The sequence below is a fragment of the Pseudomonas sp. LAMO17WK12:I1 genome (assembly GCF_900177315.1).
Lineage (GTDB): Bacteria > Pseudomonadota > Gammaproteobacteria > Pseudomonadales > Pseudomonadaceae > Aquipseudomonas > Aquipseudomonas marginalis.
In genome coordinates, this window is sequence record NZ_FWZV01000016.1 from 55,954 (window position 1) to 111,254 (window position 55,301).

Annotated in this window: 56 protein-coding genes (2 of these 56 only partly in view); 27 read left to right on the top strand and 29 right to left on the bottom strand. The window is 62.7% G+C overall.

The window, feature by feature from the left end; all coding sequences use genetic code 11:
- Positions 1 to 665, bottom strand: partial view of an AraC family transcriptional regulator gene (locus tag B9N88_RS26685; RefSeq protein WP_027607274.1) — the 5' portion only. Its footprint begins 124 nt before the window's first position; only the first 665 of its 789 coding nucleotides appear in the window; the start codon lies at positions 663 to 665; its stop codon lies beyond the left edge, outside the window.
- An 85-nt stretch (positions 666 to 750) separates the two neighbouring features.
- Between B9N88_RS26685 and B9N88_RS26690 the strand changes: the two genes are divergently transcribed.
- The 3 genes from B9N88_RS26690 (at position 751) to B9N88_RS26700 (ending at position 3,505) form a co-directional block, all read left to right on the top strand.
- Entirely contained in the window at positions 751 to 1,749 is a 999-nt protein-coding gene (locus tag B9N88_RS26690) for a bile acid:sodium symporter family protein (protein ID WP_027607273.1), read from the top strand.
- Positions 1,750 to 1,834: 85 nt separating this feature from the next.
- Entirely contained in the window at positions 1,835 to 2,197 is a 363-nt protein-coding gene (locus B9N88_RS26695; protein WP_027607272.1) for a hypothetical protein, read from the top strand.
- Positions 2,198 to 2,320: 123 nt separating this feature from the next.
- Positions 2,321 to 3,505 carry a sugar transporter gene (locus B9N88_RS26700; RefSeq protein ID WP_027607271.1) on the top strand — a complete coding sequence of 395 codons (1,185 nt, stop codon included), beginning with the start codon at positions 2,321 to 2,323 and terminating at the stop codon, positions 3,503 to 3,505.
- A gap of 23 nt (positions 3,506 to 3,528) precedes the next feature.
- Here B9N88_RS26700 and nadS read toward each other — a convergent pair whose 3' ends face one another.
- The 9 genes from nadS to B9N88_RS26745 form a co-directional block, all read right to left on the bottom strand.
- The gene (nadS, locus tag B9N88_RS26705) at positions 3,529 to 3,816 is read right to left on the bottom strand and encodes a NadS family protein (protein WP_027607270.1); all 288 of its coding nucleotides are present in this window, start codon (positions 3,814 to 3,816) and stop codon (positions 3,529 to 3,531) included.
- Between the two features lie 2 nt (positions 3,817 to 3,818).
- The gene (locus B9N88_RS26710; RefSeq protein ID WP_027607269.1) at positions 3,819 to 4,133 is read right to left on the bottom strand and encodes a type II toxin-antitoxin system RelE/ParE family toxin; all 315 of its coding nucleotides are present in this window, start codon (positions 4,131 to 4,133) and stop codon (positions 3,819 to 3,821) included.
- Positions 4,134 to 4,405: 272 nt separating this feature from the next.
- Positions 4,406 to 5,329 carry a transaldolase gene (gene tal, locus B9N88_RS26715; protein WP_027607268.1) on the bottom strand — a complete coding sequence of 308 codons (924 nt, stop codon included), beginning with the start codon at positions 5,327 to 5,329 and terminating at the stop codon, positions 4,406 to 4,408.
- 22 nt (positions 5,330 to 5,351) lie between these two features.
- Positions 5,352 to 6,305: a sugar-binding transcriptional regulator gene (locus B9N88_RS26720; RefSeq protein WP_027607267.1), complete on the bottom strand. Its 954-nt coding sequence runs from the start codon at positions 6,303 to 6,305 to the stop codon at positions 5,352 to 5,354.
- A gap of 45 nt (positions 6,306 to 6,350) precedes the next feature.
- The gene (locus tag B9N88_RS26725) at positions 6,351 to 7,151 is read right to left on the bottom strand and encodes an SDR family oxidoreductase (protein WP_027607266.1); all 801 of its coding nucleotides are present in this window, start codon (positions 7,149 to 7,151) and stop codon (positions 6,351 to 6,353) included.
- An 11-nt stretch (positions 7,152 to 7,162) separates the two neighbouring features.
- Positions 7,163 to 7,942, bottom strand: a complete 780-nt coding sequence (locus B9N88_RS26730; protein ID WP_256221311.1) for an SDR family oxidoreductase — start codon at positions 7,940 to 7,942, stop codon at positions 7,163 to 7,165.
- A gap of 604 nt (positions 7,943 to 8,546) precedes the next feature.
- Positions 8,547 to 10,058 (bottom strand): sugar ABC transporter ATP-binding protein, encoded by a 1,512-nt coding sequence (locus tag B9N88_RS26735; protein WP_027607264.1) that lies wholly within the window; start codon positions 10,056 to 10,058, stop codon positions 8,547 to 8,549.
- Positions 10,059 to 10,073: 15 nt separating this feature from the next.
- Positions 10,074 to 11,006, bottom strand: a complete 933-nt coding sequence (locus tag B9N88_RS26740) for a sugar ABC transporter substrate-binding protein (protein WP_027607263.1) — start codon at positions 11,004 to 11,006, stop codon at positions 10,074 to 10,076.
- A 50-nt stretch (positions 11,007 to 11,056) separates the two neighbouring features.
- Complete coding sequence (locus B9N88_RS26745) at positions 11,057 to 12,064, bottom strand: ABC transporter permease (RefSeq protein WP_027607262.1); 1,008 nt, start codon at positions 12,062 to 12,064, stop codon at positions 11,057 to 11,059.
- Between the two features lie 362 nt (positions 12,065 to 12,426).
- Here B9N88_RS26745 and B9N88_RS26750 point away from each other — a divergent pair, with 362 nt between their 5' ends.
- The 3 genes from B9N88_RS26750 to B9N88_RS26760 are packed head-to-tail and all read left to right on the top strand — an operon-like array spanning position 12,427 to position 15,666.
- On the top strand, positions 12,427 to 13,263 hold the full coding sequence (locus B9N88_RS26750) for a transketolase (protein ID WP_027607261.1): 837 nt from the start codon (positions 12,427 to 12,429) through the stop codon (positions 13,261 to 13,263).
- A complete protein-coding gene (locus B9N88_RS26755; RefSeq protein ID WP_027607260.1) occupies positions 13,253 to 14,185 on the top strand; it encodes a transketolase family protein in 933 nt (310 codons plus the stop codon). The genes B9N88_RS26750 and B9N88_RS26755 overlap by 11 nt, the downstream gene beginning before the upstream one ends.
- 5 nt (positions 14,186 to 14,190) lie before the next feature.
- On the top strand, positions 14,191 to 15,666 hold the full coding sequence (locus tag B9N88_RS26760) for an FGGY family carbohydrate kinase (RefSeq protein WP_027607259.1): 1,476 nt from the start codon (positions 14,191 to 14,193) through the stop codon (positions 15,664 to 15,666).
- 161 nt (positions 15,667 to 15,827) lie between these two features.
- Here B9N88_RS26760 and B9N88_RS26765 read toward each other — a convergent pair whose 3' ends face one another.
- Positions 15,828 to 16,772: an aliphatic sulfonate ABC transporter substrate-binding protein gene (locus B9N88_RS26765; RefSeq protein WP_027607258.1), complete on the bottom strand. Its 945-nt coding sequence runs from the start codon at positions 16,770 to 16,772 to the stop codon at positions 15,828 to 15,830.
- A 235-nt stretch (positions 16,773 to 17,007) separates the two neighbouring features.
- Between B9N88_RS26765 and B9N88_RS26770 the strand changes: the two genes are divergently transcribed.
- From B9N88_RS26770 to B9N88_RS26780, 3 genes are read left to right on the top strand one after another with little or no spacing between them, the layout of a single operon-like run.
- Positions 17,008 to 18,066 carry an ABC transporter substrate-binding protein gene (locus B9N88_RS26770; RefSeq protein WP_027607257.1) on the top strand — a complete coding sequence of 353 codons (1,059 nt, stop codon included), beginning with the start codon at positions 17,008 to 17,010 and terminating at the stop codon, positions 18,064 to 18,066.
- Positions 18,053 to 19,042 carry an ABC transporter permease gene (locus B9N88_RS26775; RefSeq protein ID WP_027607256.1) on the top strand — a complete coding sequence of 330 codons (990 nt, stop codon included), beginning with the start codon at positions 18,053 to 18,055 and terminating at the stop codon, positions 19,040 to 19,042. Before B9N88_RS26770 ends, B9N88_RS26775 begins: the two co-directional genes overlap by 14 nt.
- Positions 19,036 to 19,824 (top strand): ABC transporter ATP-binding protein, encoded by a 789-nt coding sequence (locus B9N88_RS26780; RefSeq protein WP_027607255.1) that lies wholly within the window; start codon positions 19,036 to 19,038, stop codon positions 19,822 to 19,824. Before B9N88_RS26775 ends, B9N88_RS26780 begins: the two co-directional genes overlap by 7 nt.
- Here B9N88_RS26780 and B9N88_RS26785 read toward each other — a convergent pair whose 3' ends face one another.
- Positions 19,825 to 20,673, bottom strand: a complete 849-nt coding sequence (locus B9N88_RS26785) for an AraC family transcriptional regulator (RefSeq protein ID WP_027607254.1) — start codon at positions 20,671 to 20,673, stop codon at positions 19,825 to 19,827. It lies immediately after the preceding gene.
- A 110-nt stretch (positions 20,674 to 20,783) separates the two neighbouring features.
- On the opposite strand from B9N88_RS26785, the gene B9N88_RS26790 reads away from it, so the two are divergent.
- The gene (locus tag B9N88_RS26790) at positions 20,784 to 21,194 is read left to right on the top strand and encodes a hypothetical protein (protein WP_027607253.1); all 411 of its coding nucleotides are present in this window, start codon (positions 20,784 to 20,786) and stop codon (positions 21,192 to 21,194) included.
- A gap of 347 nt (positions 21,195 to 21,541) precedes the next feature.
- On the top strand, positions 21,542 to 22,450 hold the full coding sequence (glsB, locus tag B9N88_RS26795) for a glutaminase B (protein WP_027607252.1): 909 nt from the start codon (positions 21,542 to 21,544) through the stop codon (positions 22,448 to 22,450).
- A 35-nt stretch (positions 22,451 to 22,485) separates the two neighbouring features.
- Here the strand turns inward: glsB and B9N88_RS26800 are convergent, their stop codons facing one another.
- From B9N88_RS26800 to B9N88_RS26825, 6 genes are all read right to left on the bottom strand, one after another.
- On the bottom strand, positions 22,486 to 22,725 hold the full coding sequence (locus tag B9N88_RS26800; protein ID WP_027607251.1) for a DUF6124 family protein: 240 nt from the start codon (positions 22,723 to 22,725) through the stop codon (positions 22,486 to 22,488).
- 330 nt (positions 22,726 to 23,055) lie between these two features.
- A complete protein-coding gene (gene mddA, locus B9N88_RS26805; RefSeq protein WP_371263387.1) occupies positions 23,056 to 23,820 on the bottom strand; it encodes a methanethiol S-methyltransferase in 765 nt (254 codons plus the stop codon).
- Between the two features lie 132 nt (positions 23,821 to 23,952).
- Entirely contained in the window at positions 23,953 to 25,221 is a 1,269-nt protein-coding gene (locus B9N88_RS26810) for an NAD(P)/FAD-dependent oxidoreductase (protein WP_027607249.1), read from the bottom strand.
- The gene (locus B9N88_RS26815; RefSeq protein WP_027607248.1) at positions 25,218 to 25,970 is read right to left on the bottom strand and encodes an amino acid ABC transporter ATP-binding protein; all 753 of its coding nucleotides are present in this window, start codon (positions 25,968 to 25,970) and stop codon (positions 25,218 to 25,220) included. Before B9N88_RS26815 ends, B9N88_RS26810 begins: the two co-directional genes overlap by 4 nt.
- Positions 25,967 to 26,635: an ectoine/hydroxyectoine ABC transporter permease subunit EhuD gene (ehuD, locus tag B9N88_RS26820; RefSeq protein WP_027607247.1), complete on the bottom strand. Its 669-nt coding sequence runs from the start codon at positions 26,633 to 26,635 to the stop codon at positions 25,967 to 25,969. Before ehuD ends, B9N88_RS26815 begins: the two co-directional genes overlap by 4 nt.
- The gene (locus tag B9N88_RS26825) at positions 26,632 to 27,414 is read right to left on the bottom strand and encodes an ABC transporter substrate-binding protein (protein ID WP_027607246.1); all 783 of its coding nucleotides are present in this window, start codon (positions 27,412 to 27,414) and stop codon (positions 26,632 to 26,634) included. The genes ehuD and B9N88_RS26825 overlap by 4 nt, the downstream gene beginning before the upstream one ends.
- Positions 27,415 to 27,629: 215 nt before the next feature.
- Between B9N88_RS26825 and B9N88_RS26830 the strand changes: the two genes are divergently transcribed.
- Positions 27,630 to 28,409 (top strand): IclR family transcriptional regulator, encoded by a 780-nt coding sequence (locus tag B9N88_RS26830; RefSeq protein ID WP_027607245.1) that lies wholly within the window; start codon positions 27,630 to 27,632, stop codon positions 28,407 to 28,409.
- 211 nt (positions 28,410 to 28,620) lie between these two features.
- Here the strand turns inward: B9N88_RS26830 and B9N88_RS26835 are convergent, their stop codons facing one another.
- Both B9N88_RS26835 and B9N88_RS26840 read right to left on the bottom strand, forming a co-directional pair.
- Entirely contained in the window at positions 28,621 to 29,865 is a 1,245-nt protein-coding gene (locus tag B9N88_RS26835; RefSeq protein WP_027607244.1) for a saccharopine dehydrogenase family protein, read from the bottom strand.
- Between the two features lie 28 nt (positions 29,866 to 29,893).
- Positions 29,894 to 30,991, bottom strand: coding sequence for a carboxynorspermidine decarboxylase (locus B9N88_RS26840; protein WP_027607243.1), 1,098 nt, complete (start codon positions 30,989 to 30,991; stop codon positions 29,894 to 29,896).
- A gap of 355 nt (positions 30,992 to 31,346) precedes the next feature.
- On the opposite strand from B9N88_RS26840, the gene B9N88_RS26845 reads away from it, so the two are divergent.
- The 7 genes from B9N88_RS26845 (at position 31,347) to B9N88_RS26875 (ending at position 38,306) form a co-directional block, all read left to right on the top strand.
- Positions 31,347 to 32,366, top strand: coding sequence for a LacI family DNA-binding transcriptional regulator (locus B9N88_RS26845; protein ID WP_027607242.1), 1,020 nt, complete (start codon positions 31,347 to 31,349; stop codon positions 32,364 to 32,366).
- Entirely contained in the window at positions 32,350 to 33,354 is a 1,005-nt protein-coding gene (locus B9N88_RS26850) for an ABC transporter substrate-binding protein (protein WP_027607241.1), read from the top strand. Before B9N88_RS26845 ends, B9N88_RS26850 begins: the two co-directional genes overlap by 17 nt.
- A complete protein-coding gene (locus tag B9N88_RS26855) occupies positions 33,355 to 34,173 on the top strand; it encodes an ABC transporter permease (RefSeq protein ID WP_027607240.1) in 819 nt (272 codons plus the stop codon).
- Entirely contained in the window at positions 34,170 to 34,964 is a 795-nt protein-coding gene (locus B9N88_RS26860) for an ABC transporter permease (protein WP_027607239.1), read from the top strand. Before B9N88_RS26855 ends, B9N88_RS26860 begins: the two co-directional genes overlap by 4 nt.
- Positions 34,961 to 35,992 (top strand): ABC transporter ATP-binding protein, encoded by a 1,032-nt coding sequence (locus B9N88_RS26865; protein ID WP_027607238.1) that lies wholly within the window; start codon positions 34,961 to 34,963, stop codon positions 35,990 to 35,992. Before B9N88_RS26860 ends, B9N88_RS26865 begins: the two co-directional genes overlap by 4 nt.
- 10 nt (positions 35,993 to 36,002) lie before the next feature.
- On the top strand, positions 36,003 to 36,836 hold the full coding sequence (locus tag B9N88_RS26870) for a phosphodiesterase (protein ID WP_027607237.1): 834 nt from the start codon (positions 36,003 to 36,005) through the stop codon (positions 36,834 to 36,836).
- Positions 36,837 to 36,986: 150 nt separating this feature from the next.
- Positions 36,987 to 38,306, top strand: a complete 1,320-nt coding sequence (locus tag B9N88_RS26875) for an OprD family porin (RefSeq protein WP_027607236.1) — start codon at positions 36,987 to 36,989, stop codon at positions 38,304 to 38,306.
- Positions 38,307 to 38,439: 133 nt separating this feature from the next.
- Here the strand turns inward: B9N88_RS26875 and B9N88_RS26880 are convergent, their stop codons facing one another.
- Positions 38,440 to 40,083 carry a sensor domain-containing diguanylate cyclase gene (locus B9N88_RS26880; protein WP_027607235.1) on the bottom strand — a complete coding sequence of 548 codons (1,644 nt, stop codon included), beginning with the start codon at positions 40,081 to 40,083 and terminating at the stop codon, positions 38,440 to 38,442.
- Positions 40,084 to 40,276: 193 nt separating this feature from the next.
- Here B9N88_RS26880 and metE point away from each other — a divergent pair, with 193 nt between their 5' ends.
- Positions 40,277 to 42,565, top strand: a complete 2,289-nt coding sequence (gene metE, locus B9N88_RS26885) for a 5-methyltetrahydropteroyltriglutamate--homocysteine S-methyltransferase (protein WP_027607234.1) — start codon at positions 40,277 to 40,279, stop codon at positions 42,563 to 42,565.
- Between the two features lie 301 nt (positions 42,566 to 42,866).
- On the opposite strand, the gene B9N88_RS26890 is transcribed toward metE, so the two are convergent.
- Positions 42,867 to 44,021: an acetyltransferase domain-containing protein gene (locus tag B9N88_RS26890; protein WP_027607233.1), complete on the bottom strand. Its 1,155-nt coding sequence runs from the start codon at positions 44,019 to 44,021 to the stop codon at positions 42,867 to 42,869.
- Between the two features lie 120 nt (positions 44,022 to 44,141).
- On the opposite strand from B9N88_RS26890, the gene B9N88_RS26895 reads away from it, so the two are divergent.
- Together B9N88_RS26895 and yfcF are read left to right on the top strand one after the other, a co-directional pair.
- Positions 44,142 to 44,678, top strand: coding sequence for a DUF924 family protein (locus B9N88_RS26895; protein WP_143491271.1), 537 nt, complete (start codon positions 44,142 to 44,144; stop codon positions 44,676 to 44,678).
- A 96-nt stretch (positions 44,679 to 44,774) separates the two neighbouring features.
- Positions 44,775 to 45,407 carry a glutathione transferase gene (yfcF, locus tag B9N88_RS26900; RefSeq protein ID WP_027607231.1) on the top strand — a complete coding sequence of 211 codons (633 nt, stop codon included), beginning with the start codon at positions 44,775 to 44,777 and terminating at the stop codon, positions 45,405 to 45,407.
- Here the strand turns inward: yfcF and B9N88_RS26905 are convergent.
- A complete protein-coding gene (locus tag B9N88_RS26905) occupies positions 45,382 to 45,654 on the bottom strand; it encodes a hypothetical protein (protein ID WP_027607230.1) in 273 nt (90 codons plus the stop codon). The two genes, yfcF and B9N88_RS26905, sit on opposite strands and share 26 nt — an antisense overlap.
- Before the next feature lie 132 nt (positions 45,655 to 45,786).
- Here B9N88_RS26905 and B9N88_RS26910 point away from each other — a divergent pair, with 132 nt between their 5' ends.
- Together B9N88_RS26910 and B9N88_RS26915 are read left to right on the top strand one after the other, a co-directional pair.
- Entirely contained in the window at positions 45,787 to 46,431 is a 645-nt protein-coding gene (locus B9N88_RS26910; RefSeq protein ID WP_027607229.1) for a hypothetical protein, read from the top strand.
- Between the two features lie 34 nt (positions 46,432 to 46,465).
- On the top strand, positions 46,466 to 46,798 hold the full coding sequence (locus B9N88_RS26915; RefSeq protein WP_027607228.1) for a YajG family lipoprotein: 333 nt from the start codon (positions 46,466 to 46,468) through the stop codon (positions 46,796 to 46,798).
- A gap of 268 nt (positions 46,799 to 47,066) precedes the next feature.
- On the opposite strand, the gene B9N88_RS26920 is transcribed toward B9N88_RS26915, so the two are convergent.
- Together B9N88_RS26920 and B9N88_RS26925 are read right to left on the bottom strand one after the other, a co-directional pair.
- Positions 47,067 to 47,813, bottom strand: a complete 747-nt coding sequence (locus B9N88_RS26920; RefSeq protein WP_027607227.1) for a creatininase family protein — start codon at positions 47,811 to 47,813, stop codon at positions 47,067 to 47,069.
- A gap of 30 nt (positions 47,814 to 47,843) precedes the next feature.
- Positions 47,844 to 48,557, bottom strand: a complete 714-nt coding sequence (locus B9N88_RS26925; RefSeq protein ID WP_027607226.1) for a murein L,D-transpeptidase catalytic domain family protein — start codon at positions 48,555 to 48,557, stop codon at positions 47,844 to 47,846.
- Positions 48,558 to 48,595: 38 nt separating this feature from the next.
- On the opposite strand from B9N88_RS26925, the gene B9N88_RS26930 reads away from it, so the two are divergent.
- Complete coding sequence (locus tag B9N88_RS26930; protein ID WP_027607225.1) at positions 48,596 to 50,197, top strand: L,D-transpeptidase family protein; 1,602 nt, start codon at positions 48,596 to 48,598, stop codon at positions 50,195 to 50,197.
- Here the strand turns inward: B9N88_RS26930 and B9N88_RS26935 are convergent.
- On the bottom strand, positions 50,194 to 50,697 hold the full coding sequence (locus tag B9N88_RS26935; RefSeq protein WP_027607224.1) for a P-loop nucleotide/nucleoside kinase family protein: 504 nt from the start codon (positions 50,695 to 50,697) through the stop codon (positions 50,194 to 50,196). The genes B9N88_RS26930 and B9N88_RS26935 overlap by 4 nt on opposite strands.
- 74 nt (positions 50,698 to 50,771) lie before the next feature.
- Here B9N88_RS26935 and dapF point away from each other — a divergent pair, with 74 nt between their 5' ends.
- Entirely contained in the window at positions 50,772 to 51,575 is an 804-nt protein-coding gene (gene dapF / locus B9N88_RS26940) for a diaminopimelate epimerase (protein ID WP_027607223.1), read from the top strand.
- On the opposite strand, the gene B9N88_RS26945 is transcribed toward dapF, so the two are convergent.
- A complete protein-coding gene (locus B9N88_RS26945) occupies positions 51,563 to 52,705 on the bottom strand; it encodes a PAS domain-containing sensor histidine kinase (protein ID WP_027607222.1) in 1,143 nt (380 codons plus the stop codon). The two genes, dapF and B9N88_RS26945, sit on opposite strands and share 13 nt — an antisense overlap.
- The gene (locus B9N88_RS26950; protein ID WP_027607221.1) at positions 52,695 to 53,510 is read right to left on the bottom strand and encodes an alpha/beta fold hydrolase; all 816 of its coding nucleotides are present in this window, start codon (positions 53,508 to 53,510) and stop codon (positions 52,695 to 52,697) included. Before B9N88_RS26950 ends, B9N88_RS26945 begins: the two co-directional genes overlap by 11 nt.
- Before the next feature lie 128 nt (positions 53,511 to 53,638).
- Between B9N88_RS26950 and B9N88_RS26955 the strand changes: the two genes are divergently transcribed.
- Positions 53,639 to 54,844, top strand: coding sequence for a TPM domain-containing protein (locus B9N88_RS26955; protein ID WP_027607220.1), 1,206 nt, complete (start codon positions 53,639 to 53,641; stop codon positions 54,842 to 54,844).
- A gap of 59 nt (positions 54,845 to 54,903) precedes the next feature.
- On the opposite strand, the gene B9N88_RS26960 is transcribed toward B9N88_RS26955, so the two are convergent.
- Positions 54,904 to 55,301 carry the 3' portion of a GNAT family N-acetyltransferase gene (locus B9N88_RS26960; RefSeq protein WP_027607219.1) on the bottom strand. The gene runs 28 nt beyond the window's last position, so only the last 398 of its 426 coding nucleotides appear in the window; its start codon lies off the right edge, out of view; it ends in the stop codon at positions 54,904 to 54,906.

Below are 55,301 nucleotides of genomic sequence, written 5' to 3' on the forward strand. Positions count from 1 at the left end.
GGCAGGGCGCTCAATAACCTTAAACGCTGGCGCCAGGCTCGAAATGTCAGGCCGGTGTCCTTCAAAAACAGGCGGCTCAGCGTCTTTTCGCTGACCCCCAGTTTCTCGCTCCAGTGTCCCAGGGTAGTGTGCTGTTCCGGGCGCAGGCTCAAGCTGCGGTAGATCTGTCGCAACCTTGGGTCATGGGGCAATGGCAGCATCAAGTCGACCTTGGGCGCTGCGGCGAGTTGGTCGAGCACTACCTGGACCAGGCGCCCATCCGGCCCATCCTCGGCATATTCCACCGGCAGCTCGCTGAAGCTGCGGATCAACTCGCGCAGCAGGCTGCTCACCTCCAGCACCTGGCAGCGTTCGGCGGCCCAGGCGGTGACGCTGCAATCGAGGTACAGGCTGCGCATCTCGGTGTGGGGCGAGCTGTACACCCGATGCGGCATGCCCGCGGGGATCCACACCGCCCGCTGGGGCGGTGCGACGAAGCGGCCGGCGCTGGTCTGGATCTCCAGCACCCCGGAAATGGCGTAGGACAATTGCACCCACGGGTGGCTGTGCCGGCGGGTCAGGGCGCGGTTGGGCAGCGATTCGGTGCGCCCATACACCGGTCGTGGCAGGCTGGAAAGCCCAGGCACACTGCGGCGTACGGTGTTGGCATGTCCTTTAGGCGGCATTTACTGGCTCATTGGCGTTAGTCGGTAACAAGGCGTTACGTTAGAGTCGCCATGACGCTCTTGGCAACCCCCGGAAGATTCGCTTATGACTCGCCCCCGTTTTCTGCCCGACAACTTCACCCTGACCTTGATCGCCACGGTGATCCTCGCCTCCCTGCTGCCCGCCAGCGGCCAGACCGCCGTGGCCTTCGGCTGGGTCACCAACCTGGCCATCGCGCTGCTGTTTTTCCTGCACGGCGCCAAGCTGTCGCGCCAGGCCATCGTCGCCGGCGCGGGCCACTGGCGCCTGCACCTGCTGGTGTTCAGCCTGACTTTTGTACTGTTCCCGCTGCTGGGCCTGGCGCTCAAACCGGTGTTGTCGCCGCTGATCGGCAAAGACCTGTACATGGGCATGCTCTACCTCTGCGCCTTGCCGGCCACGGTGCAGTCGGCGATTGCCTTTACCTCCCTGGCGCGGGGCAACATCCCGGCGGCGATCTGCAGCGCGGCGGCCTCCAGCCTGTTCGGCATCTTCCTCACGCCATTGCTGGTGACGTTGTTGCTCAATGTGCACGGCGAAGGCAGCTCCACTGTCGATGCGATCCTGAAAATCAGCGTGCAACTGCTGCTGCCGTTTATCGCCGGGCAGATCGCCCGCCGCTGGATCGGCGCGTGGGTGGGGCGCAATAAAGCCTGGCTGAAGTTCGTCGACCAGGGCTCGATCCTGCTCGTGGTGTACGGCGCGTTCAGCGAAGCGGTCAACGAAGGCATCTGGCACCAGATCCCGCTGTGGGAGCTGGGCGGCCTGGTGGTGGCCTGCTGCGTGTTGCTGGCCTTGGTGCTGGTGGCGTCCACCCTGTTGGGCAAGGCCTTTGGCTTTAATCAGGAAGATCGCATCACCATCCTGTTCTGCGGCTCGAAGAAGAGCCTGGCCACGGGTGTGCCGATGGCCCAGGTGCTGTTCGCCGGGGCGAGCATGGGCGTGCTGATTTTGCCGTTGATGCTGTTTCACCAGATCCAGTTGATGGTCTGTGCGGCGTTGGCGCAGCGTTATGCCAAGCGGCCGGAGAGCATTCCGGAGTTGATGGCGCAGGTGGATCCTTAACCGTTTGTTGCGCTAAGGCGAATAACCTCAAGTTAGTGCCTTTGCTGACGACTTACTTCCTAATAGCCCAGGAAGGAGTATCAGCATGCGTATCAACGGTTTTTCGGCAGCTACCTGTCTCCTTTGCCTTTGGGCAAGCACCTGCGGCGCGGCGCAGCCGGCGGGTCAAGGCACCATCAGGTTCACGGGCAGCATTGTCGAACCCTTGTGTGCGACAAATGCGCACAGCGGTGCCCGGATGGACGTGACAGGTTGCCCGAGCGCCAGCCGTGGCAATCGGTTCGATGTCCGCAGTATGGCGCCGGTCGCCAGCGTCAACGGGGCCAGTCTGCGGCTGGTGGCGGACAGCGGCAGCGGGCGTTATTACGACCAGACGTACCTGTTGGTGGACAGCCTCGGCAAGCCGATCCAGTCAGGCAACTACGTGGTCACCATGACGGCACCGTGACAAAACTGAGGGTATTTTGAGGGGGATGAGCGTCAACAGACGGCCGATAAACCTATAGAATGCCAGGCGGCGGCGCTTGTCCTGGGTGGCCGCTTGATCATCGCCAGAGTACCTCGCCCTTCAATGAGCATTTCAGCCGCAACCCCCCAAGCCAACTGGCAACCGGTCATCGCCCTGGCGCTGGCCGCGTTTGTGTTCAATACCACTGAATTCGTCCCCGTCGGGCTGCTCAGCGCCATTGGCGCCAGCTTCGACATGCCCGTGTCCAGCGTCGGCCTGATGCTCACCATTTATGCCTGGATCGTGTCCCTGACCTCGCTGCCGGTGATGCTGCTGACCCGCAACGTTGAGCGACGCAAGCTGCTGATCGTGCTGTTCTGCCTGTTTATCGCTAGCCATATCCTCTCCAGCGTGGCCACCAGTTTCGGCCTGTTGATGGTCAGTCGCGTCGGCATTGCCCTGTCCCATGCGCTGTTCTGGTCGATCACCGCGTCCCTGGCGGTACGCCTGGCGCCGGAAGGCAAACAGGTGCAAGCCCTCGGCCTGCTCGCCACCGGTACGTCCCTGGCGATGGTGCTGGGTATTCCCCTGGGGCGTCTGCTCGGCGAAGCCATGGGTTGGCGCACCACGTTCCTGGTGATCGGCGCGTTCGCCGCCGCCCTGGTGTTCTGGCTGGCGCGCACCTTGCCCTTGCTGCCGAGCCAGAACTCCGGCTCCCTGCGCAGCCTGCCACTGCTGTTCAAGCGTCCGGCGCTGGTGGCGTTGTATGTGCTCACGGCGATGACCGTGACCGCGCAATTCACCGCCTACAGCTACATCGAACCTTTCGTTGAAGGCGTGGCCGGCATGAGCGGCAGCGCGGTGACCCTGATCCTGCTGGTGTTCGGCGGCGCGGGCATCATCGGCTCGCTGCTGTTCAGCCTGGTGCACCGCTTCAACCCCCACCTGTTCGTGGTCGGCGCGGTGTTTATCCTGGCCGCGTGCCTGGCGCTGATGCTGCCGTTGAGCGGCGCCGAGTCGTACCTGGTGATCCTCAGCGTGTTCTGGGGCATGGCGATCATGGGCTTCGGCCTCGCCATGCAGTCCAAGGTACTGGTGCTGGCCCCGGACGCCACCGACGTGGCCATGGCGATGTTCTCCGGTATCTACAACATCGGCATCGGCGGTGGCGCCCTGATGGGCAGTTGGGTCGGCAGCCACTTCGGCTTCGCCTGGGTCGGCGTGGCGGGCGGGTTGCTGGCGGCGCTGGCATTGATCGGGTATTGCCTGGCGATTCGCAAGTTTGGGACGGGTGTCGCCGCCGCCTGAATCCGCCGCCGGTGCCTATTGGGTTACAGGGCCAGGGCGTTCAAAACATGGACCGGGTCATTGTGAATGGCCCTTAGCAGTGCTTTGGCCGGCCCTGTCGGTTCTCTTCGCCCTTGTTCCCAGTTGCGCAGGGTGCCGAGATGAACATCAATCATCGCGGCGAATTTCGCTTGTGTCAGTCCGGTTGCCTTGCGGATTTCTTTTACTTGAAGCGCGTTCACGGTGAACTCACGCGAAGGCTGACGTTCGCCTCGGACGATTTCATCCATTTCTTGCACGCTTTCCATCAGCTCATCAAAGAATTTGCTCATGGTTATCTCCAGTGTTCGACGACAGCTTTAAGCGCTTTGCGTTCATCGTTTGTCAGGTCTTGCTGTTCGTTTTTCGGGTAAATCATCAACAGCGCAATACGTGAAGCGGATACGAAGTGGTAATAGATCACTCTGGCACCGCCACGTTTGCCGTGGCCTTTTGAGGCGACACGGATCTTGCGAATGCCACCCGTTCCTTCGATCAAATCTCCAGTTTCGGGGTTCAGCATCAACGCTACCTGAAGACCGAGATAGGCATCGTGATTCATGAGCTCCATTACCCGTCGGGTGAAAACTGGGGTTTCAATAAAAATCATAGCAAATGTACGCCATTGACTTACTCGGCGACAATGCTAAGGCAGCCGTTCGTGTGAATCATCTGAGCAGTTGTAAGCAGGTTTTAGATGGGGTAGATGGTGATTGCGGCGGATTAGCCAAGATTGGCGGTCCGGGGTATAGGCCCCAGCACTGGCGAAGAAGTCCCTGCAAAAAAATCAGACAAGACTTCTTTATGCTGATCATCATGCATTTCAGCGCACCGGGCGCGGGCCGCCCGGTTTGCGCCGATTGCTCCTGCTGAGTATCTGCGTTACAGCGCAGCCAACACCGCCTCCAACTTCTCCTGATCCCGCGCAAACTGTCGAATCCCTTCCGCGAGTTTCTCAGTCGCCATCGCATCTTCATTCGAGGCCCAGCGGAACTGCGCTTCGTTCATTGGCTGGCGCGCTTCGCCTTCGGTCACCGGTACCAATTTGCGTGCCAGCGTGCCCTGGTCGTCGTCGAGCTTCTGCAGCAGCTCCGGGCTGATGGTCAGGCGATCGCACCCCGCCAGCTGTTCGATCTGGCTGAGGGTGCGGAAGCTTGCGCCCATCACCACGGTGTTGATCTGGTTGGCCTTGTAGTAGTTGTAGATGCGCGTCACCGATTGCACGCCCGGGTCATCAGCGCCGGTGTAGTCCAGGCCGGTGTTCTTGCGGTACCAGTCATAGATGCGGCCCACGAACGGTGAGATCAGGAACACCCCGGCATCGGCGCAGGCCTGGGCCTGGGCGAACGAGAACAGCAGGGTGAGGTTGGTCTGGATACCGGCTTTTTCCAGGCGTTCGGCCGTACGGATGCCTTCCCAGGTGGAGGCGAGCTTGATCAGCACGCGGTCGCGGCGGATACCGGCCTGGTCGTACAGGGCGATCAACTGGTTGGCCTTGGCCCACAGCGCGTCTTCATCGAAGGACAGGCGCGCGTCGACTTCGGTGGAAATACGCCCGGGAATGACCTTCAAAATGCCGGCACCCACTGACACCGCGAAGTGGTCGCAGGCCAGGCCGACGTCGCCCTTGGCCAGGTTGACGGCATTGCGCAGCAGCTCGGCGTATTCCGGGATCGCGGCGGCCTTGAGCAGCAGCGACGGGTTGGTGGTGGCGTCCACCGGGCGCAGGCGGCTGATGGCTTCCAGGTCGCCGGTGTCGCAGACCACGGTGGTGAATTGCTTGAGTTGTTCGAGCTTGGACGTCATGAGCGGCAATCTCCAAAAAAGGTTATTGGTTGAGGGCCTGTGCGGTGTCCAGGTCGGTGATCAGGATGTCCAGGTAGCCGCCCTTGAGCGCGCCACGAATGGCCTGGACCTTGTTCAGCCCGCCGGCCAGGCCGAGCACGCGGTGGATACTGCGCAACTTGGGCAGCGCCACCGAGACCACGAATTCTTCATCTTCCTCCAGCACCGGCTTGCCCTGGGCATCGAAGTAGCGCAGGCAGATATCGCCGACGGCACCGCGCTCGGCCAGCAGGCGCAGCATGTCCTCGGTGTAGTAGTTGCCACTGTTGCGCAGCAACTGCGAGGGTTCGAGGTCGCCGATGCCGACGATCGCCAGGGTGATGCTGTCAAAGCGTTGCAGCACTTCCTTGACCTCTTCCATCTGCACGATGCGCTGCTTGCTCTCCACCGATTGCTCGATGCTTTGCGACGGCAGCAGGAACGCCGGGCAGTTGAGCAGGGTGGCCAGGCGTTGGGTGAGCAAGGTAGCTTCAAACGCGCCTTTGTTGCCGACACCGCCCAACAGTTGTACCACTTCCTGGGCGCCTTGTTTGCCCGGCTGGGCATGCAGGTGGCCGACCATGGCGCGAATGGTGCTGCTCCACGACGAAATGCCGATATGGTCCTGGGGCGACAGGCTGGTCTCCAGGTAGTGGGCAGCCGCCGAGCCGATGGCTTGCTTGATGCTTTCATCGTTGCCGGGCTCGGTGGCTTCCACCACGATCACCTGGCGCACGTCGTAGCGGCGTTGCAATTGGTTTTCCAGCTCCAGGTGCAGGCCTTGCAGGCGCATCACGCTGATCTTCACCACGCCTTCCTGCAGCGCCCGGCGCAGGGCGCGGCTGATAAAGGATTGGGACAGGTCCAGCTGTGCGGAAATCTCGGACTGCTTGAGCCCGTCTTCGTAATAGAGGCTCGCGATCTTGGTGATCAGGCGCTGTTCTTCGATCTGGCTCATGAAGGCCTCAGTGATGACATCAATGCGGGTGAGGATACCAAACCCTTACGACATGATCAGGCCGCCGTCGATATTGATCGCCTGGCCGGTCAGGTAGGCCGCGTCATCCGAGGCCAGGAACGCCACCAGGCCGGCGACATCCGAGGGCTTGCCGGCCCGGCGCAGGGGGATGTTCCTGACCCATTCGGCCATCAGTTCACCCTTGCCGTAGCGTTTTTCGTCGGTGCTGAGGATCTCGCCCCACACGCGGTCGTTGTAGTCCCACATCTCGCTTTCGATGATGCCGGGGCAGAACGCGTTGACCGTGATGTTATGCCGCGCCAGTTCCAGCGCCAGGCTCTGGGTAATGCCGATCACGCCCATTTTGCTCGCGGCGTAGTGCGGGGTGTAGATAAACCCCTGGCGGCCCTGGCCGGACGAGGTGTTGATCAAGCGCCCGCTGCCTTGCTTGACCATGTATTTGGCCGCTTCCCGGCAACCCAGCCACACGCCGGTGGTGTTGACCTGCAGCACCTTGTCGAAGTCGGCGCGGGGCATCTTGTCGTAGTGGTCGATGGTGATGATGCCGGCGTTCTGTACTGACACGTCGATGCTGCCGAAGCGTGCGTGACCCTCGCGGTAGAGGGTTTCGATATCTTCTTCGCGGGTCACGTCGATGCCCAGGGCCAGGGTATCGACCTTGTATTCCCGGGCCAGTTGGTCGGCGGTGAATGTCACGCGCTCCAGGTCGTTGGAGGCCAGCACCAGGTTGGCACCTTCCTGGGCGAAGCGCTCGGCAATGCCGGCACCGATGCCACGGCAGGCGCCGGTGATCACGATGGTTTTACCGCTGAAACGTTGCGACATGACAAAACTCCTTACCAGCAGACAAAACCACCATCGACCAGCAGGTCGACACCGGTGCAGAAAGACGAGGCCTGGCTGACCAGGAAAATCGCCGGGCCGACCATTTCGTCCACGCTGGCCATGCGGCCCATGGGCGTGGTCTGTTCAAAGATCTTCACCTGGTCGGCGACTTCCGGGCGAGAGTTCATCGGCGTGGCGGTGTAGCCGGGGCTGATGCAGTTGACCCGAAGGCCTTTGTCGGCCCATTCCATCGCCAGGCTTTTACTCAGGTGGATCACCCCGGCCTTGGAGGTGTTGTAGTGCGCCTGCAAAAGGCCGCGGTTGACGATGCTGCCGGACATGGAGGCGATATTGACGATGGCGCCTTTGCCACGCGGCAACATCACCGCGGCCTGGGCCTGGCAACTGAGGAAGATGCCGGTGAGGTTGATGTCCAGGGTGGTTTGCCAGCGTTGCAGCTCCAGGTCTTCGGCGGCCTGGGCATTGGCGATGCCGGCGCAGTTGACGGCCACGCTGAGTGGGCCGAGTTCGTGCTCGGTGCGCGCGACCGCTGCATCCAGGGCGGCCCGCTCGGTGACGGTGCCGCTCAAGGCCAGGGCGCGCCGGCCCAGGGCCTGGATGCGTTCTACGGTGCTGGCGATGCCGGGGCTGCCCGGAAGATCAAAGCAGGCTACATCGGCACCGGCTTCAGCGAGCCCGACGGCGATAGCCTGGCCAATGCCGCTGCCGGCGCCGGTAACAAAGGCCACTTGGCCTTGAAGACTAAAAAGCTGCATGACTAACTCCGTTATTTGAAATTACAGTGAACCCCTGTGGGAGGGGGCTTGCTCCCGATAGCAGTGGTTCAGTGACAGATGCATCTGCTGGCACTCCCTCATCGGGGGCAAGCCCCCTCCCACAGTTGGATCTGTGTAGGTATTTGGCTATGCGGTGACCATTTCCATCACCGAAACCGGGACGGCCTCGCCGCGCTCCAGAATCCCCGTCTAACAAGTTGCCTGGATAACTCCAATCTTGAAATCACAGTAGATCCCCTGTGGGAGGGGCGGTGCGACGATTCGACTTGCTCCCGATGGCGGTGATTCAGTGACAGATGCATCTGCTGACACTCCCGCATCGGGGGCAAGCCCCCTCCCACAGTTGGATCTGTGTAGGTATTTGGCTATGCGGTGACCATTTCCATCACCGAAACCGGGACGGCCTCGCCGCGATCCAGAATCCCCGTCTAACAAGTTGCCTGGATAACTCCAATCTTGAAATCACAGTAGATCCCCTGTGGGAGGGGGCTTGCCCTCGATAGCAGTGGTTCAGTGACAGATGCATCTGCTGACACTCCCTCATCGGGGGCAAGCCCCCTCCCACAGTTGATCTCCATTGTCTGTGAGGACCGGGTTCCTAGGCGGTGGCCATTTCCATCACCGCCACCGGCGTGGCCTCACCGCGCTGCAGAATCCCCATCTGCCGTCCCCGGCTCATCACCATCACCCGATGGGACAACCCCAGCACTTCATCCAGGTCGGAACTGACCACAATCACCGCCATGCCCTTGGCCGCCAGGTCCGCGATCACTTCATAAATCGCCGCCCGCGCACCCACGTCGATGCCGCGTGTGGGCTCATCGAGGATGAACACCTTGGGGTTGCGCGCCAGCCACTTGGCGATGATCACTTTCTGCTGGTTACCGCCGGACAGGCTGGAAATCCGCGACTGCGGCGCACCTTTCACCCCCAGTCGCGCCACCGCCGTGCGCGCGAATTCGCGCAGCGGGGCAGGGAACACCCAACCGCGTTTATCCAGCAGGTCGGTGTTGCCATAAATCAGGTTGTCTTCGATGCGATGCTCCACCACCACGCCTTGCTGCTTGCGGTCTTCCGGCACCAGCACCACGCCGGCCTGGATCGCCTCGAAGGGCGAGCGCAACTGGCGGATCTCGCCATCCAGCACCATATGGCCCCGAATGTCCTGGGCCGCGCCGGCAATGGTACGCACCAGTTCGGTTCGCCCGGCGCCGACCACCCCGGCAATGCCGAATACCTCGCCGGCCCGCACGCTGAAGTCGATGCCGTGCAAGGCAAACTCACGGCAGGTCAAATCCTTGACCTGCAACATCACCTGCTCCTGGGGTGCCTGCAACGCAGGGAAGATCCGCTCCAGGCTGCGCCCGACCATCTGCTCCACCAACTCCCGGACCGGCACCTGGGCCGTGGCATGCAGGGCGATCTGGCGACCGTCGCGCAGCACCAGCACGCGGTCGGCGATGCGTGCGATTTCTTCCAGGCGGTGGCTGATATAGATAAACGACACACCCTCGGCCTTGAGCCGTTCCACCTGCTTGAACAGCAGCTCGGTTTCCTCGCCACCCAATGCGGCGGTGGGTTCATCGAGGATCAACAGGCTGGCCTTCAGCGTCAGCGCCTTGGCGATTTCCACCAGTTGCTGGGCCGCCACGCTCAGGCCTTCGACCTTGCGCGAGGCCGGCACCTTGAGGCCCAGGCGTTCGAGTTGGATCTGCGCCTGGGCCTCCATGTACTCGCGATCCACCCGCCCACGGCGCATGGGCAGGCGGCCGACGAAGATGTTCTCGGCGATCGACAGTTGCGGCAGCAGGCGGATTTCCTGGTGGATCAGGCCGATCCCGGCGCCCAGCGCAGCCCCCGGTGAAGCGGGGGCGTAGGGCGCGCCGAGCCAGGTCATGCTGCCCCCGGCTTCCGGTTGCACCAGCCCGGCGATGATCGACGACAAGGTCGACTTGCCCGCGCCGTTCTCACCGAGCAGGGCCAATACCTCGCCGGGGCGAATGTCCACGTTGACCTGCGACAACACCTGCACCGGCCCGTAGGCCTTGCTGATATTGCGCAGGCACAGCACCGCGTCGGATCGAGCGGTGTCAACGGCTGCTGCTTGCATGACGACCTCCAAGGCTTACGGGTGCTGTTGCAGGAACGGCGCGACGTTTTCTTTAGTGGTCAGCACGGTGGGCAACAACTGCTCCTTGGGCAAGGTCTTGCCGGCTTTGAGGTCGATGGCCGAGGCCACGGCCAGGCGCCCCATTTTCTGCGTCTGCTGGGTCATGGTCGCGTTCAGCACACCGCTTTGCACGGCCTTGAGCCCGGCCACGTCACCGTCGAAACCGACCACGACCACCTTGTGATCGAGGTTGCCGACTTTCACCGCCTGGGCAGCGCCCAAGGCCATGGCGTCCGCACGACCGAAGAACACGGTGATGTTCGGGTCACGCTGGAGCAGGTCCTGGGCCACGGCGAAGCCTTTGTCCTGGGCCCATTCGGCCGGTTGCTGGGCGACGACCTTGAGGTCCGGGAAGGCTTTCAGGCCCTCCTCAAAACCCTTGGCGCGATCATTCTCGGGGGTGGTACCGATCTGGCCTTGCAGGATCGCGATGCGGCCCTTGCCGTCGGTGATCTTGCCCACGTACTCGGCCAGGGTCTTGGCGCCGGCCACGCTGTCGCTGGCGATAAAGGTGTCGCCCGGTGCGTCGGGGGCGTTGCGGTCCACGGCGATCACCGGGATGCCCGCAGCCTTGGCGGCTTTCACCGGCACACCGGCAGCAGTGGCGCCGGCCGGGATGTAGATCAGCACGTCGATCTGGCGGGTGATTAGGTCTTCGATCTGGCTGACCTGGGTGGAGGAGTTGCCCTGGGCGTCCACGGTGATCACCTTGACCCCCTTGGCTTTGCCTTCGGCTTCCACCGATTGCTTGATCTGGTTGAAGAAGTCGGCCTGCAGGTTGGCCACGGCCAGGCCGATGGTCAAATCCTTGGCCCAGGTGGTGCCGGCAGCGGTGAGGGTGGCGGCGGCGAGAGCGGTGGCCAACAGCAATTTCTTGGGGCTGAACATGTCGGTGACTCCTGGTTTTATTGTTGGAGGGTGTCAACTGTCGAACAGGTTTAACGGGCAGTGCTGGAGCGGCGTCGCAGGGTGTCGATGGTGACGGCGAGGGCGATGACCACGCCGATCACCACTTGTTGAATAAAGGGCGAGACGCCGAGCAGGTTGAGGCCATTGCGCAATACGCCAATGATCAGTACGCCCACCAGGGTGCCGCCGATGCTGCCGACGCCGCCACTGAGGCTGGCGCCGCCAATCACCACGGCGGCGATGGCGTCCAGCTCCAGGCTCAGCCCGGCACTCGGTTGCGAAGAGTCCAGGCGCGCGGCCAGGGTCACCGCGGCGATGCCGGCCAGCGCACCGCTGATGGCGTACACCCACAGGGTAATCGCCCGCACCTTGATGCCCGACAACCGCGCCACTTCCGGGCTGCCGCCCATGGCGTAGAGGTTGCGGCCACCGGCACGAAAGCGCAGGAACACCCAGGCCACCACCAGCATCACCAGGAACAGGCCCACGGTGGCCGAGAGGAAACCAAAGTGGCGCACCGTCGCGAGGCTGGTGAACCAGTCCGGGTAGCCGACGATCTGCCGGCCTTCGGTAAGGATATTCGCCAGGCCACGGGCCACCGACATCATGGTCAGCGTGGCAATAAAGGGTGGCAGCTTGGCGTAGGTGATCAACGCGCCGGAGACCAGCCCGGCGAGCATGCCGCTGGCAATCGAGATCGGAATCGCAAAGCCCAGGGGCACCGCCTGATCCTGATACAGCCAGCCGAGCATCATCATCGAGAAGGCCAGCACCGAGCCGACCGACAGGTCGATGCCGCCGATCACGATCACCGCTGTCATGCCGATCGCCAGGATGCCCAGCACCGTGACCTGATCGAGGATGTTCAGGCCATTGCGCAACGAAAAGAAGAATTCGGAACTGAAGGAGAAGACCAGCACCAGCAGCACCAGCCCGATCAACGGGCCGCCGATGTTACTGGGCAGCAGTTTGACAATACGTGGGCGGGGTGGCGGCTTGAGTTCGGCCGGGTGCTGGACAATAGCTTTGGCGTCCACAGTGTTCTCCTGAGTTATTTTTTTTGGAGTGCTTTCAGGCGTCTTGAATATTTATGCGTACCTGACTGTTAATTCAGATTCCAGTGACACCGTGTCAAAGTCAAGCGCTTAATTTTTCTTGCATGCCTCTGATCCGGTGTTTTTGCCCGGCGCAAAGCCACGGGCTAGATGAGCCGGCGTGGGATTTTGGCCGTTTGTCCGAGGGATATTTCCGGGTTTTATTTGGTTTTTCAGCGGTTCGCTCACTTGACCTGCTGGAGGATCGGCGTCTAAATAGAAATATATTGTCACTGCTGAATAAATATTCAAAGACAGCCTTGGACACTTTCACCCCGCGTGGTCAGCCTCAAAGGAGCCGCTGCATGAATGCCTTCCAGTACGACGCCCACCAGATCAAGGAACAGGCCCGCCTGATCCGTCGCCATGTGATCCGCTTGAATGCCGACTCCCCGGCGGGCGGGCACACCGGGGCGGATCTTTCCGAGACCGATATCCTCGCCACCCTGTATTTCCGCATCCTCAACACCGGCCCGGAACGCACCGAAGACCCCGAGCGCGATATTTATATCCAGAGCAAGGGCCACGGCGTCGGCGGTTTGTACTGCTGCCTGGCGCAGGCGGGCTACATCCCCACCGAGTGGCTGCCCACCTACCAGCACTTCAACTCGCACCTGCCCGGCCACCCGGTACGCCAGAAAACCCCCGGCATCGAACTGAACACCGGCGCCCTCGGCCACGGTTTGCCGGTGGCGGTCGGGCTGGCCCTGGCGGCGAAGATGTCCGGCAGCAACAAGCGCATCTACGTGCTCACCGGCGACGGCGAACTGGCCGAAGGCTCCAACTGGGAAGCGGCGATGGCGGCGGCCAAGTACGGCCTGGATAACCTGTTTGTGATCGTCGACAAAAACAAGCTGCAGCTCGCCGGTTTGACCGCCGAGATCATGCCGCTGGACCCCCTGGACGTGAAATGGGCGGCCTTCGGCTTCCGCGTCAACGAGTGCGACGGTAACGACGTCGGCCAATTGATCGAAGCCCTGGAAAGCATGCAGACCAAGACCGGCGTGCCCCAGGTGCTGATCGCCCACACCATCAAAGGCAAGGGCGTGTCGTTTATCGAAGCCCGCCCCGAATGGCACCACCGCGTGCCCAAGGGTGATGAAATCAACGCAGCACTGGAGGAGTTGAACCATGGCGAGTGAACATTTGGCGAGCGTCATGGTGGAAGCGTTTATCGCTGCTGTCGAGGCCGGGCTGGACGTAGTGCCGGTGGTCAGCGACTCCACCTCCACGGCCAAGATCGGCCCGTTTGCCCAGCGCTTTCCCGAGCGGCTGATCAATGTGGGCATTGCCGAGCAATCCCTGGTCAGCGTCGCGGCGGGCCTGGCCCTGGGCGGCAAGATCGCCGCCACCTGCAATGCGGCGCCGTTCCTGATCTCGCGGGCCAATGAGCAGATCAAGGTGGACGTCTGCTACAACCAGGCCAATGTGAAGATGTTCGGCCTGAATGCCGGCACCAGTTATGGCCCGCTCGCCAGCACCCACCACAGCCTCGACGATATTTCGGTGATGCGCGGGTTTGGCAATGTGCAGATCTTCGCCCCGGCCGATGCCGTCGAGTGCCGGCAGATCATCGATTACGCGCTGCGCTACCACGGCCCGGTGTATATCCGTCTCGACGGCAAAGCCTTGCCCGACGTGCATGGCGCCGACTATCAGTTTGCACCCGGTCAGGTGGATATCCTGCGCCAGGGCGCCGATGTGAGCATCGTGGCCCTGGGCTCGGTGGTGCATGAAGCGGTGGAGGCGGCGGCATTGCTGGCGGAGCAGGGCATCCAGGCCCAGGTGATCAACCTGTCGTCGATCCGGCCCTTGCAGCGTGATGTATTGCTCAGCGCCTTGAGCGGCACGCGCGCCGTCATCAGTGTGGAAGAACACAATATCAATGGCGGCGTCGGCAGCCTGGTCGCCGAAGTGCTGGCCGAAGCCGGGTTGGGCATTGCCCTGGTCCGCCTGGGTATCGGCGATGGCGAGTACGCCGCCGCCGGTGCCCGCGAACCGACCCGCGCCTTGCATAACATCGACGCGGCTGGGATCGTGGCGGCTGCCACTCGGTTGCGGTGAACCCAATGAATAACAACACCCCGCTGATCCTGGCGATAGATGAAGGCACCAGCAACGCCAAGGCGGTGCTGGTCAACGAACTTGGCCAGGTGATTGCGCGCGGTTCGCGGCCCTTGAGCATCCGCCATCCCCAGGCCGGGTTTTCCGAGCAGGACCCGCTGCTGATCTGGCAAAACACGTTGGCTGCGATTGAAGAATGCCTGGCCCAGGTGGATCGTCCGATCACTGCGCTCGCGATCAGCAACCAGCGTGAATCGGTGGTGGCTTGGGATAGGCATACCGGTGAACCATTGTCGCCGTGCATCAGTTGGCAGTGCCGACGCTCTACGGCGTTGTGCACTCAACTGCATGAGCAGGGCCATGAAGCGCTGATCCTGGAGAAGACCGGGCTGGCGTTGGACCCGATGTTCTCGGCGGGCAAATTTCGCTGGATTCTCGATCACCTTGAGGATGGCCACGCCCGCGCCGCTGCCGGGGAGATCTGCCTGGGCACCGTCGACAGCTGGCTGTTGTGGCAACTCAGCGGCGGCCAGGTGTTCGCCACCGACTATTCCAACGCCGCGCGCACCCAACTGTTCAACCTGCACACCTGCGCCTGGGATCCTGAGCTGTTGGCGTTGTTCGGCATTCCGGCTGCGGCGTTGGCGCCGATCCGGCCGAGCGCCGGTTTCTTCGCCGAAACCGTCGCGTTGGGCGCCTTGCCCGCCGGTATCCCGGTGATGTCGATGATCGGCGATTCCCATGCGGCGCTGTACGGGCAGGGCGGTTTTGCGCCGGGGCTGGTCAAGGCCACCCTCGGCACCGGTTCGTCCTTGATGACGCCCATGGGCGGGCCGATTGCCTCCACCCATGGCCTGTCGACCACCCTGGCCTGGCACGATGGCAGCCAACCTACTTTCGGCATGGAAGGCAATATCGTCCATACCGGCGCTGCCGTGCAGTGGGCGTCGAAGCTGGTGGCGGGAGAATCCCTGGATGCGCTGACCGAACAGGCCGCGCAATTGCCGGATAACGGCGGCGTGTATTTTGTCCCGGCGCTGTCCGGCCTCGGCGCACCGCACTGGAAGGCCGACGCCCGTGGACTCATCTGCGGGTTGAGCGAAGCCACGTCCGGCGCGCATATCCTGCGTGCGGCGCTGGAATCCATCGGCTATCAGATTCGCGATGTGTTCGAGGCCATGCAGCAGGACATCGGCAGCCCGCTCAAGGAACTGTGGGTGGATGGCGGCGCCACGCGCAACCGCTGGCTGATGCAGTTCCTCGCCAACCTGCTGCAACGCCCGGTGGTGCGCAGCCTGTCACCGGAGGTGTCGGCATTGGGCGCCGCGCACCTGGCGGGACGGGCGTTGGGGGTGTGGGCGAATGATGCGGCGCTGGGGCAGTTGGAACGCCAGCGCGAGCGCTTTGAGCCGCAGGAGGATCCGGCGATGGCGGAGCGTTACTCAGAGTGGAAAAAGGCTTTAGCCCGCACACTCCTCTAACCGCATATGCAAACCAAATGTGGGAGGGGCTTGCCGCCGATGAGCATAGGGAACTACATAACGTTGACTCAACACTGAACGTCCGGCAGATAGGGCTGTTGTGGTGAGCGGGCTTGTCGAATCGTCGCACCGCCCCTCCCACATTGAGATCACACCCGCCTTCAAGGCCGCCAGGTCTGCACGTCCTTGGCATCCACCGCCTTGGGCAACAACCCCGCCTTGAAGAACGCATCGGCAATCTTCTGCTGCTCACCCAACTGCTCAATCGTCACCGGCTGCACCTGATAACTGCGGTGCGCATTCGCCGCTTCCACCGTGGCTGCATCCAGGTTGCCCCACAGCGGGCCGAGCACTTTGGCCGCGTCCTGCGGGTTGGTTTTTACCCAGTGGCCGGCGTTTTCAAGCTGCGCATACACCACCTTCAATACCTCCGGGTGTGCCTTGGCGTAGGGCGTGCCGGTCAGGTAGTAACGCTTGTAGCTGGCCAGCCCGGCACCGTCCGCCAGGGTGCGTGTCGGCAGTTGGCGCTGCACGCTGGTGAGGAAGGGCTCCCAGGTGACCCAGGCGTCCACCTTGTTGTTCTCGAACGCCGCGCGGCCATCGGCCGGCGACAGGTAAGCCGGCTCGATATCCGAGAACGCCAGGCCGGCCTTGGCCAGCGCGGCAATCAACAGATAGTGAGTGCCGGCGGCCTTGGTTACCGCGATCTTCTTGCCCTTCAAGTCTGCCAATTGTTGGATCGGCGAGTCCTTGCGCACCACGATGGCCTGGGCCGAAGGCGAGGGCGCTTCCTGGGCGAAGTAGGTGAGTTTGGCCTGGGCGGCCTGGGCGAAGATCGGCACGGTGTCGGCCACGTCGGCGCTGATGTCCACATTGCCGACGTTCAGCGCTTCCAGCAGCGGCAGGCCGCTGGGGAACTCATGCCAGCTCACCTCGATGTTGTCGGCCCTGAGGGCTTTCTCCAGGGTGCCCTGGGTCTTCAGCAGGGTGATCAGCGTGGAGGATTTCTGGTAACCGATGCGCACGGTTTCCTGGGCGTGCGCACTGACGGCAACGGAAAGGGCCAGCAATCCTAATACAGCGGCGAGGGGACGACGAAGGGACATGGTGGGCTCGATCTTCAGCGAAATAGATCCAAGCTTAATGATCTGAAAACCATTCGATAAATACTCTTTCGATCTGAGCTTAGGGCGCTTTCATACGCTTCCTGCCCATCAGGCATAACCATAGAATTATATGGTTCTTTCATAAAAGTCAGTCGTTAATATAATCAAAATGGAATTTTTGTCGCTTTCGGCCTTTCTCTGGAGCGGGCTGACCCATTCAATAGGGATACTTCGCATGGCTGCTTTTGATCACCTGACCCGTCGCCGCCTCCTGGGCCTGGCCGGCCTGACCCTGGCGAGCCTGTCGCTGCCGCGCCTGGGCTTTGCCGCCGACGCACATGCCGGCCACAACATCGCCCAGGAGCCCGCCGGCACCGGTGAGTTCATCCGCCTCGACGCGCCGCGTAAACTCAAGCTGGCGGTCAACCTCAACGCGGTGTGCCTGGCGCCGGTGGTGATCGCCCATGGGCAAGGCTTCTTCAGTAAGCACAACCTGGACGTGGAGTTGGTCAACTTCGGCAACTCCACCGAGGTCTTGCTGGAAGCCATCGCCACCGGCAAGGCCGACGCAGGCGTGGGCATGGCGTTGCGCTGGCTCAAGGCCCTGGAGCAGGGCTTTGACGTGAAGCTCACCGCCGGCACCCATGGCGGTTGCCTGCGGTTGCTCAGTGCCGCCAACGGCGGTGTGAGCAAACTGGAAGACCTCAAGGGCAAGGCCATCGGCGTGACCGACATGGCCAGCCCGGACCGCAACTTCTTTTCGATCCTGCTGAAAAAACACGGCGTCGACCCGGTGCGCGATGTGGAGTGGCGCCTGTACCCGGCCGACCTGCTCGGCACGGCGCTGGAGCGTGGCGAAGTGCAGGCAGTGAGCGGCAGTGACCCGTTCATGTACCGCCTGATCAAGTCCGGCGTGGCGCGGGAGTTGTCCACCAACCTGGTGGAGGAATACGCCAACCTCAGTTGCTGCGTGGTCGGCGTCACCGGCAAATTGGTGCGTGAAGACAAGCGCGTGGTCGCGGCGCTGACCCAGGCGATCCTTGAGGCCCATGACTATTCCGTGCAGCACCCGGAGGACGTCGCCAAAGGCTTCCAGGCCTACGCACTGAACACCTCCACCGAAGAAGTCCAGGCGATCCTCCACGACCACACCCACGGCCACCACGCGGTCGGCGCAGCGCTGACCCAGGAGATCACCACCTACGTCACCGACCTGAAAACCGTGGAAGTGATCAGCAAAGGCACCGACCCGATCGCGTTTGCCAAGGAGATCACCGCCGATGTCTTCAACTGACGCAACCGTCCTCAACCCGCCTGTGGCGCTCAAGCTCGGGTGGCAAGGCGCGGCGGTGGTGACGGCCTGGGTGGCCGTCGCGCTGCTGATCAGTTACTGGCCCAACGCGGTGCGCAATTGGCCGATGACCCAGGGCCTGGCCAACCTCTGTGTGGGCGTGGCGGCGTTGTTCATTGTGCTGAGCCTGCTGGGGCGCAAGCTGTCGACACTCGCGCTGCGCTTGCGCACGGCCGCGCCCTGGCTGATCGCCTTGCCGGTGCTTTTGGGCCTCTGGGAGTTGCTCACCGCCAAGCTTGCGCTGTTGCCGGTGCCGTTCTTCGCGCCGCCCCAAGCCTTGCTCGCGGTGTACATCGAAGACTACCCACGCCTGGCCGACAGCCTGCTGCATTCGGCGCTGCTGCTGGGCTCGGGAGTGGCACTGGGCGCGGCCACCGGGTTTGTCGCCGGCGTCGCCATTGGCTGGTCCACGCGGATCGGCTACTGGCTGCACCCGGTGCTGCGCATCCTCGGCCCGGTGCCGTCGACGGCGTTGTTGCCGCTGTGTTTTTTCCTGTTTCCGAGCAGTTGGAGTGCGAGTGTGTTTTTGATCGCCCTGGCCACCTGGTTTCCGGTCACGGTGCTTACCTGGTCCGGCGTGGCCAGCGTCGATAAAGCCTATTACGACGTGGCGCGCACCCTCGGCGCCCGGCCGGGTTTTCTGATTTTCAAGGTGGCGATTCCCGCCGCGTTGCCTCACGTCTTCGTCGGCCTGTTCATGGGCCTGGGCGCCTCATTCTCAACCTTGGTGGTGGCGGAAATGATGGGGGTCAAATCCGGCATCGGCTGGTACCTGCAATGGGCCCAGGGCTGGGCAGCCTACGCGAACATGTACGCCGCACTGCTGATCATGGCGCTGGCCTGTTCGGGGTTGATCACCGGGTTGTTCCTGGTGCGTGATCGGTTGCTGGCCTGGCAGAAAGGAGCAATGAAATGGTAGCCCTGGCACACGCGGGATCGGCTTTGGAAGGATTGGCGCTGCGCATAGAAAACCTCAGCCATGGTTTTGCGCTGGACGGCCGGCATTTGCCGGTGTTGGAGCGGGTGTCCCTGGACGTGGCGCCGGGAGAATTTGTGGCATTGCTCGGGCCGTCGGGTTGCGGCAAGTCCACCTTGCTGCGCCTGGTGGCGGGGCTGGAACCGGCGGACTCCGGCCGACTGCTGGCCGATGGCGAACCCATCGCCGGCCCGGACCCGAGCCGTGTGGTGGTGTTCCAGGACCCGACCCTGTACCCGTGGCGCCGCGTGTGGGACAACGTCGCCCTCGGCCTCGAAGCCCAGGGCCTGCTCAAGACCCATTCGGCCAAGGTCGATGAGGCCCTGCACAAGGTCGGCCTTGGCCCGTTCGCCCGTGCCTATCCCCGGCAGTTGTCCGGCGGCATGGCCCAGCGGGTGGCGTTGGCCCGTGCCCTGGTCAACCAGCCGCGTTTGCTGATCCTCGACGAACCCCTGGGCAAACTCGACTCCCTGACCCGCATCACCATGCAAAAAGAGCTGATCGACCTGTGGCAGCGCCAGGGCTACACGGCGTTGCTGGTGACCCACGATGTGGAAGAAGCCTTGCTGCTGGCCAACCGGGTGATTGTGTTCAGCGACCGCCCGGCGAAGATCCAGGCACAGTTGAGCATCGATAGGCCGTATCCACGGCACCGGGACGATCCTTACCTGGTGGACCTGCGGCGGCAGATACTGGGCCTGCTGGGGTTGGGCGAAAACTGGTAGTCAGTGGGCGTCTTTCAGCGCAATGGCCTGGGTGGTCGTACTTGAGACACCGGCACGGTCCGCCAGGTAACGCGCGGGCGGCTGGCCCACCGCCTTGCGGAACATGGTGATGAAGCCACTGGCGTTTTCATAACCCAGGTCCAGGGCCACCCGTTGCACACTTTCACCCTTGGCCAGCCGTTGCAGGGACAGGATTACATGCAACTGCCGGCGCCAGCGGCCGAAACTCAGGCCCAATTCCTCCAGCAACAGGCGCGTCATGCTGCGCTCGCTCATGCCGATGCGCACCGCCCACTGGCCGAGGGTGGCTTTGTCGGTCGGGTCGGCCAGCAGGCTGTTGGCCAGGCGGCGCAAGCGTGCGTCCTGGGGCATGGGCAGGTGCAGGGCTTCGACCGGGGCGGCGGCCAGTTCATCCAGCAAGGTGTTGATCAAGCGGCCTTGGGCGCCGGCCTCGTCATAGAATTGCGGGAAACTGACGGCCTTGCTGATCAGCTCATGCAGCAACCCGGACACGGCCAGGGTGCAGCATTGCGGCGGCAGGGCGTGGGCGGCGTCGGGGTCGATCAGCAGGCAATACACCTCGGCCTCGCCAGAGCCACGCGCCGCATGGGGCGTGCCGCCGGGAATCCACAGTGCACACTGGGGCGGCACGATCCAGATTCCCGCTTCGATTTCACAGTGGATGACCCCGCGCAGGGTGTACATCAACTGGCCCTTGCGGTGGGCGTGCTGGGCATGTTCCCAGGTGTCCGACGTGCTGGTGGCGCCCACGGCCACCACGGCGCGGGGGAACAGGTCGGCGTCCTTGGCCATCAACGGGTCGAGCAGATCAAGACGGTGGTGCTTCATGGCGGAGATCGCAGATTGGCCGGATTGCGAAACAGTCTGGCTATTCTGTGCAATGCCGTCCAGGGGTTCGAGCTTTATATTGAGATCCACTCTCATTAAGGAGCTTTGCCATGCGACTCGACAGCACAACATTCCCCGTGGTGAAAATCGTCTTCGATGCGCCGAACCAAGGCGGGCCGGAAGACGCCTTCCGGGTCTTCGAAGACCTGTTGGCACGCCAGCAATCCTTCCTGCTGCTGCACGAAAAAGCCGTGGACGAAACCCATCACGAACATTCCCATGAACAGCGCAAGCAAGCCTCGATCTGGATGAAGAAGCACCGACAAGCGCTGCGCACGTTCGTCAAGGGCATGATCCAGGTCGAGCCCAGCGCGGCCAAACGCCTGGCACTCAAGCCGTTTGCGCAGATGTTCGGCAAGGCCTGGGGCTACCCGTTGCTGGTGGTGGAATCCAAGGACCAGGCCTGGGCACTGGCGCGGGATGTGCTGGATGAGCGGGTGTCGGATGTGGCGTATTTTTGAACGGACGCGACCCGACTCTCTCTGTGGTGAGCGGGCTTGCCCCGCGCTGGGCTGCGCAGCGGCCCCAAAACCAGGCGCTTAGGCGTGCCTGATACACCGCATTCGTCTTCATCAGGGGCGCTTCGCACCCCAACGCGGGCAAGCCCGCTCGCCACAGGGGCAGGTCTTTCTCGCCGGTCGGGGGCTGGCCAAGCTGCGTTATCACCTGGCATTGCAGCTGTTGCTGATCCTGGTTTATTTGGTGGTGGCCGAGCGAGTGGTAGAGATTGTGTGGGGCTTGCGCGCCCATTGAAGTATCCTCCGCACCCCGCTTTCCACCGATTCAAAGACAGATGACAGGACAAGACATGCAGGCGCTGCTGGAGTCGATCCTCGACGAAGTGCGCCCCCTGATCGGCCTCGGCAAAGTCGCCGACTACATTCCCGCGCTGGCCGATGTACCGGCAAACCAACTGGGTATTGCGGTATACGGCAATGACGGCTCGGCCTACCGCGCCGGTGACGCCGATACGCTGTTCTCGGTGCAGAGCATTTCCAAGGTGTTCAGCCTGGTGCAGGCCATTGACCATGGCGGTGAAACCATCTGGGAACGCCTGGGCCACGAGCCTTCGGGGCAGCCGTTCAACTCGTTGGTGCAACTGGAATTCGAACGCGGCCGCCCGCGTAACCCCTTCATCAATGCTGGCGCGCTGGTGATCTGCGACATCAACCAATCACGCTTTGCCGTGCCGATCCTGTCGATGCGCGACTTCGTGCGGCGCCTGTCGGGCAACCCGCAGATCCTGGTCAACAGCGTGGTCGCCGACTCCGAAGCCCAGCACGGCGCACGCAACGCGGCCATGGCCTACCTGATGAAATCCTTCGGCAACTTCCACAACGATGTGGACGCGGTGCTGCACAGCTACTTCAACTACTGCGCCTTGCAGATGAGCTGCCTGGACCTGGCCAAGGCGTTCAGCTTCCTCGCCAACGAGGGCACCAGTGCCCACAGCGGCGAACAGATCCTCACCGCGCGGCAGACCAAGCAAGTCAACTCGATCATGGCCACCAGCGGGCTGTATGACGAGGCGGGCAACTTTGCCTACCGCGTGGGCTTGCCGGGCAAGAGCGGTGTGGGCGGCGGCATTGTCGCGGTGGTGCCGGGGCAGTTTACGGTGTGCGTGTGGTCGCCGGAATTGAACGCGGCGGGCAACTCGCTGGCGGGGATCAAGGCGTTGGAGTTGTTGAGTGAGCGGATTGGGTGGTCGGTGTTTTGAGATCGTTCCCACGCGCGTGGGAACGATCATCTGAGTCATGCTGCTGGATGGGCGTCATCCAATGCTTTGTCCACCAACAATTGCACACCTTCCAGCATTCGGCAGATGCCCAACGCCACATTGCGTTGTGCGCCGTCGATTTCAAAGGCCAGGTGCGTGGCGATATCGGTGATGGAGGATAGATCCTGGGAGGCGTTGACCAGCAGGGTTTCCGTGCCTAGGTCGGGGCGCACGGTGAAGAGTTTTTCTGGGGGATTGGGGCTGTCTTTGATCATGGTGAAGCTCCTTTGTAAATGGGGCTGCCACGATTCGCGGTCAATCGAAGAGGGTGGCAGCTGTACGCGGGTTGACCGACCGGCCCAAAGAACAAAACCGGCATACCCTAAGGTATCCCGCGTACAGCTGCCGCGACACGATACATCAGACGTAAAAAAACGCCTAAGCTCGGGGTTGGCGCAGTTGCTCTTTGAAGTCGGACGGTCAAATCCGGTCGCTGAATGGGCAGCGACGGCACAGAGGTTAGTCAGCCAAGTTCCGAGCGACAACCTGAAACAGTCGTGGGATAAGTCCTAGGGAACTCATGGTCAGACGCCACAAACGCCTATTCAGCGTCCTTTTTTGCGCGTCTTCGACCCCGGCAAAATCATACCCACCTCCTGCTGGTAGCGCCGATACCGCTCACCAAACAACACCACCAGGTCCTTTTCTTCAAAGCTGGCGCCAATGAAGAGGTAAACCGTCATCCCTGTCGCAAACAACAGGTGCCCGGCCGTCATGTACGGCGTTGCCCAAAAGGCGATCAGGAAACCCAGGTACAGCGGGTGACGCACGATCCTGTAAAACAGCGGCGTCCTGAATACTGGCGCCTGTGGTGTGGTTTTTCGCCAACGGTCGATGGCCTGCTTGAGCCCGAACAGTTCGAAGTGGTCGATCAAAAAGGTTGCCAGTAAAGCGATGCCCCAGCCCAGCCAGAACAGGCCAATCAGCAGGGCCTTGGCCCACGTCGTTTCAACCTTCCAGACGGTGAGCGGCATCGGTTGCCACAGCCAGAACATCAGCATCAGCACCAGGCTGCTGAGCAGCACATACGTGGAGCGTTCAACGGAGGTCGGAATGACTGCCGCCAGCCACTGCTTGAAGCCTTTGCGCGCCATGGCCGTGTGCTGGACGCCGAACAGCAGGATCAATGCGCAGTTGATCAGCACGGCGGCTGGCCAAGCGAGGAGGGGCCCATCGTTGATGTTCTTGGGCACCGCCACGCTGCCGACGAAGCCGATCAGATACAAACAGGTGAACAGGAACGCCAAATAGCAGCAGGTGCTGTACACCAGCCCCATGACACGGGCGGTGCGAGTGTTGTCGAGTTGCATGAGCATGCCTTTCCCACAGGATGAATAGACCGCAAACCCGCAGGTCAGCCAGTCCATGGCTAAGCCTAGCGGGTTTTGCGTACCAAAGGACCTGTGAGGGATAACGGTTTTCGGCGCCCCTGCAATTAGGACTCAGCTGATATTGAGCCGATCCAACAAGCTGTACCAAGCCACCCCCGCACCAATGTAAAACCGCTGCAATCCGTGCATAGGCAAGCGTTGCAGCGGCGTGACCGGGTAGGCAAATTCAGCCTGGCTGTCGCACAACCGCCCGGCCAGTTGCTGCCCCAGGCTGGTACACAATGCGATGCCGCGGCCATTGCAGCCCAGCGCCAAGGTCAGGCCCGGTGCCGGTTCGTGGACATGGGGCATGAAGTCCCGTGTGATTGCGATACGCCCGGCCCAGCGGTACTCAAATTCCAGCGGGCCCAATTGCGGAAAGAGCAGCGCCAGGGAGCGCTCCAGGTGGGCAAAATCGGCCGGTGACGTGGGGTCGTTGAACAGCCCGCGTCCGCCCATCAGTAAGCGCCCATGACTGTCTTTGCGAAAGTACAGCAGCAGCCGTTGTGCGGTGGACACGGTTTCCTGTCCCGGCAAGATGCTCTCTGCCGCACGCCCACGCAGCGGTTTGGTGGCGACGATAAAACTGTTCGCCGCGAGGATGCTCTGTGCCATGCCCGGCCATAGGTTGCCGCTGTAGCCATTGGTGGCCAGCACCACTTGATCGGCCATCACCTGCGCACCGCCAGCGGTCTGCAGTTGCCACCCCGGGCCCTGGCGCTGTAACCCTGTCACTGCACTGTGACCATGAATGCGAACACCCGCCGCCAACGCCGCGCCGACCAGCCCACGGGCATACGCCAGCGGCTGAATCGCCCCGGCGCGGCCATCCAGCCAGCCGCCGGCGAATGCCTCGCTGCCCATGCGCGATGCCACCGCCGCCGCATCCAGGCGCTGCACCGGCACGCCGCGCCGCGCCCATTGCTCGGCTCGCGCATGCAGGCCGGCCACGCCCTTTTGCGTGTACGACACCTGCATCCAGCCTTTGCGCACCGGCGCGCAATCAATGCCGTGCCTGTCGATCAACGTGAACACCAGGTCCGCCGAGTTCGACACTGTCGAGATCAACGGCTCGGCCTGCTCCGGCCCGTACATCTGCACCAGTTGCTCCGGGTCGTACTTGAGCGTCGGGTTGACCTGCCCGCCATTGCGTCCCGATGCGCCCCAGCCGGGCTCATTGGCTTCCAGCACGCACACGCTGACCCCGCGCTCGGCCAGATGCAGGGCTGTCGACAGGCCGGTATACCCCGCGCCGACAATCGCCACATCCACTTTCACCGACTCACCCAGCGCAGGCGTCGGCACCACGGAGGGCGCCGTCGCCGACCACAATGATTTCATGACAGGCTCCGCGTGTTGCCGGTGGGGTGCAGCACGCGCCGCAGGAAGTCCTGGGTACGTGCATGCTGTGGATCGCCCAGCACCTGCTCGGCCGGGCCGCTCTCGACGATGTAGCCGCCATGCAGGAAGCACACGCGGTCGGCCACTTCGCGGGCAAAGCCCATTTCGTGGGTGACCACGATCATGGTCATGCCTTCGTCGGCCAGGGTGCGCATTACCGCCAGGACATCGCCCACCAGTTCCGGGTCGAGGGCCGAGGTGGGTTCGTCGAACAGCATGGCTTCAGGTTTCATCGCCAGGGCGCGGGCGATGGCCACGCGTTGCTGCTGGCCGCCGGAGAGCTGTTCGGGGTAGGCGTCGGCCTTGGCGCTCAGGCCCACCTTGTCCAGCAACACCAGGGCCTCTTCGCGGGCCTGCTTGAGCGGTTCGCCTTTGACATACACCGGACCTTCCATCACGTTTTCCAGCACGGTGCGGTGGGGGAACAGGTTGAAGCGCTGAAACACCATGCCCATGCGGCTGCGCAGCGCGTGCACGGTTTTGCTGCCGCGTTGCACGGTTTCGCCGAACACGTTGATGTGGCCGCCATCGTAGGCTTCCAGCGCGTTGATGCAGCGCAGCAGGGTGGATTTGCCCGAGCCCGAGGGGCCGATCAGGCACACCACTTCGCCCTTGGCCACGTCGAGGTCAACGCCGTGCAGGACGCGGTGGCTGCCGTAATGTTTTTGCAACTGACGAATCTCGATCATGCTTTTTTCCTCCGCCCCAGGTGCTGCTCCATACGACGCAGGCCATACACCAGCGGCAGGCTCATCAGCAGGTAGAGCAGGGCGACCAGGGTGTAGACGGTCATGTTCTGGAAGGTCGACGAGGCGATCAGTTGGCCTTGGCGGGTCATCTCGGCGACGGTGATGGTGGACACCAGGGACGAATCCTTGAGCATCATCACCAGGGTGTTGCCGTAGGGCGGCAGGGCGATGCGAAATGCCTGGGGCAGGATCACCCGGCGCATCATCAGCGCCGAGCGCATGCCCAGGGCTTCGGCGGCTTCACGCTGGCCCTGTTCCACGGCAATGATGCCGGTGCGGAAGTTCTCGGCCTGGTATGCCGAGTAGGCGATGCCCATGCCGATCACCCCGGCGTAGAACGCCGTGAGGTGCACGCCCATGTCCGGTAGCACGAAGTAGATGTAGAACAGCTGCACGATGATCGGCAGGCCACGGATCACGTTGATGATGGTGCTGGCCACCCACGACAGCGTGCGAATCGGCGACAGCTTGAGCAGCGCCAGCACCAGGCCGATTGCACTGCTGAGCAGGAACGACAGCACGGTGATCTGGATCGTCACCCAGGCGCCCTGCAGCAGAATCGGCAGGAAGTCCCGGGCGTTTTGCAGGAACTCGGCCGGGTTCATGGGCGCACCTGGGTATCAAGTCCCCACTTCTTGAGGATGCTGTCCAGGGTACCGTCGGCCTTGATGCTGGCGATGGCGGTGTTCAGGCGCCCGAGAGTTTGCGCATCGCCTTTGCGTACCACCAGGCAGACTTCGCCGACGTTGGTGGGCTGGTAGTCGGGGGCGAGCTTCACGCCTTTGAACAGCTTCTGGCGAATCTGGTAGGCCACCACCGGCTGGTCGCCGACCGCCGCCTTGATGCGCCCCAGGGACAGGTCGCGGACCATCTCGCCGATGGAGTCGTAGGTGCGAATCTCCTTGAAGATCCCCAGCTTGTTCAGTTGGTCGTAGAACACCGTGCCGGCCTGTACGCCGACCACCTGATCCTTGAGCGGCGTGAGGTCGGGGTAGGCGGCGCTGTCGTCGGCATTGATGATCAGGCCCTCACCGTAGGCGTACACCGGGGCGCTGAAGTCGACGACCTTGGTGCGCTCTTCGGTCTTGAGCATGCCGGCGGAAATGAAGTCGAGCTTGCCGGAGGTGAGGGAGGGGATCAGCGCAGCGAAGTTGGTCTGTTCGATCTGGCTGGTGAAGCCGCCGGCCTTGCCCACGGCCTCGGCGACGTCGACCATCACGCCCTGGATGCTGTTGGTCTTGATATCGAGGAAGGTGAACGGCGACCCACTGGCGGTTGCACCGACTTTGTACGTGGACGCACTTTCTGCGTGCGCGGCGCTGACGCAGAGTGTGGCGCACACACCGAAGGCAAGGCGGCGAAACAAGGGCGAAAGACTGTTCATCGGGCTACTCCAGAAGGAAAACGGAAAGTCAGTACCGCGAGCGGTTACCGATGAAATCGCAAGCTCTGTGCCATTTCGATTCAAATAAATCGAATTACGTTATATAAAATCGACAAAATGAACCATTCGTATCGATATGCGATATTTAATGGTCTATTTTTGTGATTTGGAGTAGTAATATCGCCACGCCTGACCTACTTGACCGCGAGTCCGCCATGTCCGAAGAACGCAACAGTCTGCACAACCAATCCCTGGAAAAAGGCCTGTCGGTGCTCAAGGCATTCAGCGCCCAGCGCCGCAGCATGAGCCTTGCAGAGGTGGCCGAGGCCGCTGGCATGACCAAAAGCTCGGCCCAGCGCATGGTGTTTACCCTTGAAAGCCTGGGTTACCTTCGGAAACACTCCCGCACACGGCATTACCAACTCACCCCCCGGGTGCTGGAGTTGGGGTTCAGCTACCTGGATGCGCATTCATTGATCGAGGTGGCCAACCCGTTTCTGTCGGAACTGACCCGGCTGACCGGCGAGACCTCGTGCCTGACCGAGCCGGCGGGCTACGACATGACCTATATCGCGCGCTTTGTCAGCGCGGGTTTTGTACCGGTGCATATGCCGATCGGCTCGCGGGTGCCGATGTACTGTACGGCGTCGGGGAGGGCGTATCTGAGTGCATTGCCGCAAGAGGAGGCGTTGGCGCTGATCGAGCACAGCCAGCGGGTGGCACACACCAGCCAGACGTTGACGGACGTGGCGGGCATTCTGGAATCGTTGCAGCAGGTGCGCGAGCAGGGCTATGCGGTGAATGCCCAGGAGCTGTTCCTCGGCGACATGACCATCGGCGCGCCGGTGCTGGGCGCCAATGGCCGGCCGGTGGCGGCGGTGCATGTGGTGGCGCCCACCAGTCGGTGGAGCAGGGCGGATGCGGAGAAGCAGTTGGCGCCGGCGTTGTTGCAGTGTTCAAGGGCGTTGAGCAATTCGGCGCGCAACCTGGAGTAACCCGCTCTCAAGAACACAGCAAATCCAATGTGGGAGCGGGCTTGCTCGCGAATGCGGTGTATCAGTCGCCAGATGCAGTGACTGGCACACCGCATTCGCGAGCAAGCCCGCTCCCACATTTTGATCTTCATCATTCTTTGAGATTGGTGTGAGCCCCAACAAAAAATGCGCCCCTTCGGGCGCATTTTTTTGTTCGGTCAACTATCGCCTATCAGGCAATCGCATCCCAGGCACGGTCGCCGTTCTCGTCTTTGATCCGAGTCGGCAACCCCATCACGTCCAGCGCCTTCAGGAACGGCTCAGCCGGCAGTTCCTCGACGTTGGCCATGTGTTTCACATCCCACTCGCCCCGGGCGACCAGCAGCGCGGCGGCTACCGGTGGAACGCCTGCGGTGTAGGAGATGCCCTGGCTGTCGGTCTCGGCGAAGGCTTCTTCGTGATCCGCCACGTTGTAGATGAACATCTCACGCGGCTGGCCATCCTTGGTGCCTTTGACCAGGTCGCCGATGCAGGTCTTGCCGGTGTAGCCCGGGGCCAGGGAAGACGGGTCAGGCAGCACGGCCTTGACCACTTTCAACGGCACCACTTCCAGGCCTTCGGCGGTGGTGACCGGCTTCTCGGAGAGCAGGCCGAGGTTTTTCAGCACGGTGAACACGTTGATGTAGTGTTCGCCGAAGCTCATCCAGAAACGCACGTTGGGCACGTCGAGGTTTTTCGACAGCGAGTGCACTTCATCGTGGCCGGTGAGGTAGAGGTTCTGCGAACCCACGACCGGCAGGTCGTCGGTGCGTTTGACTTCGAACATGGTGTTGCTGGTCCACTGGCTGTTCTGCCAGCTCCACACCTGCCCGGTGAATTCGCGGAAGTTGATTTCCGGATCGAAATTGGTGGCGAAGTATTTGCCATGGGAGCCGGCATTGACGTCGAGGATGTCGATCGAATCAATGCGGTCGAAATGCTGTTGCTGCGCCAGCGCGGCATACGCGTTGACGACACCCGGGTCGAAGCCCACGCCAAGGATGGCGGTGATGTTCTTCTGTTTGCACTCTTCCAGGTGGTTCCATTCGTAGTTGCCGTACCACGGCGGGGTCTCGCAGACCTTGCCCGGCTCTTCGTGGATGGCGGTGTCGAGGTACGCAACGCCCGTGTCGATGCAGGCACGCAGTACCGACATGTTGAGGAACGCGGAACCCACGTTGATGACGATCTGGGATTCGGTCTCGCGGATCAGGGCCTTGGTCGCTTCCACGTCCAGGGCGTTCAGCGCGAAGGCCTGGATGTCGGCGGGTACCTTGAGGCTACCCTTGGCCTTGACGCTGTCGATGATGGCCTGGCATTTGGAGATGTTGCGCGACGCGATAGCAATACGACCGAGTTCGTCGTTGTGCTGCGCGCACTTGTGGGCCACCACCTTGGCGACACCTCCTGCACCAATGATAAGAACGTTCTTTTTCAATTGCTTTATCTCTCCTTTATCCGCCAGCTTACGAAAGGCTGGACAGGTAGTCGTCGTAACCAAATTCACGAACCACTTCGACTGTACCGTCGAGTTGTTTCACTACGATGGACGGCATTTTCAGGCCGTTGAACCAATTTTTCTTGACCATGGTGTAGCCCGCGGTGTCGATGAACGACAGCCGATCGCCGATGGCCAGCGGACGATCAAATTGATACTCGCCGAAGATGTCCCCGGCCAGGCAGGATTTGCCGCACACCATGTAGGTGTGTTCGCCCTCGCTCGGCGCCAGCTTGGCGTTGAGGCGATAGATCAGCAGGTCCAGCAGGTGGGCTTCGATGGAGCTGTCGACGACGGCGAGGTTTTTGCCGTTGTAGAGGGTGTCGAGCACGGTGACTTCCAGGGAGGCGCTGTTGGTGATCGCCGCTTCGCCGGGTTCCAGGTAGACCTGCACGTCGTACTTCTGCGAGAACGCCTTGAGGCGCTGGCAGAAGGCGTCGATGGCATAGCCTTCACCGGTGAAGTGGATGCCGCCGCCGAGGCTGACCCAGTTGACCTTGTGCAGCAGCGCGCCGAAGCGTTCTTCGATGGTGTTCAGCATCTGGTCGAACAGGTTGAAGTCGCCGTTCTCGCAGTTGTTGTGGAACATGAAGCCGGAGATCTGCTCGATCACGCCTTCAATCTTCACCGGGTCCCATTCGCCCAGGCGGCTGAACGGACGCGCCGGGTCGGCCAGCAGGTAGTCGGAGCTGCTCACCTGCGGGTTGACGCGCAGGCCGCGGGTCTTGCCTTCGCTGCGCTCGGCAAAACGCTGCAGCTGGCTGATGGAGTTGAAGATGATCTTGTCGCAGTTATCGAGCATCTCTTCGATTTCATCGTCGGCCCAGGCCACGCTGTAGGCGTGCGCCTCACCTTCGAACTTCTGGCGGCCGAGCTTCAACTCGTACAGCGACGACGAGGTGGTGCCGTCCATGTATTCCTGCATCAGGTCGAACACCGACCAGGTGGCAAAGCACTTGAGCGCCAGCAGGGCCTTGGCGCCGGACTGCTCGCGCACGTAAGCAATCTTCTGCATGTTGACCAGAAGCTTCTGTTTATCGATGAGGTAGTACGGCGTTTTGATCATTTTTGAGAGCCTGCGGCGGTGCCTGCCAAAAAAGGACACGCATTGTGCCCGCACTTGGATCGAATCGAAAGGTTAGTGGGCGGATTTTGCTGCGCCAGCTTTACGATCCTAACCACTGAGTATGACTATCTATGCATCTACACCGCTCTAATGTGGGAGGGGGCTTGCCCCCGATAGCGGTGTATCAGCCAGCCTATTCTTTATTGACCCTCTGCTATCGGCGGCGAGCCCCCTCCCACATTTGGCCCCAGGTACCTCTGCTGCACTGCCATCAAACCGTCATCTGCCCACCACCTTCCTGCCACATTCCGCCGTTACTGTCCTCGCCAATGAGATCGATCTCAAGCGAGTGACCATGACTGATTTGAAAGACGTCGCGCGATTGGCCGGCGTATCCCGCGCGACCGCCGCCCGCACTTTTGCCTCCCCCGACCAGGTGCGCCCGGCGACCCGTGAGCAGGTGTTCGCCGCCGCCCGTGAGTTGGGTTTTCGGCCCAACCTGCTCGGCCGCCAATTGCGCCTGCAAACCACCCAGTTGATCGGCGTGGTGGTGCCCAATCTGCTCAACCCGGTATTCGCCGAACAGTTCCAGGCCATGGAGCGTGCCGCACGCTTGCGTGGCTACAGCCTGGTGCTGGCGACCACCGACTACAGCAGCGAACGCGAGTGCATCGTAGTGGAAGAACTGCTGCGCCAGCGCGTCGATGGCCTGGTGCTGACGGTCACCGATGCCGAAAGCAACAGCGTGCTCAGCAGCCTGAATACCGAACGAACGCCGTTCGTGCTGGCCTATCACCAACCGAGCAACCCCAACTACAGCGCCGTGTCGGTGGACAACCGCGCCGGCATGGCCTTGGCCACGCGCTACCTGCTGGAGGCCGGTCATCGACGCATCAGCATGGTCGCCGGCCCCGCCTTGCAGTCCGACCGCGCACGCCTGCGCTATGCCGGTTACTGCGACGCGATGAAGGCATACGGTCTCAAAAGCCGCGCGGTGATCGAAATGCCCGCCCATACCCAGGCCGAATTCGCTGCCATCCAGCCGTACCTCAACGGCCCCGACGCCCCCAGCGCCCTGGTGTGTTCCAACGATTTCCTCGCGATCAGCCTGATCGCCGAGCTGCGCCGCAACGCCTGGAATGTGCCCGGGCAACTGTCGGTGATGGGCTTTGACGGCATCGCCCTCGGCACCCAGATGCACCCGACCCTGTGCAGCGTGGTGCAGCCCATCGCGCTGCTGGCCAGCACGGTGATTGACCAACTGCTGGCGCAGATCGCCGGCAACGATCCCATTTCCCATTGCCTGCCTTGCCATATCCGGCCGGGCGAAAGTACCCAACCCTTTGAGGAGTCCCTTGATGCGCGCATTCAGTAAAACCCTGGCCGCCGTGCTGCTCTGCGGCGTGGCCAGCCTGGCCCAGGCCGCCGAAACGGCTATTTGCTACAACTGCCCGCCGGACTGGGCCGACTGGGGCACCCAGCTCAAGGCCATCGCTGCCGACACGGGGGTGCAGGTGCCGCTGGACAACAAGAACTCCGGCCAGTCCCTGGCGCAACTGGTGGCCGAAAAGGCCGCGCCCGTCGCCGACGTGGTCTACTACGGCGTGACCTTCGGCTTGCAGGCGCAAAAGGCCGGCGTGGTCGAGGGTTACAAGCCCAAGGGCTGGGAACAGATCCCCGCCGGGTTGAAAGACCCCGCCGGCCAGTGGTTTGCGATCCACTCCGGCACCCTGGGCATCATGGTCAACGTCGATGCATTGGGCGGCCTGCCGGTGCCGCAAAGCTGGGCCGACCTGCTCAAGCCGCAATACAAAGGCATGGTCGGCTACCTGGACCCGTCCAGCGCCTTCGTCGGCTACGTCTCTGCCGTGGCGATCAACCGCGCAATGGGCGGCGACCTGGACAACTTCGCCCCGGCCATCGACTACTTCCAGAAGCTGGCGAAAAACGCCCCCATCGTGCCCAAGCAGACCGCCTATGCGCGGGTGCTGTCCGGCGAGTTGCCGATCCTGGTGGACTACGATTTCAACGCCTACCGCGCCCGCTACAAAGACAACGCCAACGTCGCCTTCGTGATCCCCAAGGAAGGCAGCATCAGCGTGCCTTATGTGATGAGCCTGGTGGCCAACGCGCCGCACCGCGCCAATGGCGAGAAGGTGCTGGACTTCGTGCTGTCGGACCAAGGCCAGGCACTCTGGGCCAAGGCTTACTTGCGCCCGGTACGTCCGGTGACCATGCCGGCCGACGTCGCCGCGCAGTTCCTGCCCGACAGCGATTACGCCCGCGCCGGTGTGGTGGACTATCAGAAAATGGCCGCTGTGCAGGAAGCCTTCGCCGCCCGTTACCTGAACGAGGTCAAGTAAGTGGCTGCATCGGCAAAACAAGCGGCCTGGGCGCTGGCCCCGGCCTTTGCGGTGCTGTTCGCGTTCTGGCTGTTGCCGCTGGCGCACTTGATGCTGCTCGGCGCCGACAGCCGCGACAGCCACGGCAGCGGCTATTGGCAGGTGCTCAGCAGCGCGCAGTACCTGGGCAGCCTGGCGCAGACCTGCGTGCTGGCGATCGTGGTGACGTTCACCGCGTTGTTGATCGGTGGCATCAGCGGCGTATTCCTCGCGCGCCAGCAGTTTTTCGGGCGCTCGGCGTTGGTGGCGTTGCTCACGTTTCCCCTGGCGTTTCCCGGGGTGGTGGTGGGCTTCCTGGTGATCCTGCTGGCCGGGCGCCAGGGGCTGCTGGCGTCCCTGGGCCTGCAATTGGCCGGTGAGCGCTGGATCTTTGCCTACTCCCTGGCCGGGCTGTTTGTCGGCTACCTGTACTTCTCGATTCCGCGGGTGATCCTCACGGTGATGGCCGCGTGCGAAAGCCTCGACCGCAGCCTGGAAGAAGCCGCGCACTCGCTGGGAGCAGGGCACTGGCGGGTGGTCTGCGACGTGATCGTGCCGGGCCTGGCGCCGGCGTTGGCGTCCTGCGGCGCGATCTGCTTCGCCACGTCCATGGGCGCCTTCGGCACTGCGTTCACCTTGGGCACGCGCCTGAATGTGACCCCGGTGGCGATCTACAACGTGTTCACCAACTACGCCAACTTTGTCGTCGCCGCCGCGTTGTCGGTGGTGCTCGGCGCGGTGACCTGGGCGGTGCTGTTGCTCACGCGACGCCTGGTGAAAAATGCGGGGACGGTCTTGTGAAACGCTCATCGCTGTTTGTGATGCAACTGCTGTTCACCTTGCTGGTGTGCGCGTTCATGTTGGTGCCGGTGCTGATGTCGTTGCTGGCCGGGTTGACGCGCAATTTCTTCGTCGGCCTGTCCAGCGGCCTGACCTTCGACTGGTTGATCCAGGTGTGGCAGGCCTATTCGCCCACCGTATGGCTGTCCTTGCAATTGGCCCTGGCGTGCGCGGTGTGTGTCTGCGTGATCGGCGTGCCGGCGGCGTATGCGCTGGTGCGCATGAACAACCGCTTCAGCCGTGCCTTCGAAGAGCTGATGGTGCTGCCCGTGGCGATGCCGGGGCTGGCCAGTGCGCTGGCGTTGCTGCTCACCTATGGCCAGTTCGGCACGTTTCGCAGCAGCTGGTTGTTCATCCTGGTCGGCCATGTGTTGTTCACCTTGCCGTTCCTGGTACGTCCGGTGATGGCGGTGATGCAACGCCAGCAACTGCCAGTGCTGGAAGAGGCGGCGGCCAGCCTGGGCGTCGGGCCGGTCAAGCGCTTTTTCAGCGTGGTGGTGCCCAACTGCCGGGCGGGGATTCTGGCCGGCGTGCTGATGGTGGTGACCTTGTCGTTGGGCGAATTCAACCTGACCTGGATGCTCCACACGCCGATGACCAAGACATTGCCCGTGGGCCTGGCCGACAGCTACGCCTCGGCGCGCCTGGAAATCGCCAGCGCCTACACCCTTATCTTTTTGCTGATGATCGTGCCGCTGCTGATTGCGTTACAGGCCATCAGCGCTCGTTTGTCCCGTGGAGAGCGTCGATGATCGCTATCACTATCCGCCTGCAAGGCTGTCGCAAGGCATTCGCCGACGGCACCGTGGCTGTGCATGACCTGAACCTGACCGTCGAAGGCGGTGAAACCCTGGCGATCCTCGGCCCGTCCGGCTGCGGCAAGACCACCACCTTGCGCCTGATTGCCGGCCTGGAACGCCCGGATGTGGGCCAGGTTTTTTTCGGCAGCGACGACGTCACCCGCCTGCCCATCGAGCGCCGCGACGTGGGCATGGTGTTCCAGAACTACGCGCTGTTTCCCAACCTCGATGTGGCCGGCAATATCGTCTACGGCTTGAAGATTCGCGGCATGGCAGCTCTGGAGCGCAACAAGCGCTGCGAGGAACTGCTGGAACTGGTGGGCCTGCAACAGCATGGCAAGCGCAGCATCCACGAATTGTCCGGTGGTCAACGTCAACGGGTGGCCCTGGCCCGTGCCCTGGCGCCGCGCCCTAAAGTGCTGTTGCTGGATGAACCGCTGGCGGCCCTGGATGCGCAATTGCGCGAGCGCCTGCGCAGCGAGCTGAATGAACTGCTGCGCGGCCTCGGTATCACCTCGGTATTTGTCACCCACGACCAGGGCGAAGCCATGGCCCTGGGCGATCGTATCCTGGTGATGGAGCACGGCCGCGTCGCGCAACTGGCCAGCCCACGGGAGATCTACCAAACGCCGGCGAATGCGTTCGTCGCCGGTTTTGTCGGCAACCTCAACGCCTTTGCCGTCACCTCGCGAACAACCCATGGCCTGGAAGTCTGCGGCGGCGAGTTGCCGTGGCAGGCCGCCGACGTGCCCAGCACGGTGTACTGCCGCCCCGAACACCTGCGGGTGATGGAGAGCGAAGGGCACTTGCACGGCCATCTAGTGGCGCAGTTTTTCCAGGGCGCCCAAAGCCGCCTGCTGGTGGACGTGGGCGGCCCGCAACCGCTGCTGGTGGACAGCAGCGACAACCACCTGTACGCCGTCGGCGCGCCGATTGCCCTGGCGATTGCGCCGCACATGTTGTTCACCCTGAATGCGTGAGAGTTTGCTTGTGAATCGTCCGTTTCTTGTTGCGCAAATCAGCGACCTGCACCTTAAAGCCGGCCAGCGCCTGACGTATGGGGTGGTGGATACCCTGGGCGCGCTGCGCCGTGCCGTCGACCATTTGAACGCCAGCCACCCACGGCCCGATATTGTGGTGATCAGCGGTGACCTGGTGGACTTCGGCCGCGCCGATGAATACGCCGTGCTGCACCCCGAACTCGCGCGCCTGCACATGCCGTGCTACCTGGTGCCCGGCAACCACGACACACGCGGGCCGTTGCTCGAGGCATTCCGTGATCACGCCTACTTGCCTTTGTCGGCAGAGGGGCCGTTGGACTGGGTGGTGGACGAGCATCCGCTGCGTTTGATCGGCCTGGACTCGACTATCCCGGGTGGGCACGGCGGCCAGCTGCTGGACAGCCAATTGCACTGGTTGGACGCGCAACTGGCACGACGCCCGGACGCGCCGACGTTGCTGATCCTGCACCATCCACCGTTTATCAGCGGCATCGGCCATATGGACCGCGAACCCTTTATCAACACTGCGGCGCTGGAAGCGGTTGTGTCTCGCCACTCGCAAGTGGAACGCCTGCTGTGCGGGCACCTGCACCGACCGATGCAACGACGCTTTGGCGGCAGCCTGAGTTGTGTGTGCCCCGGTACTTCCCATCAGATTGTGCTGGACCTGCAGGACGCCGCGCCCGCGCATTTCAACCTGGAACCGGCGGGGTATCTGTTGCATCGCTGGGATGCGCAACAGGGCCTGATCAGCCACAACGGCGTGTTCGGGGATTACCCGGGGCCGTACCCGTTTTATGACGCTCATGGATTGATTGACTGAGGTTTACGGAGGTTTCACTTCACTCAACTCGCTAACAACTAAGCAACTGAATAACCGTTAACGCCCCGGCCAACGTCACGTTTGGCCGACGGCATCCTGCTGCCCATTTTTTGCGCCCGGAACCTGGATTCCGCGCCGGAGTTCGTCCTGATGAAAGCCACGTTGAATGTATTAAGTGTATTGACCGGCGGCCTGGGCATTGCCCTGAGCCCCTTGGCGTCCGCTGACTTTTTGAGCGACAGCAAAGCCAACTTGAGCATGCGTAACTTTTACTTCAATAACGACAACCGCGACGGCACGGCGGCACCGTCGAAGACCGAAGAGTGGGGCCAGGCCTTTATCCTCAACTACCAGTCGGGCTTTACCGACGGCACCGTCGGCTTTGGCCTGGACGCCATCGGCATGCTCGGCGTGACCCTCGACAGCAGCGCCGCGCGCCATGTCGGCAGCTCGATGATCCCCACCGAAGACGGCAAGGCCACGGATAACTGGGCCCGTGGTGGCGCGACGGCCAAGGCACGCTTTGCCAAGACCGAAGCGCGCTACGGCTACCTGCGCCCGAACCTGCCGATCCTGGTGAGCAACGACGGCCGCCTGTTGCCGCAGTCGTTCGAAGGCGGGCAGGTCACCAGCAAGGACATCGACAACCTGACCCTGGTCGGCGGCCAGCTTGAGCACACCACCGGTCGCGGTTCCAGCGACCGCAGTGGCCTGGCAGCGGCGGGCGGTACCCAGGAAAGCAATAAATTTACCTACGCCGGTGCGGACTACCAGCTGACCAAGGACCTGATGGTCCAGTACTACTACGCCAACCTCGAAGACTATTACCAACAACACTTCGCCGGGTTGATCCACGTATTGCCGTTGGGCGAATACGGCTCATTGAAAACCGACCTGCGCTACTTCAAGACCAGCTCCGACGGTAAAAACAGCAGCGCCGCCGGCCGTGCCGAAGGCTATAAGCTGGGCGGCTATACCAAGAACGGTAACGGTGAAATCGACAACAACACCTGGAGCGCCGCGTTCATCTACTCCCTGGGCCCGCACGCGATCACTGCCGGTTACCAGCAAGTCTCGGACGACAGCAACTTCGCCCAACTCAACCAGGGCGGCCTGGTGAACAAAGGCGAGGGCGGTGCCAGCCTGTACCTCTACACCGACCGTACCGTACAGACCTTCATCCAGGCCGGCGAACGCACCGCCTTTGCCCAGTACGCCTACGACTTCGCATCGCTGGGTGTGCCCGGGCTGAAGGCCTCGGTCATGTACCTCAAGGGCGACCACATCCTCACCACCAGCGGCAACGACGCCAGCGAGTGGGAGCGGGATATCTCGTTGGATTACGTGGTGCAGAGCGGCACATTCAAGAACGTCGGGTTCGGCTGGCGGAACGGCGTGTCACGCAGTGAAGTGGCGCGGGATCAGGACCAGAATCGGGTGTTTGTGAGTTATTCGATTCCGTTGATGTAGTACCGCTGAGCCCCTCATCTTTGTAGGAGCGAGCTTGCTCGCGAAAAACGTCAACGATAACGCGCCTGTTCAGAATGCCAGCGGTGTCCTTGGGTTCTTCGCGAGCAAGCTCGCTCCTACAGGGGGGGCGTGCTCACGCCACCCGATTCCTGCCCGCGCCCTTGGCCTCATACAAGCGCATGTCCGCGCGCTTGAGCAATGCCAGGGAGTCGCGGTCAGATGGCTCTGCCACGCCCACGCCGATACTCACCGTGACCTTGCCCACGATCGGGAACTTCGCGGCCGCCACGGCCACACGGATCTTTTCGGCAACCACGTCAGGGCTGTCCGGCGCTTCGACTTCCGGCAGCAGCACGGCGAATTCTTCTCCGCCATAACGGGCAACGAAGTCGGTGGCGCGCGTGGTGTTTTCTATCAGGGCTGCCAGTTGGCACAGCACATCGTCACCGATGGCATGCCCGTAGGTGTCGTTGACGCGCTTGAAATAGTCGGCGTCGATCAGCAGCAGGGCGAAGGTGCGACCGGTACGTTGGAACAGCAGGCTGTTTTCGGCGAGTTTTTCGTCGAAGCGGCGCCGGTTGAACACCCCGGTGAGGGCGTCGTGGGTGGCCAGCTTGAGCAGGTCGGCGTTGGCCTGGGTGAGGTCGGCGGTGCGTTGCGCCACGGTGGCTTCCAGGGAGGCGTTGGCGTCTTGCAGTTCACGTTCCTTGGCAAGCAGCGATTGCGTCATGCCGGTGAGCGATTGCCCCAGTTGGGCAATCTCCAGCACCGGGTGTTCCTGGGGAAAGACCGCGCCGGGCTGATGGTCCTGCACCTGTTTGGCGGACTTGGCCAGGCGTTCGATGGGACGGCTGAGGGAGGAGGCGAGGTAATACGCGGCCACGATAAAGATGATCGCTGCGAGCAGGCCGAGCACCAGTAATTTGTACAGCAGGCTGCGCGCCGGTTGCAGGGCTACGTCCAACGGCTGGCGCACCATGATGTACCAGCTCACCCGCGCGTTGGACGGGCTGGGGACGGCGACCGAGGCGGTGACGTAGCCGTTGTCGGTGAACCAGCCGGTTGGCGTGACCAGCTTGTCTTTAGGCATTTGCTCACCGGCGAGGGCTTCGGGGTAAAGCACCTTGCCATCGAAGTCGACAATCAAGGCCTCGATATCGGGGAGGGCGTCTTTTTGCGTCACGGCGGACGCGACGATCTGCGTCACCCAGCGCCAGTGGGCATGGGCGCCCAGCACGCCGATCGTCTCGCCACGGGCATTGTGAATCGGCGCGGCAAAGTCGATAAAGCGCAGCGGCTCGCCATTCGCCGCGCCTGGCAGCAGTTTGGCCAGCAACACCGCCTCGTGGGGATCGCCGGTGTACTCGCCGCGCAGGCCGGCCTGGAACCAGGGGCGTTGCTGCACCGATTGGTTGACCAGCAGCCCATTGACCGCCTGGCGCACACGCCCGTCGGCGTCGGCAACCCCCATCCACGCGTACTCGGCGCGCGATTGGGTGCGCAGTTCCATCAAGGCCAGGATGTCCGGCGCATCCAGGTCGCCACGGCGAAACAGCGGGGCCTTGCTGAGCAAGGACACTTCCAACTGCCGTTCGCGCAATTGCACGGCCAGCAGCGCCGCCGTCGAGCGCGCAGTGCTCAACAGCGTATTGGCACTGGCCTGTTTCATCTGCTCGGTGGCGATATGCCCCACATAGAAACCCACGCTCAACAAAATGAGCAGCGACAACCCGGCAAACCACAGGGTGAGGTGACTACGCAGGCTGGCTTTGATCATGGGTGCTCATTTGAATGGTTGTTTGGGGCCATGGTATGCGTAATAGAGGAGACGCGACCAGCAATGGGTTGATCTATTCACTGCCGGCAACATGAGCAGATCTTGTGATCATCTGGAATAAAATGAGTTTGTCTCACTATGCTCGTGTGCCGACAATGGCTGCCATTGAATACCTACAGTGGAGTTGTAAGTCATGGCAGTCGCTCATTCCCTCGGATTTCCGCGCATTGGACGCGATCGTGAACTGAAAAAAGCGCAGGAAGCGTTCTGGAGGGGCGAGTTGGACGAAGCTGGCTTGCGTGCCGTCGGCCGCGAACTGCGCAAGGCCCATTGGGACCTGCAAAAGCAGGCCGGTATCGAGCTGCTGCCCGCCGGTGATTTCGCCTGGTACGACCAGGTGCTGACCCACTCGCTGATGTTCGGTGTGATCCCCGAGCGTTTTCGCCCGGCCGATGGCAAGGCCACCCTCGACACCCTGTTCGGCATGGCCCGTGGCGTCAGCGACAGCTGCTGCGGCGGTGCCCATGCCCAGGAAATGACCAAGTGGTTCGATACCAACTACCACTACCTGGTGCCTGAATTCAGTGCCGACCAGCAATTCCACCTGGGGTGGGAGCAGTTGTTCGAAGAAGTTAAGGAAGCCCTCGACCTGGGTCACACCGTCAAGCCGGTGGTGATCGGCCCGCTGACCTACCTGTGGCTGGGCAAGGCCAAGGGTGGTGACTTCGACAAGCTCGACCTGCTTGAGCGCCTGCTGCCGTTGTACGGCCAGATCTTCCAGCGCCTGGCCGACCTCGGCGTGGAATGGGTGCAGATCGACGAGCCGATCCTGGTCCTCGACCTGCCGCAGGAATGGAAGAACGCGTTCGAGCGTGCCTACAACCTGATCCAGCGTGACCCGCTGAAAAAGCTGGTGGCGACCTACTTCGGCGGCCTGGAAGAGAACCTCGGCCTTGCCGCGAACCTGCCGGTGGATGGCCTGCACATCGACCTGGTGCGCGCGCCGGAGCAGTATCCGACCATCCTCGACCGCCTGCCGGCTTATAAAGTGCTGTCCCTGGGCGTGGTCAACGGCCGTAACGTCTGGCGTTGCGACCTGGAAAACGCCCTGGCCACCTTGCAGCACGCCCATGAAAAACTCGGTGATCGCCTGTGGGTGGCGCCATCCTGCTCGCTGCTGCACAGCCCGGTGGACCTGGGCCGTGAAGACCAGTTGGATGCGGAGCTGAAAAGCTGGCTGGCGTTCGCTGTGCAGAAGTGCGCCGAAGTGGCGGTGCTGGCGCAAGCCGTCAACCAGCCTGAAGCGCCCAACGTCCTCGCTGCCCTGGCCGAAAGCCGCGCCGTGCAGGCTGCCCGCGCTGCCTCGCCGCGTATCCACAAGCCTGCGGTACAGGCGCGTGTGGCAGCGATTACCCGCCAGGACAGCCAGCGCCAGTCGCCGTTTACCCAGCGCATCGAGAAACAACGTGCGGGCCTTAACCTGCCGCTGTTCCCGACCACCACCATCGGTTCGTTCCCGCAGACCGCGTCGATCCGCCTGGCGCGCCAGTCGTACAAGGCTGGAAAGTTGAGCGAAGCCGAATACGTCGAAGCCATGCACAGCGAGATTCGTCACGCCGTCGAGGTGCAGGAAAACCTCGGCCTGGACGTGCTGGTGCACGGTGAAGCCGAGCGTAACGACATGGTCGAGTACTTCGCCGAGCAACTGGATGGCTATGTATTTACCCGCTTCGGCTGGGTGCAGAGCTACGGTTCGCGTTGCGTGAAACCGGCGGTGATCTTCGGCGACCTGAGCCGCCCGAAGGCGATGACGGTGGAGTGGATCCGCTATGCCCAGGGCCTGACCGGCAAGGTGATGAAGGGCATGCTGACCGGCCCTGTGACCATGCTGATGTGGTCGTTCCCGCGCGAAGACGTGAGCCGCGAAGTGCAGGCCCGCCAACTGGCCCTGGCGATTCGCGACGAAGTGGTCGACCTGGAAGCCGCCGGCATCCAGATCGTGCAGATTGACGAAGCCGCGTTCCGCGAAGGCTTGCCGTTGCGCCAGGCGCACTGGCAGCACTACCTGGACTGGGCCACCGAAGTGTTCCGCCTGTGCGCCTCGGGCGTGCGGGATGAAACCCAGATCCATACGCACATGTGCTACAGCGAGTTCAACGATGTGATCGAGTCCATCGCGGCCATGGATGCCGACGTGATCACCATCGAGACCTCACGCTCTGACATGGAACTGCTGGACGCGTTCGAAGCTTTCGCGTACCCCAATGACATTGGCCCAGGCGTCTACGATATCCACTCTCCACGGGTACCGGATGCCTCGGAAATGGCCAACCTTCTGCGCAAGGCTGCAAAGCGGATTCCTGCCCAGCGCCTGTGGGTGAACCCGGATTGCGGGTTGAAGACGCGGGGGTGGCCGGAGACGGAGGCGGCGTTGATTCATATGGTCACCGCAGCTCGCCAGCTACGGGCTGAGTTGGCTTGATATCGTAAAAAATGTGGGAGGGGGCTTGCCCCCGATAGCCATGGGTATCTACACAACTGTTCAGCCTCTGACAAATCTCCCTGTGGTGAGCGGGCTTGTCCCGCGTTGGGCTGCGCAGCAGCCCCAGTAAAGCAGAATGCGGTGTATCAGAAACTCCATAGCGGCTGTTTTGGGGCCGCTACGCGGCCCAACGCGGGACAAGCCCGCTCGCCACAGGGGAACTCGCCAGTCTCTGAAAATTGTGTAGATACCTATGCCACGATGAGTATGGGCGAGCTCCCACATTTGGATCCGTGTCAGGTCAGAGGTATTTGAGCCAGGCCAGGTCGCGGCGGCGGGCCTTGAGCCCGGCGAACCAGCGCACCGGCGGGTAGAGCGCCAGGGGTAATACCAGCGCCATCAGCCACACCGCACCGATACTCTCGAAGCCAAAGTAGTTGCCCTGGTTCAGGCCAAGCAGCGCCACACAGGCGACATACAGCACTTTCAGCACATACAGGTGCAGCAGGTAAAAGAACATCGGTACGGACCCAAACACCGCCAACACGCCGATCCAGCGTCGATGCCCCGCGCGTTCAAACGCCAGCAACAGCAACAACCCAATTCCCAGCGTCAATGCCAGGAACAACAGCGAAGGCGGGTACTTGGTGACGTTGAAAAAACTCATCAGCGTCTGTACGCCGCTGTCATACGCCTGCCAGGGCTTTTCGCCATAGCCATTGAGCGCACGCAACAGCACAAAACCCGCCAATGCACTCACACCGCCGAGCAGCAAAAACCGCTGGCGCACGGCAGGCAGCGTGGCATTGGCAAACCACGGGCCCAGGCCGTAACCGAGGGCAATCACGCCGATCCACGGCAGCACCGGGTAAGTCGTGCGCAGGCGCAGGGTGTCAGACACGTCAATCCAACTGCGTTCATGCAGGATCGTCCACGGAATATGCAGCGCCGAGCCTGGATCGAAATGCAGCCCATCCAGCAGGTTGTGCCCGCCGATGATCACCAGCGCCAGCACGATCAACAGCGGGCGCGGCAACCACACCAGGGCGGCGAGGGCGAGCATGCTGATGCCAATCGCCCAGATCACCTGCAGATAGATCACGCTGGGCGGCAACTGGAAGGTCCAGGCGAAGTTGACCAGGGTGAACTCCAGCACCACCAGGAACAACCCGCGCTTGAACAGGAACGCCGACACATCGCGGCGGCCCTGGTATTTCTGGCCGTATAAAAACGCGGATAACCCCGTGAGCAACACAAACACCGGCGCGCACAGGTGGGCGAGGGTGCGGCTGATAAACAACGCGGGCTCGGTACTGTCGATGCTCATCGGGTCGCTGACCTGGCGATGCAGCAGGAAGGTCTCGCGTACGTGGTCGAGCAGCATGAACAGGATCACCAGGCCGCGCAGGGCGTCGATGGAGAGCAGGCGTTGGCGCAGGGGAACGGCATCGGTCATGGGCGGGATCACAGGGCAGGGCGGAAAATTGGCGTTATCCTATAACATTAATCGACGCGTTGCCCTCCATTGATCTCGCTTCTGATACCTTCAGTGAACTCACACCCGGAGACCCTGAGCATGAGCACCCCTCAAACCGTCATCGACTTCTGGCAGCACGCCGGCCCCAAGCGCTGGTTCGCCAAGGACGATGGGTTCGACGCCACCTTCCGCGATACCTTCCACGCCACCCACCTGCAAGCCGCCCGGCGTGAGCTGGAAAGCTGGCTGGATTCGGCCGAAGGCGCCTTGGCCTTGCTGATCCTGCTCGACCAATACCCACGCAATGCCTTTCGCGGCACCGCGCACATGTTCGCCACCGACCCGCTCGCGCGCCTGTATGCCCAGCGCATGGTGGACGCCGGGCTCGACCAGCAGGTGGAGCCGGCATTGCGCGCGTTCTGTTATTTGCCGTTCGAACACTCGGAAGACCCAAAAGACCAGCAACGCTCCCTGGCCCTCAACCAGCAACTGGATGCCAACACTTACCGCTGGGCCAAGGAGCACGCGCAGATCATCGAGCGCTTCGGGCGCTTTCCCCATCGCAATGCGGTGCTGGTCAGGGTCACCACGGATGAAGAGCGCGCCTTTCTGGACAAGGGCGGGTTTGCCGGTTAACCCGCTATTCCGCCCGGGAATGCCCCTATAAAAACCGCGCATTGTCTTTCTCGGCGCGCATCTCGTAGCGTAGGGCTTCACCCAAGGAGCCCCGTTATGAACCAGCCCCCGTTGCGCCTCTACGTTGATTCGCTCTACACCAGCCCGTACGCGATGTCGGTGTTCGTCACCCTGCGGGAAAAAGGCCTGGCCTTCGACCTGGTCACCCTGGACCTGGACACCGCGCAGAACCAGACGGCCGACTTTGCCCAGCTATCCGTGACCCAGCGCGTGCCGACCCTGTTGGAAGGCGATTTTGCCTTGTCGGAATCCTCCGCGATTACCGAATACCTGGACCAGGCCTACCCCGAGACCAGCGTGTATCCGGCCGATCCCAAACAGCGGGCGAGGGCACGACAGGTGCAGGCGTGGTTGCGCAGTGATTTGCTGCCGATTCGCCAGGAGCGTTCGACCCTGGTGGTGTTTTATGGGCAGAAAATGCCGCCGTTGTCAGCCGACGCCCAAGGGGCAGCCCGGCGCTTGATCAGTGCGGCGCAGGTGCTGCTGGCTGGCAACCCTTCGTACTTGTTCGGTGAGTGGTGCATTGCTGACGTGGACCTGGCGGTGATGCTCAATCGTCTGATTCTAAACGGCGACAGCGTACCTGCCGAGTTGGTGGCTTATGCGCAGCGCCAGTGGCGCCGGCCGTCCGTGCAGGCGTGGGTCAACCTGCAACGTCCTGCGCTGTAGCGCTGGCCGTCATTTGCATGACGCGCCGGTCCAGGTCTTCCCAATCGGCCATGCCCAGCACCCGCGTGGTGTTCAAGCCACGCAGGTAGCCGCGCAACTGCTGGGCACTGGCGTGCACCTGGTCGGCCTCCGACGCCTCATCCAGCAGTACCTGTTCATACTCGACCAGGTAATCGGCGACCCGCTCGCGAAACTCCGGCAAGACGGCTTCGCGGATACGGTCGAAGGTTTTCTGGTGGGGCTTCATGGCGTGGTCCTTATAGGTTTTATGTGAGCACTATCGGTTCAGATAATAGTCACCATCATGCAACGCAAGTTCTGTTTTTTCAGGAAAAGCGCAAAATCGCCTGCATCGAGACGCTGTTCAAGGAAATGCGCGATGAGGACGTTGATTCAGCTGGGTTTAATGATGCTGATGCTGGGCACTGTGATCGTCAATAACGCAGCGATCGCTGATGAATTGCGTGCAGGCCATTTGCTACCTATCGTCGGTAGCGTAGACTCCCTGCAGCATGCGCAATCGGTGGGGGTGTTGTTAAGCGATAACACCCGCGACAACCTCAGCTACCTTGAACGCTACCACGACATGGCCTTGAATGGCGCCAGGGATGCCCTTGACGCAGGTATCCGCGAGGCGTTCGTCAACAGCTCCGACCCGGAACTGGCCATTGATTGGTTGATCAGCTCGCTGCAGGGAACCTTTTTGTCGGTGACGGTCTACGACAACCTGGATGCCCTGGTGCAGGCTCGCCCCGATGTGGTGGTGATGCTCGATACCCATAACCAATTGCTGACCCAGCGCAACGATCAGGTCGAAGCGCGTTTTATCGCACGGTTTTATGACGCGAACCTGCAATACATCGCCAAGGCCGAAGGCTCGGTGCACAGGCAGGTGCCCTCGGTGTGGGTGCACGACAAGGCCGCACCGGAGATTGCCGCGCGGATCGAACAGCAGCGGGATGTGCAGCTCGATGCGTTGAAGCAGTTCGATGCCTCGCTCAAGGCACTGGTTCGCGCGGGTTGATGTGAACCTTTATTTTTAGACTCAGGATTTTTTCATGCGCTCTTTTTTCGTACCGGTCGCGGCCCTGTTGCTGGCCGGTTGTGTTTCCGCTCCCAATAATCCGACCTTGACCCTGCAAACCGGCAAGAGCCCGGATGACTATGTGCAATGCCTGCTTCCCAAGCTGGAAAAGCACGGCATCACGTCGACGGTGACCCAGAACTCGCGCCACGCCAAGCTGGTGTTGACCAGCAAGATTGCCGCCGATGACGTGCTGGAGGTCTACAAGGCGGGGGACGGCGGCAAGGTGTTTTTGTACGAGCGCAAGCCGCTGGCGTCGACCATTACGCCGTCGCGGCTTGAACAGGTGGCGCAGGACTGCAGATAACCCATGTGGGAGGGAGCAAGCCCCAATGCCGGTCAGTTAAGGGACAGAACGGGCAACCCGTCACCTGTGGCGAGCGGGCTTGCCCGCGTTGGGCTGCGAAGCAGCCCCAAAACATGGCCCCGGAGCTGTCTGGCACACTGCAGTGCTCTTATTGGGGGCTGCTGCGCAGCCCAACGCGGGGCAAGCCCGCTCACCACAGTTACAGTGTTCCTCCTTAACTGACTGGCATTGGGGCAAGCCCCCTCCCACATTTGAATCTGCATAAGGCCTAAGGTCTGGCTTCGTTGCTGAAGCTGTTAACCGTTTTCACCAGCCCTTGAGCCGCCAGTGCCACCAGCTCCCCACCTTTCTCCACCGTCGCCAGCGCCGGGTCCGAGCCCATGCGCCCGTCGGGGAAGCGGGCGCGGAAGTCCAGGGCTTCACGGATCGGCCCGGTGTTGGCGATCTGCGGGGAGTAGTCGGCCGACTTGATCGCGTCCGGATACGCCCACTGCGTCACCGCAATTTCCGAAGGCGTCGCATGGCTGCCATGGCCTACCGGGAATTGGCGGTGCGCCAGGTCAGTGACGCCTTCCAGGTCCCACCAGTTCACCAGCTTCAACGCAAACCCGGCAGGGCGACGGCCGAAGCTTGCCTCGGCGTACAGCTCGGAAAACGCCGCTTCAATCGTGGCGATATTGCCGCCGTGGCCGTTCAGGAACAGGATCTTGTCGAAGCCATGCCCGGCCAGCGAGCGCACCCAGTCGCCAATCGCAGCGATAAAGGTGGAAGGGCGCAGGGAAATGGTGCCGGGGAAACCCAGGTGGTGCTGGGCCATGCCGATATTGAAGGTGGGGCCGATGAGGATGTCGGCGTTCTTTTGCGCCTCATGGGCGATGATTTCCGGGCACATCCAGTCGGTGCCCAGCAGGCCGGTGGGGCCGTGTTGTTCGTTGGAGCCGATGGGAATCACCACCGTGCGGCTGCGTTCCAGGAACTGCCCGATCTCGATCCAGGTCGATTGATGTAGAAGCATGCGAAGCTCTCTTTTATCTGTGGGGACAGGCTAACCGCCACGGATTGTACGACTACTCGCCACCTGCTGGGGTCTGCAATTGAGGTACGTCGAGGACTTCAGCCAGCGTTGGTCGGGGTACCACGAAAACATGAACTGCCCATCCTTGAGCTTGTCCACCACCTGGCGTGCCACCTGCGGGCGCACGGCCGGGCAACCCTGGCTGCGGCCGATGCGGCCTTCGCGCTTGCTCCACAAGGGGCTGACGTAGTCGGCGGCGTGAATCACGATGGCGCGGTCGCGGGCCTGGTCATTGAACCCCGGCTCCAGGCCGTCCATGCGCAGCGAGTAGCCATGGGTGCCCAGGTAGCTTTCCTGGGTGCGGAACAGGCCCAGGCTGGATTGATGGCTGCCTTCCAGGTTGGAGAATTGGGTGGCGAAGTTTTCCCCGGACTTTGCGCCGTGGGCCACCAGGTCGCGCAGCACCAGGGTTTTCTTGCGCAGGTCGAAGATCCACAGCCGACGGGCGGTTGAAGGTTGGGAATAGTCAATCACGGCCAGGCGCTCGGAGCGTTCCTCGCCATTATTGACGGCGCACTGCACGGCGTTCAGGGCGCTTTTCAGTACGGTGGGATTGAGTTCTGGAGCCGAGCGCGCCAGGCTGTTATACAAGGAAGGAGGGTTGCCATTGGCGGCGAGCGCAGAATTGCTCAGTAAAGCCAGGCCCATGGTGACCAAACCAAGGCGGCATATAAAAGTCAGCATCTACAGTACATCCCCCACTGTGGATTGGAGCAAAGCTATTGTTCAAAAAACACGCATGTTACTTGAGCATTTGCCTGCTCGTTGCACCATTGGTCGCCACAGCCGACGTGCTGCCGGTCGAGCCGTTGCCGGTCACGACGCCGGCGCCGGTCGAACTGGCCCCGCTGCAACAGGCGCTGGCGCAACTGCCGGGTGTCTGCCCCGGCCTTGCGGCGCAGATAGACGCTGCCACGCAACTGCGCCTGCAAGCGTTCTACCAGCAGCAGGGGAATGGGCCGCTGTGGTCCGCCAATGATCGCCGCGAGGCACTGCACGCCCAATTGCAGCTGCTCGCCGATGACGGGCTGGACCCCACCCACTATAGTCTGCCTGCGGCGGATGCCACGGCCAATGTGCTGTGCAGCGACATCGACATCAGCCAGCACTACCTGCAAGCCCTGCAGGATCTGCATTACGGGCGCCTGCAGCAATCGCGCTTCGAACCGCTGTGGCATTCGCAGCCGCCCACCCGCGACCCCGACACCGAAGTGCTGGCCCTCGCTGCCCTCGGCCTGCAAAACATGGCGCAAGCCTTTGACCAGGCGCGCCCCAGCGCCGATCTGTACCGCAGCCTGCGCAACGCCTATGCCAGCGTCCGCCTGCAACCCTTGCCCCATTGGGATCCGGTCGGCAGCGGCCCGTTATTGCGTCCCGGCATGGACGACCCGCGCGTCCCGGAACTGGCCCGTCGGCTCCACAGCGGTGGCTACCTGTCTGCAGAACCCAAGGGCGCCGGCAAACAATACGGTCCGGAACTGGTCACGGCGGTGAAGGCCTTCCAGCTCAGCCACTCCCTGCAATCGGACGGCGTGATCGGCGCCGGCACCGTGGCCGAACTCAATATCAGCCCGGCCATGCGCCGCGAACAGCTGCGCATCAACCTCGAGCGTTTCCGCTGGCTGGCCCAGGACCTGGAGCCCGAAGGCGTGCTGGTCAACGTCGCCGCCGCGCAACTGAGCGTGTACCAGAGCGGCATCCCGGTGTGGCAGACCCGCCTGCAGGTGGGCCGCGCCGAACGCCAGACGCCGCTGCTCAAGTCACGCATCACCCGGCTGACCCTCAACCCCACCTGGACCATCCCGCCCACCATCATGCGCGAGGACAAACTCCCGGCCATCCGCCTCAACCCCGAATACCTGCGCCAGCAGAACCTGCAAGTGCTCGACGCCGAAGGCCACCCGCTGGCGCCGGAAAATATCGACTGGGCGCGCCCCGGCAATATCCTGCTGCGCCAGGAAGCCGGCCCGCGCAATCCACTGGGCAAGATCGTGATGCGCTTCCCCAACCCGTACTCGGTGTACCTGCACGACACCCCCAGCCAACCGCTGTTCACCAAAGGCCCACGGGCGTTCAGCTCCGGTTGCGTGAGGGTTGAACAACCGCTGTTGCTGCGCGACCTGCTGGTCAGCCCGGCCGAACGCGCGCGCACCGATGAACTGCTGGCCACCGGCGTGACCCATGAATTCCGGCTGGCCACCCCGGTGCCGGTGCTGCTGGGCTACTGGACAGTGCAGGTCGACGGTCAGGGTGACCTGGTGTATGCGCCGGATATTTATGGGCGCGACCTGGTGTTGATGAAGGCGATGGGGAGTGTGCTCTAGGGCATTGCCGTGTGGGCAACGATTGACGCGACGGCCTCGGTAGCTGTCACGGAGGCCGTGTCCAGGGTCAACACGGGTTGGCCCCAGCGCTCGTATTCGTGCGTCGATACCGACTGCCAAGTCGGCGGCGTCAACCCAGGAATGTCGCCCGTACGGGTTTCCACCCGGCGCCGGTGTTCCTGTGCGTCTGTACACACCACCTGAATATTGACCAGCGCCACGTCTGCCGTCGCGGCCGTCGCTGTCCACGCTGCCCGGCTTTCCTCGACCGGGTTCACGCAATCGGCGACGACCCTATGGCCCAACTGCAAGTTACTCAGCGCCAGCGCATTCGCCACGTCGTAACCGCTGGCACCGACATCACCCGCCAATACGCCAGCGTCGCGAATCGCCTGTTCGATGACATCGATGCGCAGGTAAACCGCACCGGTCTGGCGCGCCAACTCGCGGGCAATCGTGGTTTTGCCGGTGCCGGGCAGGCCGCTGAAGACGATAAGCATGCTTGACTCTCGATAAGCTTGGGTCGGTTCAGGGTATCCTCCCGTTCCCCCACCGGTCGACCCCAGGACAGCCCATGACCTTGCCGTTCACAAAAATGCACGCCCACGGCGACGACTTCATCATCATCGACCGCCGTGGCCTGGACGACCCTATCACCCCCGAGGTCGCCCGTCGCCTGGGCAATCGCCACACCGGCATTGGCTTCAATCAACTGGCCGTGGTGCTCGACTGCGAAGACGCCGCTGCGCGCATCAAGTTCTGGAACCCCAACGGCACGCCGCTGCAAACCTGTGGCAGCGCCACGCGTGGGGTGGCCGACCGTTTGATGCATGAAACCCGCAGCGATTCGGTTGTGCTGCGCACCGACCGGGGCCTGTTGACCTGCGTGCGGGTAGCGGATCGTCAAGTGTCGGTCAACATGGGCGCGCCGTCCCTGGACTGGTCGGCCGTGCCGCTGGCCGAGGCCATGGATACGGGTAGGTTACCGCTGGCGGGCGACCCGGCGGCGTGTAGCATGGGCAACCCCCATTGCACGTTTTTTGTGGCCGACATCAACGCCATCGATCCGGCCGCCGTCGGCCCGGCGCTGGAAATTCACCCGCTGTTCCCGGCCAGGACCAATGTGCATTTCGTGCAGGTGCTCGACCGTGGGCATATCCGCCTGCGCATCTGGGAGCGTGGCGGCGGCGTGCCGCTGGGTTCCGGTTCGTGCTGCTGCGGCGCGGTGGTCAATGGCATCCGTCGTGGCTTGCTGGACGCCACGGTGCAGGTGCAGTGCGACGGCGGTACGGTCACGGTGCACTGGGACGGGCAGGGCGGTGTGGTGTTGACGGGCAGTGTGGAGCCGATCATGCAGGGCAGCGCCTACCTGTTCTGAAACGTCACCGTGAAGGTGGTGCCGGCCGTGGCACAGGAACTCACCGCCACATCGCCGCCATGGACCTTGGCCAACTCCCGCACGATATACAGGCCCAGGCCCACGCTGCGCACGTCGCTGCCCTGGTCGGTGCCACGGGTCATGGGCTCGAACAGCCCGGCCAGCAAACCTGCCGGAATCGCCGTGCCGTGGTTGTGCACCGCCACTTCGCAAGCGCCGGCACCCAGGCGCGAGGTGATGGTGATCGGTTGTTGCGGATCGCCATAGGCCACGCTGTTGGCCACCAGGTTGCCGATGATTTGCTGCACGCGATCGGCATCCAGGCAGGCGTCGCCACGGCCCTGTGCGTGATGCTTCAGCGTTGCCTTGGGGAACGCCACGCGCAGTTCGTCCACCGCGCGATGGATCACCTCGTGCAGGTCCAGCGGCGCCGCCTTGATGGTGATGCCCTGGCCGACCCGTGCCTGGGTAAAGTCCAGCAGGTCGGCGATCATCCGTTGCGCGCGCTCGGAGGACTGGCCGATGTGCCCCAGCAGTTGGCGCTCCTTGGGCGTGCGTTCGCCACGGCTGAGAAAGTCCGAGGCCATGCGGATCGCCGTGAGCGGGTTTTTCAGGTCATGGCTGACAATCGCGACCATCTGCTCGGCAAACAGGGCGCGCCGCTGGGCGATGGCATAGGCCTCGTTCAGTTCGGCCTGGGCTTGTTGCAGCGCGACTTCGGTGGCGGTTTTTTCCTGCAACAGCGCTTCGGCCAGGTGGCGCGCGTTGAGCAGCTCGCGCTCGTACTTGTCGCGGTCGGTGGTGCCGAACAGCGCCAGGTCGTACACCACCGAGCCGGCCTGTTCGCGTTTGTTGCCGTTGAGCAGCACGGTCAGCTTGTGGCCGTCGCGGTGCAACAGGTCCAGCTTCACCTCGGTGACGCTGCCGTGCATGCGCAGCATGGGCGCCAGGTGAGTCTGGTGGAAGATCCTCCCGCCCATGCTCAGCAGGTCCTGGAAACGCCGGCCCTGCAGCTCGGCGATGCTGAACCCCAGCCAGTCGCTGAAGCGTGCGTTGGCCTGCAGGATCGTGCCATCTTCCGTGGTGACGGCCAGGGCGCAGGCGGCGCTGTCGAACACATCAGCCGGCACGTGCTGCCATCCACGGCGCGAGGAAGGCATCCATGGCCGCCGCGCAGGCCTGCGGCGCGCTCATGTGCGGGCAATGGCCGACGTTGTCCACCAGGCAATAGGTGCTGTTGGGCAGCACGCTGTGCAGGTATTCACCCACGGCCACCGGGGCGATCAGGTCGTCACTCGATTGCAGGATCAGCACCGGGGTGGGCAGGCCGATCACGTCCTGGCGGTTGTCCGACATAAAGGTCACGCGCGCGAACTGCCTGGCGATCTCCGGCTCGGTGCGGCAGAAACTCTCGGTCAACTCGTCGCTCAGCGCCGGTTGGCCGGGGGCTCCCATGATCACCGGGGCCATGGCGCTGGACCAGCCGAGGTAGTTGCTGTCGAGGGTGTCGAGCAGGTCGTCGATGTCGGCGCGCTTGAAACCGCCCACGTAGCCATCGTCATCGATATAGCGTGGCGACGGGCCGATCATCACATGGGCGGCGACACGGCCGGGGGCCAGGCGGTCGGCGAGGGTGCCGATCATGGCACTGACCGAGTGTCCCACCAGGATGACCGGGCCCTCGGCAAAGGCCTCGATGATCTCGTTCAAGTCGCGGGCATAGCCGTCCAGCGCGCTGTACTTGGCCTTGTCAAAGGCGTTGAGGTCGGACAGGCCTGCGCCCGTCAGGTCATACATCACCACGCGAAAACGCTCTTTGAACTGCGGCGCAAGGCAGTTCCACATGGCCTGGTTGCAGCCGAAACCATGGGAAAACACCAGGGTCGAGGGCCCGTCACCCATCACGTTGACGTTGTTGCGCTGGAGTAGGCCCATGGGGATCTCGAAGTTATGGCGTATTGCTAGGTGTGCTGCAGTTTAGATAGTCGATGGCTTTGGGTCACGCGTTATAGCGCCGATAGGGTAAAGTCGGCGCCTTCAGGAAGAAACTTCAGGTAACAAACATGATGCGGTGGTTGCGGCAATCCGTCTTGAGTCTGCTGGTATTGATGTCCGCCGGCCTGTTTATCACCGCCCAGGCCGAGACGTCGCCCATCGGCGTAGCCCTCGACCAGCGGGTGATCGACCTCACCAACACCCTCGACGCCGCCACCACCACCCGTCTGCAAGACCAGCTCGCCGCCCTTGAGCAGCGCAAAGGCGCGCAGGTGGCGGTGTTGCTGGTGCCCACCACCCGTGGCGCGAGCATCGAGGACTACGCCAACCAACTGTTCCGCGCCTGGAAACTGGGGCGCAAGGATGTCAACGACGGCATCCTGCTGGTGGTGGCCAAGGACGATCGCAAGGTGCGCATCGAGGTGGGCTACGGCCTGGAGGGCACGGTGACCGACCTGCTGGCCCACCGGATTATTGAAGAACACATCACCCCGGCCTTTCGCCAGGGCGACTATACCGGCGGTGTCGAGCAGGGCGTGAACGACCTGGTTGTCCTGGTGGATGGCGGTGACTTGCCGCAGGTGGCCGGGCACGGCGGCAGTCTTGAGGCGCTTGCGGTATTGCTGGCGTTCGTGTGCGGTGCCGTCGGTGGCGTGCTGGTTGCGGCGCGCAAGCTGGGCTGGCGGGGGGCGTTGATCGCCACGGCAGTCGTTACCGTGGCGCTGGTGGTATTCGCCGGTGGCCGGGAATGGCCGATGTACCTGCTGGTACTGCCGCTGACCCTCCTGATCGGCGGCGCCACCTTCGGCGCCTTGTGGCTGGCGCGCACGGCGTTCTACTGCGTGATAGGGCTGTTGGCCTACATCGCCGGGGTGGTGATCGCCAACCGGTTCGTGGAAGTCAGTTATATCCATTGGCTGGTGTGGCCGTTTGGCGCGGCGTTGGTGCTGGGCTTGTACCTCGGGTTGTTCTTCGTCATCAGGGCATCCTGGAAAAAGCGCCCGCGCTTTTTCCTCCTGCGTGCGCTGGCAGTCATGGCCATCTACGTCGCTGCGGGGACACTGCTGGGGCACGGGTATCAGGGCTGGATCGTGGCGATTCCAGTGGCCTCCTTCGTGGCGTTTATCGTGTTTGTGCAGAGCATTGCCAGTTCCGGCTCGGGGTCCGGCTCGGGCGGTGGCTCCGGTTCGGGTTCCAGCGGCTCCAGCTCCAGCAGCAGTTCCTCGGGGGGCGGTGGTTCCAGTGGCGGTGGCGGGGCGTCGGGGAGTTGGTAACCGGCGGTTGTTCGGCCTGACGCCAGGCTGCAAACGGCTGCCTGGCAAAGCCCTGGACGTTACAGCCGCTTGGACAGAAACACGCGACTGCTGCCTGCCGGTTCACAAGGGACCTCCCCGAACCGCACCCACCCATGCTTTTCATAAAAGCCCGGGGCCTGAAAACTGAGGGTATACAGCACCGCGTTCGCGCAGCCGCGACGCCGGGCTTCGTGCTCAAAGGCGTGCAGCAACCGGCTGCCCAGGCCCGTGCCGCGCAGGGCCTCGGGCAGGTGGAACAGGTCAAGGAAGGCCATGCCCAAGGTGGTTTTGCCGGTGATGCCGCCGACGGTCTGCCGGGTCTCGGGATCCTTGAGCAATACCGTCAGTGGCAGGCGGTCGTTGTAGCCGGCGATACCTTCGTTGAACGCAGCCAGGCCGCTGCCGAGAATACGCTCGGCGTCGGGATTGGCCTGGT

Coding starts and splice junctions, on each gene's coding strand:
- B9N88_RS26785 (WP_027607254.1), bottom strand. CDS start 20,673: ATGAAGCACCACCGTCTTGATCTGCTCGACCCGTTGATGGCCAAGGAC.
- metE (WP_027607234.1), top strand. CDS start 40,277: ATGGCAGTCGCTCATTCCCTCGGATTTCCGCGCATTGGACGCGATCGT.
- B9N88_RS26720 (WP_027607267.1), bottom strand. CDS start 6,305: ATGAGCCAGATCGAAGAACAGCGCCTGATCACCAAGATCGCGAGCCTC.
- mddA (WP_371263387.1), bottom strand. CDS start 23,820: ATGCAACTCGACAACACTCGCACCGCCCGTGTCATGGGGCTGGTGTAC.
- B9N88_RS26725 (WP_027607266.1), bottom strand. CDS start 7,151: ATGTCGCAACGTTTCAGCGGTAAAACCATCGTGATCACCGGCGCCTGC.
- B9N88_RS26825 (WP_027607246.1), bottom strand. CDS start 27,414: ATGAACAGTCTTTCGCCCTTGTTTCGCCGCCTTGCCTTCGGTGTGTGC.
- B9N88_RS26710 (WP_027607269.1), bottom strand. CDS start 4,133: ATGATTTTTATTGAAACCCCAGTTTTCACCCGACGGGTAATGGAGCTC.
- B9N88_RS26905 (WP_027607230.1), bottom strand. CDS start 45,654: ATGAAGCCCCACCAGAAAACCTTCGACCGTATCCGCGAAGCCGTCTTG.
- B9N88_RS26740 (WP_027607263.1), bottom strand. CDS start 11,006: ATGTTCAGCCCCAAGAAATTGCTGTTGGCCACCGCTCTCGCCGCCGCC.
- tal (WP_027607268.1), bottom strand. CDS start 5,329: ATGACGTCCAAGCTCGAACAACTCAAGCAATTCACCACCGTGGTCTGC.
- yfcF (WP_027607231.1), top strand. CDS start 44,775: ATGAACCAGCCCCCGTTGCGCCTCTACGTTGATTCGCTCTACACCAGC.
- B9N88_RS26755 (WP_027607260.1), top strand. CDS start 13,253: ATGGCGAGTGAACATTTGGCGAGCGTCATGGTGGAAGCGTTTATCGCT.
- B9N88_RS26790 (WP_027607253.1), top strand. CDS start 20,784: ATGCGACTCGACAGCACAACATTCCCCGTGGTGAAAATCGTCTTCGAT.
- B9N88_RS26775 (WP_027607256.1), top strand. CDS start 18,053: ATGTCTTCAACTGACGCAACCGTCCTCAACCCGCCTGTGGCGCTCAAG.
- B9N88_RS26865 (WP_027607238.1), top strand. CDS start 34,961: ATGATCGCTATCACTATCCGCCTGCAAGGCTGTCGCAAGGCATTCGCC.
- B9N88_RS26690 (WP_027607273.1), top strand. CDS start 751: ATGACTCGCCCCCGTTTTCTGCCCGACAACTTCACCCTGACCTTGATC.
- B9N88_RS26770 (WP_027607257.1), top strand. CDS start 17,008: ATGGCTGCTTTTGATCACCTGACCCGTCGCCGCCTCCTGGGCCTGGCC.
- glsB (WP_027607252.1), top strand. CDS start 21,542: ATGCAGGCGCTGCTGGAGTCGATCCTCGACGAAGTGCGCCCCCTGATC.
- B9N88_RS26695 (WP_027607272.1), top strand. CDS start 1,835: ATGCGTATCAACGGTTTTTCGGCAGCTACCTGTCTCCTTTGCCTTTGG.
- B9N88_RS26750 (WP_027607261.1), top strand. CDS start 12,427: ATGAATGCCTTCCAGTACGACGCCCACCAGATCAAGGAACAGGCCCGC.
- B9N88_RS26830 (WP_027607245.1), top strand. CDS start 27,630: ATGTCCGAAGAACGCAACAGTCTGCACAACCAATCCCTGGAAAAAGGC.
- B9N88_RS26845 (WP_027607242.1), top strand. CDS start 31,347: ATGACTGATTTGAAAGACGTCGCGCGATTGGCCGGCGTATCCCGCGCG.
- B9N88_RS26810 (WP_027607249.1), bottom strand. CDS start 25,221: ATGAAATCATTGTGGTCGGCGACGGCGCCCTCCGTGGTGCCGACGCCT.
- ehuD (WP_027607247.1), bottom strand. CDS start 26,635: ATGAACCCGGCCGAGTTCCTGCAAAACGCCCGGGACTTCCTGCCGATT.
- B9N88_RS26925 (WP_027607226.1), bottom strand. CDS start 48,557: ATGCTGACTTTTATATGCCGCCTTGGTTTGGTCACCATGGGCCTGGCT.
- B9N88_RS26950 (WP_027607221.1), bottom strand. CDS start 53,510: ATGGGCCTACTCCAGCGCAACAACGTCAACGTGATGGGTGACGGGCCC.
- B9N88_RS26850 (WP_027607241.1), top strand. CDS start 32,350: ATGCGCGCATTCAGTAAAACCCTGGCCGCCGTGCTGCTCTGCGGCGTG.
- B9N88_RS26765 (WP_027607258.1), bottom strand. CDS start 16,772: ATGTCCCTTCGTCGTCCCCTCGCCGCTGTATTAGGATTGCTGGCCCTT.
- B9N88_RS26890 (WP_027607233.1), bottom strand. CDS start 44,021: ATGACCGATGCCGTTCCCCTGCGCCAACGCCTGCTCTCCATCGACGCC.
- B9N88_RS26800 (WP_027607251.1), bottom strand. CDS start 22,725: ATGATCAAAGACAGCCCCAATCCCCCAGAAAAACTCTTCACCGTGCGC.
- B9N88_RS26875 (WP_027607236.1), top strand. CDS start 36,987: ATGAAAGCCACGTTGAATGTATTAAGTGTATTGACCGGCGGCCTGGGC.
- B9N88_RS26935 (WP_027607224.1), bottom strand. CDS start 50,697: ATGCTTATCGTCTTCAGCGGCCTGCCCGGCACCGGCAAAACCACGATT.
- B9N88_RS26920 (WP_027607227.1), bottom strand. CDS start 47,813: ATGCTTCTACATCAATCGACCTGGATCGAGATCGGGCAGTTCCTGGAA.
- B9N88_RS26760 (WP_027607259.1), top strand. CDS start 14,191: ATGAATAACAACACCCCGCTGATCCTGGCGATAGATGAAGGCACCAGC.
- nadS (WP_027607270.1), bottom strand. CDS start 3,816: ATGAGCAAATTCTTTGATGAGCTGATGGAAAGCGTGCAAGAAATGGAT.
- B9N88_RS26895 (WP_143491271.1), top strand. CDS start 44,142: ATGAGCACCCCTCAAACCGTCATCGACTTCTGGCAGCACGCCGGCCCC.
- dapF (WP_027607223.1), top strand. CDS start 50,772: ATGACCTTGCCGTTCACAAAAATGCACGCCCACGGCGACGACTTCATC.
- B9N88_RS26815 (WP_027607248.1), bottom strand. CDS start 25,970: ATGATCGAGATTCGTCAGTTGCAAAAACATTACGGCAGCCACCGCGTC.
- B9N88_RS26955 (WP_027607220.1), top strand. CDS start 53,639: ATGATGCGGTGGTTGCGGCAATCCGTCTTGAGTCTGCTGGTATTGATG.
- B9N88_RS26910 (WP_027607229.1), top strand. CDS start 45,787: ATGAGGACGTTGATTCAGCTGGGTTTAATGATGCTGATGCTGGGCACT.
- B9N88_RS26840 (WP_027607243.1), bottom strand. CDS start 30,991: ATGATCAAAACGCCGTACTACCTCATCGATAAACAGAAGCTTCTGGTC.
- B9N88_RS26735 (WP_027607264.1), bottom strand. CDS start 10,058: ATGCAAGCAGCAGCCGTTGACACCGCTCGATCCGACGCGGTGCTGTGC.
- B9N88_RS26780 (WP_027607255.1), top strand. CDS start 19,036: ATGGTAGCCCTGGCACACGCGGGATCGGCTTTGGAAGGATTGGCGCTG.
- B9N88_RS26880 (WP_027607235.1), bottom strand. CDS start 40,083: ATGATCAAAGCCAGCCTGCGTAGTCACCTCACCCTGTGGTTTGCCGGG.
- B9N88_RS26700 (WP_027607271.1), top strand. CDS start 2,321: ATGAGCATTTCAGCCGCAACCCCCCAAGCCAACTGGCAACCGGTCATC.
- B9N88_RS26915 (WP_027607228.1), top strand. CDS start 46,466: ATGCGCTCTTTTTTCGTACCGGTCGCGGCCCTGTTGCTGGCCGGTTGT.